Annotated in this window: 47 protein-coding genes and 6 pseudogenes; 19 read left to right on the forward strand and 34 right to left on the reverse strand. The window is 70.8% G+C overall.

The genetic code is table 11. The annotated features are described in order from the left end of the window. Nucleotides 1-412: 412 nt before the first annotated feature. Nucleotides 413-2,536 (reverse strand): SpoIIE family protein phosphatase, encoded by a 2,124-nt coding sequence (locus ACWDAK_RS31895; protein ID WP_427395090.1) that lies wholly within the window; start codon nucleotides 2,534-2,536, stop codon nucleotides 413-415. Between ACWDAK_RS31895 and ACWDAK_RS31900 the strand changes: the two genes are divergently transcribed. Further along, nucleotides 2,510-3,082, forward strand: a complete 573-nt coding sequence (locus tag ACWDAK_RS31900) for a hypothetical protein (protein WP_344640876.1) — start codon at nucleotides 2,510-2,512, stop codon at nucleotides 3,080-3,082. The two genes, ACWDAK_RS31895 and ACWDAK_RS31900, sit on opposite strands and share 27 nt — an antisense overlap. 39 nt (nucleotides 3,083-3,121) lie before the next feature. Here the strand turns inward: ACWDAK_RS31900 and ACWDAK_RS31905 are convergent, their stop codons facing one another. Further along, nucleotides 3,122-3,481 carry a gas vesicle protein GvpO gene (locus ACWDAK_RS31905; protein WP_427395099.1) on the reverse strand — a complete coding sequence of 120 codons (360 nt, stop codon included), beginning with the start codon at nucleotides 3,479-3,481 and terminating at the stop codon, nucleotides 3,122-3,124. A 480-nt stretch (nucleotides 3,482-3,961) separates the two neighbouring features. Here ACWDAK_RS31905 and ACWDAK_RS31910 point away from each other — a divergent pair, with 480 nt between their 5' ends. The 4 genes and pseudogenes from ACWDAK_RS31910 to ACWDAK_RS31925 all read left to right on the forward strand — a co-directional run bounded on the left by ACWDAK_RS31910 (nucleotide 3,962) and on the right by ACWDAK_RS31925 (nucleotide 6,920). Beyond that, nucleotides 3,962-4,843, forward strand: coding sequence for a histone protein (locus tag ACWDAK_RS31910; RefSeq protein ID WP_427395088.1), 882 nt, complete (start codon nucleotides 3,962-3,964; stop codon nucleotides 4,841-4,843). A gap of 3 nt (nucleotides 4,844-4,846) precedes the next feature. After that, the gene (locus ACWDAK_RS31915; RefSeq protein ID WP_427395087.1) at nucleotides 4,847-5,917 is read left to right on the forward strand and encodes an SRPBCC family protein; all 1,071 of its coding nucleotides are present in this window, start codon (nucleotides 4,847-4,849) and stop codon (nucleotides 5,915-5,917) included. Nucleotides 5,918-6,242: 325 nt separating this feature from the next. Next, a pseudogene (locus tag ACWDAK_RS31920) lies at nucleotides 6,243-6,431 on the forward strand (IS3 family transposase); the annotation flags it as partial. A gap of 333 nt (nucleotides 6,432-6,764) precedes the next feature. Beyond that, nucleotides 6,765-6,920 carry a DUF6131 family protein gene (locus ACWDAK_RS31925; RefSeq protein ID WP_344640871.1) on the forward strand — a complete coding sequence of 52 codons (156 nt, stop codon included), beginning with the start codon at nucleotides 6,765-6,767 and terminating at the stop codon, nucleotides 6,918-6,920. Nucleotides 6,921-7,247: 327 nt separating this feature from the next. Here ACWDAK_RS31925 and ACWDAK_RS31930 read toward each other — a convergent pair whose 3' ends face one another. The 11 genes and pseudogenes from ACWDAK_RS31930 to ACWDAK_RS31980 all read right to left on the reverse strand — a co-directional run bounded on the left by ACWDAK_RS31930 (nucleotide 7,248) and on the right by ACWDAK_RS31980 (nucleotide 12,789). Then, nucleotides 7,248-7,829 carry a hypothetical protein gene (locus ACWDAK_RS31930; RefSeq protein WP_427395086.1) on the reverse strand — a complete coding sequence of 194 codons (582 nt, stop codon included), beginning with the start codon at nucleotides 7,827-7,829 and terminating at the stop codon, nucleotides 7,248-7,250. Between the two features lie 105 nt (nucleotides 7,830-7,934). Beyond that, nucleotides 7,935-8,282: a sodium:proton antiporter gene (locus tag ACWDAK_RS31935; RefSeq protein ID WP_344640869.1), complete on the reverse strand. Its 348-nt coding sequence runs from the start codon at nucleotides 8,280-8,282 to the stop codon at nucleotides 7,935-7,937. Continuing rightward, nucleotides 8,283-9,029, reverse strand: coding sequence for an MnhB domain-containing protein (locus ACWDAK_RS31940; protein WP_427395085.1), 747 nt, complete (start codon nucleotides 9,027-9,029; stop codon nucleotides 8,283-8,285). Continuing rightward, nucleotides 9,026-9,307, reverse strand: a complete 282-nt coding sequence (locus ACWDAK_RS31945) for a Na(+)/H(+) antiporter subunit B (RefSeq protein ID WP_427395084.1) — start codon at nucleotides 9,305-9,307, stop codon at nucleotides 9,026-9,028. The genes ACWDAK_RS31940 and ACWDAK_RS31945 overlap by 4 nt, the downstream gene beginning before the upstream one ends. Then, nucleotides 9,304-9,636 carry a cation:proton antiporter gene (locus ACWDAK_RS31950; protein ID WP_427395083.1) on the reverse strand — a complete coding sequence of 111 codons (333 nt, stop codon included), beginning with the start codon at nucleotides 9,634-9,636 and terminating at the stop codon, nucleotides 9,304-9,306. The genes ACWDAK_RS31945 and ACWDAK_RS31950 overlap by 4 nt, the downstream gene beginning before the upstream one ends. Next, entirely contained in the window at nucleotides 9,633-9,950 is a 318-nt protein-coding gene (locus ACWDAK_RS31955; RefSeq protein WP_344640865.1) for a monovalent cation/H+ antiporter complex subunit F, read from the reverse strand. The genes ACWDAK_RS31950 and ACWDAK_RS31955 overlap by 4 nt, the downstream gene beginning before the upstream one ends. After that, the gene (locus tag ACWDAK_RS31960; protein ID WP_427395082.1) at nucleotides 9,947-10,450 is read right to left on the reverse strand and encodes a hypothetical protein; all 504 of its coding nucleotides are present in this window, start codon (nucleotides 10,448-10,450) and stop codon (nucleotides 9,947-9,949) included. Before ACWDAK_RS31960 ends, ACWDAK_RS31955 begins: the two co-directional genes overlap by 4 nt. A gap of 233 nt (nucleotides 10,451-10,683) precedes the next feature. Continuing rightward, nucleotides 10,684-10,788, reverse strand: a pseudogene (locus ACWDAK_RS31965) (IS982 family transposase); the annotation flags it as partial. Nucleotides 10,789-10,845: 57 nt separating this feature from the next. Next, nucleotides 10,846-11,319: a GNAT family N-acetyltransferase gene (locus ACWDAK_RS31970; protein ID WP_427395081.1), complete on the reverse strand. Its 474-nt coding sequence runs from the start codon at nucleotides 11,317-11,319 to the stop codon at nucleotides 10,846-10,848. Nucleotides 11,320-11,397: 78 nt separating this feature from the next. Beyond that, nucleotides 11,398-11,708, reverse strand: a pseudogene (locus ACWDAK_RS31975) (plasmid stabilization protein). Between the two features lies 1 nt (nucleotide 11,709). Continuing rightward, the gene (locus ACWDAK_RS31980) at nucleotides 11,710-12,789 is read right to left on the reverse strand and encodes an SDR family oxidoreductase (protein WP_344640863.1); all 1,080 of its coding nucleotides are present in this window, start codon (nucleotides 12,787-12,789) and stop codon (nucleotides 11,710-11,712) included. A gap of 224 nt (nucleotides 12,790-13,013) precedes the next feature. On the opposite strand from ACWDAK_RS31980, the gene ACWDAK_RS31985 reads away from it, so the two are divergent. Continuing rightward, nucleotides 13,014-13,289, forward strand: coding sequence for a hypothetical protein (locus tag ACWDAK_RS31985; RefSeq protein WP_344640862.1), 276 nt, complete (start codon nucleotides 13,014-13,016; stop codon nucleotides 13,287-13,289). A gap of 161 nt (nucleotides 13,290-13,450) precedes the next feature. Here the strand turns inward: ACWDAK_RS31985 and ACWDAK_RS31990 are convergent, their stop codons facing one another. The 7 genes from ACWDAK_RS31990 to ACWDAK_RS32020 form a co-directional block, all read right to left on the reverse strand. Continuing rightward, nucleotides 13,451-13,621: a hypothetical protein gene (locus ACWDAK_RS31990; RefSeq protein WP_344640861.1), complete on the reverse strand. Its 171-nt coding sequence runs from the start codon at nucleotides 13,619-13,621 to the stop codon at nucleotides 13,451-13,453. Then, complete coding sequence (locus ACWDAK_RS31995) at nucleotides 13,584-14,393, reverse strand: TIGR03557 family F420-dependent LLM class oxidoreductase (RefSeq protein ID WP_344640860.1); 810 nt, start codon at nucleotides 14,391-14,393, stop codon at nucleotides 13,584-13,586. The genes ACWDAK_RS31990 and ACWDAK_RS31995 overlap by 38 nt, the downstream gene beginning before the upstream one ends. 135 nt (nucleotides 14,394-14,528) lie before the next feature. Next, entirely contained in the window at nucleotides 14,529-16,292 is a 1,764-nt protein-coding gene (locus ACWDAK_RS32000; RefSeq protein WP_427395080.1) for a glycoside hydrolase family 15 protein, read from the reverse strand. Nucleotides 16,293-16,472: 180 nt separating this feature from the next. Then, nucleotides 16,473-17,606, reverse strand: coding sequence for an enolase C-terminal domain-like protein (locus ACWDAK_RS32005; RefSeq protein ID WP_427395079.1), 1,134 nt, complete (start codon nucleotides 17,604-17,606; stop codon nucleotides 16,473-16,475). Next, nucleotides 17,603-17,800, reverse strand: a complete 198-nt coding sequence (locus ACWDAK_RS32010) for a DUF1360 domain-containing protein (RefSeq protein ID WP_344640857.1) — start codon at nucleotides 17,798-17,800, stop codon at nucleotides 17,603-17,605. The genes ACWDAK_RS32005 and ACWDAK_RS32010 overlap by 4 nt, the downstream gene beginning before the upstream one ends. 312 nt (nucleotides 17,801-18,112) lie before the next feature. Continuing rightward, the gene (locus ACWDAK_RS32015) at nucleotides 18,113-21,175 is read right to left on the reverse strand and encodes an FAD-binding and (Fe-S)-binding domain-containing protein (RefSeq protein ID WP_427395078.1); all 3,063 of its coding nucleotides are present in this window, start codon (nucleotides 21,173-21,175) and stop codon (nucleotides 18,113-18,115) included. A gap of 3 nt (nucleotides 21,176-21,178) precedes the next feature. Next, entirely contained in the window at nucleotides 21,179-22,966 is a 1,788-nt protein-coding gene (locus tag ACWDAK_RS32020; RefSeq protein ID WP_427395077.1) for a thiamine pyrophosphate-requiring protein, read from the reverse strand. 327 nt (nucleotides 22,967-23,293) lie between these two features. On the opposite strand from ACWDAK_RS32020, the gene ACWDAK_RS32025 reads away from it, so the two are divergent. After that, on the forward strand, nucleotides 23,294-23,776 hold the full coding sequence (locus ACWDAK_RS32025; protein WP_344640854.1) for an SRPBCC family protein: 483 nt from the start codon (nucleotides 23,294-23,296) through the stop codon (nucleotides 23,774-23,776). Beyond that, complete coding sequence (locus ACWDAK_RS32030) at nucleotides 23,773-25,404, forward strand: phytoene desaturase family protein (RefSeq protein WP_427395076.1); 1,632 nt, start codon at nucleotides 23,773-23,775, stop codon at nucleotides 25,402-25,404. Before ACWDAK_RS32025 ends, ACWDAK_RS32030 begins: the two co-directional genes overlap by 4 nt. 731 nt (nucleotides 25,405-26,135) lie before the next feature. Here the strand turns inward: ACWDAK_RS32030 and ACWDAK_RS32035 are convergent. Beyond that, nucleotides 26,136-26,423, reverse strand: a complete 288-nt coding sequence (locus tag ACWDAK_RS32035) for a hypothetical protein (protein WP_344640852.1) — start codon at nucleotides 26,421-26,423, stop codon at nucleotides 26,136-26,138. A 102-nt stretch (nucleotides 26,424-26,525) separates the two neighbouring features. Further along, a pseudogene (locus ACWDAK_RS32040) lies at nucleotides 26,526-26,957 on the reverse strand (divalent metal cation transporter); the annotation flags it as partial. A gap of 479 nt (nucleotides 26,958-27,436) precedes the next feature. Between ACWDAK_RS32040 and ACWDAK_RS32045 the strand changes: the two are divergent. Genes ACWDAK_RS32045 through ACWDAK_RS32055 form a run of 3 tightly spaced genes read left to right on the forward strand, consistent with a single transcriptional unit; the run spans nucleotide 27,437 to nucleotide 28,783 of the window. After that, nucleotides 27,437-27,889: a hypothetical protein gene (locus tag ACWDAK_RS32045; RefSeq protein WP_427395075.1), complete on the forward strand. Its 453-nt coding sequence runs from the start codon at nucleotides 27,437-27,439 to the stop codon at nucleotides 27,887-27,889. A gap of 4 nt (nucleotides 27,890-27,893) precedes the next feature. Continuing rightward, nucleotides 27,894-28,364 (forward strand): hypothetical protein, encoded by a 471-nt coding sequence (locus tag ACWDAK_RS32050; RefSeq protein ID WP_344640850.1) that lies wholly within the window; start codon nucleotides 27,894-27,896, stop codon nucleotides 28,362-28,364. A gap of 47 nt (nucleotides 28,365-28,411) precedes the next feature. Beyond that, nucleotides 28,412-28,783, forward strand: coding sequence for a hypothetical protein (locus tag ACWDAK_RS32055; RefSeq protein WP_427395074.1), 372 nt, complete (start codon nucleotides 28,412-28,414; stop codon nucleotides 28,781-28,783). A 36-nt stretch (nucleotides 28,784-28,819) separates the two neighbouring features. On the opposite strand, the gene ACWDAK_RS32060 is transcribed toward ACWDAK_RS32055, so the two are convergent. The 6 genes from ACWDAK_RS32060 to ACWDAK_RS32085 form a co-directional block, all read right to left on the reverse strand. Further along, nucleotides 28,820-29,203 carry an STAS domain-containing protein gene (locus tag ACWDAK_RS32060; RefSeq protein ID WP_427395073.1) on the reverse strand — a complete coding sequence of 128 codons (384 nt, stop codon included), beginning with the start codon at nucleotides 29,201-29,203 and terminating at the stop codon, nucleotides 28,820-28,822. Continuing rightward, nucleotides 29,194-29,700 (reverse strand): J domain-containing protein, encoded by a 507-nt coding sequence (locus tag ACWDAK_RS32065; protein WP_344640847.1) that lies wholly within the window; start codon nucleotides 29,698-29,700, stop codon nucleotides 29,194-29,196. The genes ACWDAK_RS32060 and ACWDAK_RS32065 overlap by 10 nt, the downstream gene beginning before the upstream one ends. 335 nt (nucleotides 29,701-30,035) lie before the next feature. Then, a complete protein-coding gene (locus ACWDAK_RS32070; RefSeq protein WP_427395072.1) occupies nucleotides 30,036-30,677 on the reverse strand; it encodes a hypothetical protein in 642 nt (213 codons plus the stop codon). 304 nt (nucleotides 30,678-30,981) lie between these two features. After that, nucleotides 30,982-32,892 (reverse strand): molecular chaperone HtpG, encoded by a 1,911-nt coding sequence (gene htpG / locus ACWDAK_RS32075; protein WP_344640845.1) that lies wholly within the window; start codon nucleotides 32,890-32,892, stop codon nucleotides 30,982-30,984. Beyond that, on the reverse strand, nucleotides 32,885-33,232 hold the full coding sequence (locus ACWDAK_RS32080) for a hypothetical protein (RefSeq protein WP_344640844.1): 348 nt from the start codon (nucleotides 33,230-33,232) through the stop codon (nucleotides 32,885-32,887). The genes htpG and ACWDAK_RS32080 overlap by 8 nt, the downstream gene beginning before the upstream one ends. Then, complete coding sequence (locus ACWDAK_RS32085; RefSeq protein ID WP_427395071.1) at nucleotides 33,207-33,884, reverse strand: type III effector protein; 678 nt, start codon at nucleotides 33,882-33,884, stop codon at nucleotides 33,207-33,209. The genes ACWDAK_RS32080 and ACWDAK_RS32085 overlap by 26 nt, the downstream gene beginning before the upstream one ends. A 109-nt stretch (nucleotides 33,885-33,993) precedes the next feature. Between ACWDAK_RS32085 and ACWDAK_RS32090 the strand changes: the two genes are divergently transcribed. The 4 genes from ACWDAK_RS32090 to ACWDAK_RS32105 all read left to right on the forward strand — a co-directional run bounded on the left by ACWDAK_RS32090 (nucleotide 33,994) and on the right by ACWDAK_RS32105 (nucleotide 35,770). Continuing rightward, nucleotides 33,994-34,428: an Hsp20/alpha crystallin family protein gene (locus ACWDAK_RS32090; protein WP_427395070.1), complete on the forward strand. Its 435-nt coding sequence runs from the start codon at nucleotides 33,994-33,996 to the stop codon at nucleotides 34,426-34,428. 86 nt (nucleotides 34,429-34,514) lie between these two features. Next, a complete protein-coding gene (locus ACWDAK_RS32095; protein WP_344640841.1) occupies nucleotides 34,515-34,838 on the forward strand; it encodes an STAS domain-containing protein in 324 nt (107 codons plus the stop codon). A 65-nt stretch (nucleotides 34,839-34,903) separates the two neighbouring features. Beyond that, a complete protein-coding gene (locus ACWDAK_RS32100; protein ID WP_344640840.1) occupies nucleotides 34,904-35,308 on the forward strand; it encodes a DUF2267 domain-containing protein in 405 nt (134 codons plus the stop codon). Nucleotides 35,309-35,365: 57 nt separating this feature from the next. After that, nucleotides 35,366-35,770: a DUF2267 domain-containing protein gene (locus ACWDAK_RS32105; protein WP_344640839.1), complete on the forward strand. Its 405-nt coding sequence runs from the start codon at nucleotides 35,366-35,368 to the stop codon at nucleotides 35,768-35,770. 71 nt (nucleotides 35,771-35,841) lie between these two features. On the opposite strand, the gene ACWDAK_RS32110 is transcribed toward ACWDAK_RS32105, so the two are convergent. Further along, nucleotides 35,842-36,171 (reverse strand): helix-turn-helix domain-containing protein, encoded by a 330-nt coding sequence (locus ACWDAK_RS32110; protein WP_344640838.1) that lies wholly within the window; start codon nucleotides 36,169-36,171, stop codon nucleotides 35,842-35,844. A 160-nt stretch (nucleotides 36,172-36,331) separates the two neighbouring features. On the opposite strand from ACWDAK_RS32110, the pseudogene ACWDAK_RS32115 reads away from it, so the two are divergent. From ACWDAK_RS32115 to ACWDAK_RS32125, 3 genes and pseudogenes are all read left to right on the forward strand, one after another. Further along, nucleotides 36,332-37,781, forward strand: a pseudogene (locus ACWDAK_RS32115) (Hsp70 family protein). After that, complete coding sequence (gene grpE, locus ACWDAK_RS32120) at nucleotides 37,778-38,479, forward strand: nucleotide exchange factor GrpE (protein ID WP_427395069.1); 702 nt, start codon at nucleotides 37,778-37,780, stop codon at nucleotides 38,477-38,479. The pseudogene ACWDAK_RS32115 and the gene grpE overlap by 4 nt, the downstream one beginning before the upstream one ends. Nucleotides 38,480-38,732: 253 nt before the next feature. Then, nucleotides 38,733-38,909 (forward strand): annotated as a pseudogene (locus tag ACWDAK_RS32125) (Hsp20/alpha crystallin family protein); the annotation flags it as partial. A gap of 29 nt (nucleotides 38,910-38,938) precedes the next feature. Here ACWDAK_RS32125 and ACWDAK_RS32130 read toward each other — a convergent pair. From ACWDAK_RS32130 to ACWDAK_RS32145, 4 genes are all read right to left on the reverse strand, one after another. After that, nucleotides 38,939-39,955 (reverse strand): asparaginase, encoded by a 1,017-nt coding sequence (locus tag ACWDAK_RS32130; RefSeq protein WP_427395068.1) that lies wholly within the window; start codon nucleotides 39,953-39,955, stop codon nucleotides 38,939-38,941. A gap of 82 nt (nucleotides 39,956-40,037) precedes the next feature. Further along, nucleotides 40,038-41,483, reverse strand: coding sequence for an amino acid permease (locus ACWDAK_RS32135; protein WP_344640835.1), 1,446 nt, complete (start codon nucleotides 41,481-41,483; stop codon nucleotides 40,038-40,040). Further along, nucleotides 41,480-42,157 (reverse strand): FadR/GntR family transcriptional regulator, encoded by a 678-nt coding sequence (locus ACWDAK_RS32140; protein ID WP_344640875.1) that lies wholly within the window; start codon nucleotides 42,155-42,157, stop codon nucleotides 41,480-41,482. The genes ACWDAK_RS32135 and ACWDAK_RS32140 overlap by 4 nt, the downstream gene beginning before the upstream one ends. Before the next feature lie 86 nt (nucleotides 42,158-42,243). Further along, nucleotides 42,244-43,032: a gamma-glutamyl-gamma-aminobutyrate hydrolase family protein gene (locus tag ACWDAK_RS32145; RefSeq protein ID WP_427395067.1), complete on the reverse strand. Its 789-nt coding sequence runs from the start codon at nucleotides 43,030-43,032 to the stop codon at nucleotides 42,244-42,246. A 266-nt stretch (nucleotides 43,033-43,298) separates the two neighbouring features. On the opposite strand from ACWDAK_RS32145, the gene ACWDAK_RS32150 reads away from it, so the two are divergent. Next, entirely contained in the window at nucleotides 43,299-44,207 is a 909-nt protein-coding gene (locus ACWDAK_RS32150) for a LysR family transcriptional regulator (protein ID WP_427395066.1), read from the forward strand. Between the two features lie 76 nt (nucleotides 44,208-44,283). Here the strand turns inward: ACWDAK_RS32150 and ACWDAK_RS32155 are convergent, their stop codons facing one another. After that, the gene (locus tag ACWDAK_RS32155) at nucleotides 44,284-45,546 is read right to left on the reverse strand and encodes a hypothetical protein (RefSeq protein WP_344641592.1); all 1,263 of its coding nucleotides are present in this window, start codon (nucleotides 45,544-45,546) and stop codon (nucleotides 44,284-44,286) included. Between the last annotated feature and the right edge of the window lie 351 nt (nucleotides 45,547-45,897).

A 45,897-nucleotide genomic window follows, 5' to 3' on the forward strand; every position in this document is an offset into this window, starting at 1 on the left:
GTGCTCGGCATCATCGGCGCCGTCGCCAAGGGCCTGCTCTACCTGCTGTTCATCGGCGTCGCCGTGCTGATCCTCGCGCTGGCCGTCTCCGCAGTTCGGCTCCGGCGCGTAAGCCGACGCCGCACTCGCTGACACATCCGACACACCCGCGATACGGCGCGCGGCGGGTGCACCGGTTTGGCCGGGTCTGTCCAGCGAACTTTTTTACAGACCCGTGCGGCCCGCGGATCAGTACTTTCACGTCGAAGCGTACTTCGGCCCTCGGCACCTGCCAGCGAAGCGGTTCCGAGCACGGCGTAATGGCGAAGCCGTCATCGCGCAGATCAGGCCCTCGATAGCGCGCCTGGTTGGCCTGGGCGGCGAGTGACGAAGCCGGCGTGGCCCGATGGTCGGGCGTGCCCGGCGGTGGCGTTTACGAGGGTGCGCGTGGCGTTGGGCGGACGCGCAGGAGTAGAAGGGCGGTGTCGTCGCCCTGGGTGCCGGATGGGTGGGCTTGGTCGAGGAGCGCATCGGCGATGTTGTCCAGGGTGTGGCCGGCGTGTGAGAGGACTGTCGCGAGCTTGGTGATGTTGGTGTCGTGGTCGGTGCCGGGGGTTTCGATGAGTCCGTCCGTGTACAGGGCGAGGACGGTGGTGGGGGGCAGGGCGACTTCGGTGGTGGGGTAGGACGCTGAGGGATCCACGCCCAGCAGGGGTCCTGGCGGTATGTCGAGGATCTCGGTGTGCAGGTCGGGGTGGCGCAGGAAGGGCGGGTGGTGTCCGGCGGTGGCGAGCTGGGTGTTGTGGTGGGCGAGGTCGAGGTGTGCGTACAGGCAGCTGGTGAGCAGGTCGGGGTCAAGGTCGGTCAGTAGCCTGTTGGTGCGGGCGAGGATCTCGCCGGGGGTGGCGCCGGCGACGGCGTAGGCGTGGACGGCGGTGCGGACCTGGCCCATCAGCCCGGCGGCGCTGACGTTGTGGCCCTGCACGTCGCCGATGACCGCGGCGGCCTCGGTAGTCGTCAGGCGGATGAGGTCGTAGAAGTCGCCGCCGATGTCCACGCCGTGGCTGGCGGGCAGGTAACGCGCGGCCACGTCCAGACCGGGGATCTCCGGCAGCGTGTAGGGCAGCAGGCGCGCCTGGAGTCCGTGGGCGAGCTGATGTTCGGCGTCGTATCGCCGAGCTCGGTCCAGGGCTTGTGCTATCAGGGCACCGAGGGTGGTGAGGATGGTGCGCTCGTCGGAGGTGAAGCGGTGGGGCTGCTGGTAGCCGAGCACACACGTGCCGAGGGGGTGCTTGGAGGCGATCAGCGGCAGGAATGCCCAGGCGGCCAGGCCGCCGTCGATGGCGGGGCTTACCGGATAGGCCGCGCGGAATTCCTCCCGGGAGGCGAAGAAGGACGGCACTCCTGCAGTCAGACCCAGCACGCTTGGAGTGTTCGCCGTCAAGGGCGTGTGGTCGAGGGAGTCCACCACCTCGGGGGCGAAGCCGCGATGGCCGATGACGTGGACTCGGCCAGCTTCGGGGATCAGGAGCAGGAAGCCCTGCGCTCGGAAGGGGACCAGGAGATGATCGGCTACCAGCTCGACGATGTCGCGGACGGTCGCCGCTTGCGCCAGGGCGCCGGCCAGGCGTACCAGATGACGCATCGTGTCCAAACGGTCCAGCCCGGCGCCGCCATCGGTCGGTGCCTTCGCGGGGCGCGAGCCGTCGGTTGCATTGATCCGCACACTGAGGCCGGTGCGGTCAGGGTAGAGCTGGAACAGTAGGTGCCTGTCGGGTGGCCGTACCGCGGTGAACGAGGTCGGCCGTTGGCTGATGACCGAGTCCTGAAGCCGGTGCTCGTAGGCCGGATTGTCCAGCCACGGCAACGCCTCCCGCAGTCGGGTGCCGAGTAGGTGAGGGATGCTCTCGCCCAGCAGGTCGGCCGCGGTGGCATCGATGAAGGTGATCCGTCCGTGTGGGTCGAGGCAGCACGCGCCGTCGGGGAGGCGGGAGAGGTATGCGGCCGGGGGGTTGGCCGAGGCGGAGCTGGTCAGGGGGATGTATCGGGGCTCGTATGCGGGCCGGAGGGGGGCTCCGGCGTCGGCGGCCTGTTGCAGTACCGTCGCGATGCGACCGCTGGCTGTGGTCAGTGTGCGGCGCTCGCAGGCGCTGAGCTCTGGCGACCGTTCGGGGGACATCAGCACCGCGAGGGCGCCCCAGGCAGTGTGCCCGGTGGCGATCGGGACGATGGCGTGGGCCCGCGGATACGGCAGGAGCAGGGCGACGTGCGGATAGCGGCGCGCCAGGTCTTCGCTGGAGCTGACCCACACCAGGTGGCGTTCGCGCACTGCTTCGAGCACCGGATCCGGAGTCGCGGTGGCCAGCCGCATGTGCCGCAGTGGGCTGAAGAACTCCGGGGGGATCCCGGCCGTCACCTCAAGGCTCAGTACCTCGCCGCCGTGCTCCAGCAGCACGATGGCCCCTGAAGACGCGCCGAGGGTTTCCACTGCCTCGGTGAGCGTCTGGTCCAGTAGATCTTGGACCAGACCTTGTTCCAGGCCCTCGCCATCCGCCATGGCGATGTCCACTTCGCGAAGAAGGCCGCGTGTATCTCCATGCTACGAGGACGCCGCGGCGGGTGGCCGCTCGGAATCATGAGGGTGAAGACGAGCCGCGTGGTGCTGGTGCCGACGATCGAGTTGCTGGAGCCGACCGCCGCGTCGTGGTCGCTCAAGGGTGGGCGTCGGGATCTTGCGGTGGCGGCGTGTTCGCGGAATGAGGCGTTGGAGACCGCCCGGATCGCCGATCTGGTCGCCTCCGTGAAGGTGGGCGAGCCGGTCACCGTGTACGCCACCTACGCCTCGCCGGTGGTCACGGACGAGGACCTGCGCGACCTGCTCAACCTCCCGGCCATCGCCGACCTCCGCTCCCAGCGCAGCAACGAGGAGCTGCTGCGCCTGGCGGGCCGGCGGGTGGGCCTCTCGCGTTTCGGGGCGGGTTCCTTGTCCTCGTCGTCGTTGCCGCGGCCAAGGTGGAGGCAGTCGGTGACAGCCTCGATGGCGCCGCTGAGCGCGCCCTTGCTCTTGCCGTACAGTCACGGTGCCTCCCGACAGCTGCCGTAGCAGCCGGAGCGGTTGTCTGCCCGCCCGGACAGCGGGCTCTCAGGTGCGCCGGCCGATCCGCCCACGGGTGTAGCGGCGGATTCGCTCGTACGCCACGAGTTCGCCCTCCTCGTCGAGCGTTGCCCGATACCTGGCCATCACACTGGTCGTCTCAGGGATGCGCTCCAGTTCCACCACCTCCACATCGGCCTGCCAGCCGTCGTCGATGGGTTTGAGCGCCGAGACGGACTCTGGTGCGCGGCCCAGGAGTTGTGCGAGCTGCTCGGCTGCGTAGCCCATGGCCCTCGGCGCTGAGATCCGCCGGTGCTGGCGCTTTTGCGCGGTGGGTCTTCGGCTACATTCTGCCGCTGGTAGGAGCTGCGGACGTGCTGCTCGACGCAGCCCTTCCGCCGACGCCATCGTCATTGCCTGCGGCCATGTTCCTTTCCGGGCTCGGAGACGACGTGCTACTTGGTACCGTGTTTTCCGGAACTTCCCACCAACACAGCCTAGTTCATGATATTCGGCGGGTTGCGCCTGGTGAGGTCTGAGGGCTCACTCGTCCCCGGTCCGCCGACGTGGGGATTCGAAGCGCCCCGCATGCGAATAGCGTCCGCGTTGACCAGACTGGTGGTAGAAGCGCCAGTGCAGAATCGCACCGGTACGCGGGCCCTGCGAGCCCGCGCGCAGTGTGCCCGCGCGCGTGAGCCGATCGCCTCGATGCGGCACATGCTCGCCCGGGTGGCGACTGGTCGGCGGCCCCTATGCAGATATGCAGGCGCGCCCACGAAAAGCTGCTGCTGATCCCAGGTTCTCGGCAGCACACCCGTCTCGCCCAGGCTCCTCCGGCTCCTGTGCCTCTTGGGCAGGAGGGGCACAGGAGCCGGAAGGAACGACCTCATGAAAGACACCGCCAAAATTGCCCTTGCGGCTGCGGTCGCCGGGGGCTACCTGATCGGACGAGCCAAGAAAGGCCGGCTTGCGTTCGGCGTTGCGACCTATCTCGCCGGCCGCCGGTTCGGGCTGGATCCGCGCCAGCTCGCCACCGAGGGGCTCCGCCGGCTCGGCGAGGTGCCGCAGCTGGCGGAGCTGAACGAACAGGTCCGCGGAGAACTGCTCGAAGCCGGTAAGCACGCCGTGGCGGCCGCGGCCGACCGCCGTATCGGGCAGTTCGCCGACTCCCTCAGGGAGCGCACGCTGAACATCGGCAAACCGAAGCCGCAGGAGGAAGAGGGAGAAGGAGAGGAAGAGCCATCCGACGAGGAGGAAGAGTACGAGCAGCCCGAAGACGAAGAGTCGGAGGGTGATGAGGACGAAGAAGAGTACGTGGACGAGGAGGAACCGGAGGAAGAGGACGAAGCCGAAGACGAGGCGCCAGAGGAAGAGGACGAAGCCGAGGCAGAGGAGGAGCCGGAGGAAGAACCGCATCGGGAGCGCCCTGCACGCCGCCGCGTCGCCCCCACGGCCGACGAGCGCCCCTCCCGCCGGCGCGCCGCTTCGACCGCCTCCAAGGCCGCATCGAAGTCGCCGTCCGCACGCACGCCGGCGAAGAAGGCCTCGGTTCGCGAGAAGAAGACGACTCCGGCGGCGAAGAAGTCTCCCGCGAAGACAGCGCCCCCGGCCAAGCGGTCGTCGACACGCGCCGCCCCCGCGAAGACCGCCGCCACCAAGGCTGCGGGAACGAAGGCGGCCGCGCCGGCGAAGAAGGCCCCGGTCGAGAGGACCGCAGCGGGCAAGAGCAGCGCGGCCAAGGCACCCGCGCGGTCCACCCGGCGGAGGTAGGTCATGGCCAGGACGGAACAACAGGAGCCCCCCGAGGTCTCAGGCGTCGACCGGCTTCGAGGGGAAGCCGTCAAATTCCTCGGCGCCCAGATGGAACACCTGGTCGAGAAAGCCGGCAACAAGGTCAAAGACCTCACAGGCCAGCTCACAGATGTCGCGGACAGCGGTGGTGTGCTGCCCAAGGTGGGCGGCCGCGTCCTGCAGGGGGAATCACCACCCAAAGCGTTCGTGGCAGAGAAGGCCAAGAGTGTCAAGGACAAGGTCGTCGACAAGCTCAAGGGTGTCTTCGGCGGCGGCAAGGCCGGCCGCAAGGCTGGCAAGAAGGTTATGAACATGGTCGAGGTCCTCGACATCGGCCTGCCGGTGCGGACCGTGTACGACCACTGGACGCAGTACCAGGACTTCAGCGGGTTCGCCAAGGGCGTGCAGGACGTCTCGCAGGTCGACGAGGTGACCACCGACTGGAAGGTCAAGGTCGGGCCTTCGAAGCGCGGCTTCAAGGCAACCGTCCAGGAGCAGGTGCCGGACGAACGCATCGTGTGGACGTCACAAGGCGCCAAGGGCAGTACCCGTGGGGCCGTGAGCTTCCACGAACTGACACCGACCCTCACCCGCGTCGTTCTCGCTGTGGAGTACTACCCCTCGGGGCTCTTCGAGAAGACCGGGAACATCTGGCGAGCCCAGGGCCGCCGTTTGCGCCTGGACTTCAAGAACTTCCAGCGGCATGTCTCCCTCAGCAACGACGAGGCGAAGGGCTGGCGCGGCGAGATCCGCGACGGCGAGGTCGTCCGCACCCACGAGGAGGCCATGGAAGAGGAGGAAGCAGACCAGAACGAACAGCCCGACGACGAGTACGACGAGGACGAACCTGAGGACGAGTACGACGACGGAGACGAGGAAGCCGAAGACGAGGAGGAAGAAGAGTACGACGACGGAGGCGAGGAAGCCGACGAAGAGGAGGAAGAAGAGTACGACGACGGCGGAGAAGCCGACGAAGAGGAGGATGCGGAGGACGGCGAGCGCCAGGAAGACGACGAGGACGAGGACTATGAGGATGAGGAGGACCAGAGATGAGTCGGCCTCCTCAGGCGGCTCATACGCAGCCGCGAGCCTAGCAACAAAGCCACGAGTCACACGGCACCAGCACTGACCCGATGTTTCGGCAACAGCGTGGTCCAGTCAGGCCGATGCTCGGCGCTCCACGTGCCGCGCGTCGGCCTGAGTGTGGGGCGCTCGTGGACGTGGCGTGATGGCAAGAGTGGCCCTGGACCCAACGGCCGGAGGCAACGACCGGCGGTCCAACTGGACCTGTACGACGTGCTGTACGCCCCCACCCCGGCGCTGTGGCCCTACCGTCCAGATCAACACCTGCGGCGATCCGGAAACCCACGTAGCCCGGGAAACGGAACTCATCGACCGCACCACCTTCCCCACCCGCCATCACGCCGAGCAGGCCCTCTTCGCCTACATCGAGGGCTTCTATAACCCCCGGCGTCGCCATTCGGCGAACGGCCAGCTCAGCCCCGCCGAGTTCGAACGCCGTCACACCGCGAAGACGCCACATAGAGTGCTCTACGCGGTCGCATAGCCCGCAAGCCCATCTGTGTCTGTCAGACCGGGGCAACTCCAGACCCCTTCAGCGTGAACCCCTGACCGTCGTCACTGGGACACCCTGTGCAGCGTGCTGCGGACAGCCGCCCTCGACAACAGGTACCGGGCAGGCAGGCCCGGTGCCCAGTGTCCGTCGGAGCTGCACTCGCGGGTTAGGCTTCGCGAGAGCAGGACACCGAGGCGACCGACACAGCCGGATCGCGGCCCAGATCCCGCAAAAGTGAGCGCACGGGACCCGCCCTCAGTCGTTTGCCCAGGCCACTGCGGGAAAGATGTGTGGCTAGAGTTGTCTGCGAGATCGGAGGACACCATGATCGTCCTCGGAATCATCCTGCTTGTCGTCGGGTTTCTGCTCCACCTCGGCTTCCTGTGGATGATCGGGATCGTCCTGCTGGTCATCGGGGCCATTTTGTGGATCCTGGGATTGGTGGGACACGCCGTCGGCGGCCGCCGCCACTACTGGTGACACACCGCCAAGCCCCGGCCCCAGCAGACGCGCGAACCGCTCATGCAAGCGGGGAGCCGCCCGCCCCGGCGCAATCGCTCGACTTCGACGAGGCGATGCGCGGGCATGTGGCGTCACTGTGACCCCCGTCAGCGGTGCTTGGTGGTGGGTGGTCGAAGTGCGCCCTGGGCGGCGCGGCTCGGGATCCGCCGGGGCCGCCGCCGGGGCCGCGCAGGATGTGGGCGTGCGCACCGGAGACCGCTCCCATGAAGAGGATCACGGCCAACACGGTCAGCCCCGGCGCTGTCACAGCGGCGCCGCGCCCGATCTGACCGTGGGTGACTGCCTTCAGGACCGCGGCTCCGCCACCGGCCAGGACGAGCAGGAAGGTCCCGAACAGTTCACTGAACAGCCGTCGGCCCTCATACGAGAGGTCGGCGAAGTCACGGGCCCATACCGGCTCGCGCTCGAATTCTGCCGCGATACGGGGCCGTGGCGGGCCCGCACGATGGCCTCGACCCAATCCACGATGCCGAAGGTGAGTGCCCCCTGCAGGGGACGGGGGTCCTCGATGCGGTAGCCGGTCAGCGCGTACGCGGCGGCGCCCATGAGCTCGAAGAAGACGAAGGCGTTGAACAGGTCGCCGGTGAGGGCGAAGCCGGCCATGCCCGCCTCGAACAGCAGCAGGAGCGCGGGGAAGATCCCGGCGCGTTCGCCCGCGGGTTCCTCGAAGTACCGCCAGGAGTAGACGACCACGGCGAGGACGAGGACGGCGACCAGCAGGGCCAGGCCCGCACCGATCGGATCGGCGATCAATACGATCCCCACCTGAGCGGCCCAGCCGCCCAGCCGGGCTGTGGCAACGCTGCCGGTGCGAGTCCAGAGCAGGGTCAGGCACACCACCTCCAGGGTGGCGATGGTGGTGGCCAAGGCGTCCAACCAAGGCGCGGCAGGCGGCGGCCGGCGACGGCGAGGAACGCGGCGCCCAGCAGCGGGATGGCCACGGCCAGCGGCAGCAGGTTCCCGGATGCCATGTCAGCCTTTGAGGCCGGTGAGGCCCTGTGGGTCGACGGTGTGGTGGCGTTTGCGCAGCTGGATGGTCAGGGCGAGCAGCAGGGCGGTGACGGTGGCGCCGACGACGACGTCGGTCAGGGCCAGGGCTTGCACGACGGGGTCGACGACCGGCCGCGTGCCGGGGATGAGGTCGGAGTAGACGGGGGCGGTCGCGCCGCGCCGGTAGCCGACGGCGAGGAGCAGCAGGTAGGTGGAGGACTGGGCGACGGCGAGGCAGCCGATGGCGTGGATGAGATTGCGGCTGGTGACCAGGCCGTAGAGGGCGACGAGAAGGACCCAGCCGGCGGCCAGGTAGACCCAGATCCCCATTCAGTGCGCCTCCTGACTATCGGAATCGGTGATCTCGACGGCCTGGTCGAGGAAGTGCGCGAGCAGGACGATCAGCCCGGAGGCGACCTCGACGCCGACGGCGGCGTTCAGCACCGGCAGGGTGCCGCCGGAGGTGATCTGGTTGAACGTGCCCAGCGGCAGCACGTTCTTCAGGAACGCGCCACCCGCGATCAGGCCGGCCAGCCCGATGATCGTGAAGGAGGCCGCTGCCAGGGAGTCGGCCACGTCGAGTACCGTGAGCGGGCGGATCCTCTCCAGTACGCGGTAGTCGGCGGCGACGTAGGCCAGGTGCAGGGCGGTGGCCAGCACCACGCCGCCCTGGAATCCGCCGCCGGGCGAAAGCTGCCCGTGCGCGACGACGTACACCCCGACAACCAGGGTGATGGGCATAAGCACCGTGCCGAACAGCCGGGTGGTGGGCAGCACCCGCTCCGCTGCCGGTGGGTGCTCTCGCTCGTCCCGGGCCAGACGCAACAGCAGGGTGGCGCCGAGCACGGTGGTGAATAGGATCGACTCCTCGCCGAGAGTGTCGAACGCTCGGATGTCGAAGTTGACCGAGGAGACGACGTTCGCCGTGCGGTGGGCGAGCGCCGCCGTCACCGCACGCTGGCCGTATGGGTGGAAGTCGGAGCCGAAGCGCGGTACCTCGGTGCAGGCGGCGGTGAAGAAGGCCGCGATCACCGTGGTGGCGACCAGGAACATCACCAGCCGGGTGCGGGCGGTCACCGGCTCTGGTCCTTGCCGTCACCGTCGTCGCCGCCGCTCGTGGGGCGCCGGGTCACCTTACGGACGGTGAGGAGGATCAGCAGCGGGGTCAGCGCGGTGCCGACCGCCAGCTGGGAGAGCGCCACGTCGGGAGCCTGCAGCACCGCGAACAGCACAGACAGGCCGAGCCCCAGGACAGCCAGTATCACGGCCTGGCGGGCCGGGTCCCGGCAGAGCGCCGTTACGGTGGCCGCGAGCACCACGAACGCGACCGCCACGCCGACCAGCCACTCGCTCACTCCCGCTCCCGCCGCTCGGCCTGCCAGGAGGCCTTGCCCAGGGCGATCGTGGTCACCGTGCCACCGGCAGCAAACAGCAGGCCGATCAGCAGCGTCTTCACCGCGGCTCGTCCCGCGCCCTGATCGACGGCCACCGCCGCCGCGATCAGCGGCACCCCCGCGCACGCGGCCGGCGCGAGCGCGTGCAGCCGCAAGAACGTGTCCCCAAAGCGCGCCAGTGCCACCACGGACAGCAGTACGAACGCGACCCCCGCCCACAGCAGCACCAGCACCAGCACGTGACCTGCCATCATCCTCCCTTCGATCCACAACACGTGGCTGTCCGTCATACCCCACTCCCGCTCCCACTCCCGCTGCCGTGGCGGTGCGCGCCGGTGCTGTCGTGTTCGTAGCTGTGGCCGACCACGAAGCGGGTGAAGACGAGCGTGCCCGCCGGGGACAGCACCGCGAGCATCAGGGCCAGGTCCTGGTAGGAAGAGCGCTGGTAGGCCTGCGGCAGCACCAGGAACACCGCGCCCACCGCGGTGGACAACAGGCAGACACCCGCCAGGCGTCGCACCGCGCTGCCCCGGGCCGCCACCCACAGACACACCGGCATCGCAGCCGCCAGCAGGACCAGGGCGGCCGCGGCCCACGCGTTCACGGTGCGCCCTCCGCGTCGGCGACCACGCCATCCACCGGTCCCGTCCCCGGGCCGAGCTCGTGGACCAACACCTCGCCCGGCTCAGGGATCTCCACGACGCAGGTGTCCGGCGAGGCGGCCAGCAGCACACCGGCCCAGCCCGCACCAACCCCCTCTCGCAGGAGGATCCGCCCGAAACCGGCCCTCCGCGATCCCGATACCAGAGCGGAGGTGAGCACGCCACAGCCGCGCACTACGCCGGCCGGCACCAGTACCGCAGCCCGCACGGCGCCCTGGGCACCGCCCGGGGCGACGCCGGCGGCCAGCCGCAGATGCCGCGCGGCGAATGCCCCGCCGGCCGCGGCGACGGCGGCCACCAGCAGCTCGACCGGGGAGACCGAACTGATCGACACCACCGTCACACCTGCCAGCACGCCGAACCACACCGCGATCTCCACCACCGCACCGCGCACCACGCGTCCCCTCCCTTCCACCGCGCAGCTCCGGAAGATCTGACTCACCGTCATTCTTCGACCCGCTGTGGGTGGGCACCCTCCCGGCACGACCGCCGCGCCGTCCGTCACCCGGACAGACGAGCGCCTTCGGTACCGGCAAGCCGCGGTGTGGTTCAGCCGGGCGGCTCCTGCGGACGGGGACGGCCTGGCTCGGGGGGCTTCGGGTGTGTCGGCGGACCGGGCTCGGGGCCGCCCGGCCGACCGGGCGGCGTCGGGGGCGCAGGCGGCTGCGGCGGCGCGGGCGGCTCGGGTGGTACCGGCGGAACAGGCGGCAGGTGGGCGCCGGCGTGACGCAGCCAGCGGGCCTCGGAGGTGAAGCCGAGCATCGCCTGCATCATCTCCAGCAGTGACCGCGCGGACGGTGCGAGGGCGCCCAAAGTCAGTCTGTGACGAGAGTTCTCTCAGCTGGGCGCCACGGGCTGTTCGAGGAGCTCGCCCGGTCCGTCGAAGCCGCAGCGCCGGTATAGCGGCGCACTTCGCTCGGACGGCCACACGATCAACGTATCCAGGCGGTGAGCGTGCGCGTAGCGGGTCACCTCCTCGAGGAGGGCCCTGCCCAGGCCGCGGTTGCGCTGTTCCGGGGTGACGTAGAAGTTCGTCACGTAACCGAGGGCCTCGGAGTCCTGGTAGGGACTCGGGACCTTCTCCACAAGACACACGAATACGTGACCACACGGTCGGCCGCCCACTTCCGCAAGCCAGACACGCCACGGCCCGGCCATCCTGGCACGCAACCACCCCTCGCATTCAGCGACGAACTCCTCTTCGTTCTGCGGGACTTCATCGCCGCCCTCCTCCGCCTTGAATCGCCAACGCATGGCCGCCAGCGCAGGCGCATCAGCGAACTCGGCCCGCCGGATAACGACGTCACTCATGGCCACACTCTCGCAGGCCGATCTGCAGGAGCGCAATCGCCCTACGAGCGCGCAGCGACCCCTTGGAATTGATCATCTCTAGTCGCCGAGGGCGTTGGCGAGCTGCTTCTTGTTCATCTTTGAGCGGCCCTGGACGTTGCGCTGCTTGGCCTCGTTGTACAGCTGCTCGTAGGTGGGGCCCTGGGAGCCGCTGTGGGAGTGCTGGCCGCCGCGTCGGCTGGAGGAGATGTCCTTCACCGAGCTGCGGGTGGCGGTCTTCGACTCACCGTGCCGGGGACGGTGCGGGCGGCGATCTCCTTGGCCCGCTTCTCGCTCTCACCGCGCTCCAGCGCGCTGTCCCTGATGTGCTCGTACTGTCGTTCCCGCTTGGGGCTCGATTCGCGTGGCATGTCACACGCTCCTTCGCTGTGCTCGGACCCGCGGGGCGCGTCTGCCCCGCAGCCCGGATGCGAACCCGCATGGTCCCGGTCGCAAACCCGTCACCCGCCCGGTTGCCCGCCACAGGCCCCCGCCCAGCATCCCGAGGCGCTGGGCGGCCCACTGCTGCACGCTTCGGGTGCGTGCTTGGTCGTCGAAGCGTCCGTGGGCCCCGAAGTCCTGCCAGTTGTCGACCGGTGTGAACAGGTTGTCCGGGGCATCGGCGCGCCGGCGCTCGCCGCTCTGCTGCGACGCGAAACCGGTGCGTGCCAGGTACCGGTCCAACAGGGCGGGCGCGACCGCGTTCGCGAGCAGCGTGGCCACCGTGCTGCCGCCGACCCAGTACTCGCGCCGCCCCGGGTGATCGGCTGCGAAGAGCACCGCGCGGGCGGCGACCTCCGGCTGGTAGATCGGCGGCACCGGCTGCGCCCGCTCGGGCAGCCGGGAGCGCACCCAGTCGAACTGCGGGGTGTTCACCGCCGGCATCTGCACCATCGTCGTGCGTACCCGGGTCCCGGAGGCCAGCAGCTCGCATCGCAGCGCCTCATGCCAACCCTGGAGGGCGTGCTTGGCGCCGCTGTAGGCGCTCTGCAGCGGGATGCCCCGATAGGCGATCGCCGAACCGACCTGCACGATCACGCCCCGGTCGCGAGGCAGCATCCGCTTCAGAGCCGCCCGCGTGGCGTACACGTACCCCAGATAGGAGACCTCGGTGACTCGCCGGAACTCCTCGGGGGTGATCTCGGTGAACGGGGCGAACACGGAGGCGAACGCGTCGTTGACCCACACGTCGATCGGCCCGAGCTCGTCCTCCGCGCGCTGCGCGGCGGCCTCGACGGCGTCGGGGTCGGCGACGTCCGTCGTGATCGCGACGACCTTCGCCGCGCCGGCCTGCTCGGCCTGCCGTACCGCGGCCTCGAGGCCGCCGCGGCCGCGGGCGATCAGCGCGAGACGGTCACCGCGGGCCGCGAAGGCGGCGGCGCTCGCCCGGCCGATGCCGCCGCTGGCACCGGTGACCACCACGGTGCGCACGGTGTGGATATGGGATGTCATGCGAGGCGACTGTCCGCTCAGCGCGGATGCAAACCTCCGTCCGGGCCGGGCCGCCCCGCCTCCCGCAGCTCCACACGTCCCGGCCCGGCCCGGGGGCCGGCTTTCGCTGCCATGCAACGCGGGATACCGACGGGATGGCACGCGGGATTCGCCAGGGGCATCATCAACGGGTGAGCCCCTGGGCTGGATGTTGCCCAGCCGCGCGTGTACGGGAAGGACCGCCGTTGGAGCCGCAGCCCGCCGCTGTCGTTGGTGTTCTCGGCCCGCTCGAGCAGCCCAGGCGCCTGCTGGTTGTCTGGGGCGACCATCGCGCGGTCACCGCCGAACTCGACCAGGAGCAGGCCCGGGCGATCGCCGAGCGCCTGCCGGGGCACCTTGTCACCGCACGCGATGGTCGCGTGCCCGACCAGGTCGTGCGCTGGCTCCAACCACCCCTGGACGTCACCCTCCACCTGCACGAAGACGGCGCGCCACACTTCGCCCATCTCGACCTTCCGTGACACAGCGCTGCGCGGCGGCGTCGCGCATCCGGGCGACGATGCGACCGCTTGTCCCGCCGACCTCGACCGCGTTCGGTCATGCTCCCACAACCACACTGAGCCGTCGTTTCCTTGTCTGTGTCCGTCCTCATCGCGGTGGCGAAACGATCGGGCCGCGGCGGTCAGGATCGCAGGGCGGGCAGGACGTGCTGCCGGTAGGCGTCGAAGAAGGCTTCCTGGTCGGGGCCGATCTGGCCGACGTACACCTCGTCGAAGCCGGCATCGGTGTAGGCCTGGATGGTCTGTGCGTGCTCATCAGGGTCGTCGCCGCAGGTGACGGCGTCGGCGACCATCTCGCGGGTGACCAGCTGGCTGGCCTGTTCGAAATGTGCGGGAGTGGGCAGGAGCTGGGCGAGTTCGCCGGGCAGCAGCTCGGTGGACGGTGTCGACGGCCTTGTCTTGGTCGCTGCTCCAGCAGACCTTCACACCGCCGACCACCGGCTTGCCCACGCCGCCACCGCGGCGGAACGCCTCGGCGAGGTCACCGTCGGGGGTCATGGTGACGAAGCCGTCGCCGGCCCGGCCGGCCAGCTCGGCCGCGTTCGGCCCGAACCCGGAGACATGGATCGGCAGGGGCCGCTCGGGCGTGGTGTAGAGGCGGGCGTTGTCCACGGTGTAGTGGCGGCCGCGGTGGCTGACCGGCCGGCCTGTGAACAGCTCCCGCATCACGCCGATCGCCTCCTCCAGCATGTCGGCTCGCTCGGCGAAGGACGGCCACCGGTCCCCGTGGACGTGCTCGTTCAGCGCCTCGCCGGTGCCGACGCCCAGGGCGAAGCGGTCGCCCAGCAGGATGCTGGATGTGGCCGCCGCCTGCGCGGTCACCGCCGGGTGCAGGCGGATCGTCGGGCAGGTGACCAGGGTGGTGACGGGCAGGTTGGTGGTCTGGGACAGAGCGCCGATCATCGACCAGACGAAGGGGCTGTTGTCCTGGGCGTCGTTCCACGGATGGAAGTGGTCGGAGATCGCCAGACGGGTGAAGCCCGCCTGCCCGGCGCGCCGGGCCTGGTCAAGCAGCTCGGCAGGGGTGAACTCCTCGCAGGACAGGAAGTAACCGTACTCGGTCATCGCTTCGTGCTCCCTTCGGCTGCGCGGCTACCCGGCCGCCGCCCAGGGGACACCGGGTTACGCGACCAGGACACCGTCCAGGGCCATCGGGCGACTGCCTTATCGGCCTGATTCGACACCTTCGGCCCCTGCCGGTCAGAGATCGGCCACCAGGCGAACGGCGGCTTCGAGCATCAAGGCGTGGACGAAGGTCTGGGGAAGGTTGCCGCGCAGCTGACGCTGGGCGATGTCGAACTCCTCCGCGTACAGCCCGGGTGGTCCGCAGGCGGCGCGGTTGCGTTCGAACCAGCGCACCGCTTCGACGGCGTTGCCCTGCTGGTGCTGGGCGAGGGCGACGAGGAAGCCGCACAGCAGGAACGCGCCCTCGGCGTCCTCGAGCGGGCGCTGGTCGTGGCGGAACCGGTAGCAGTAGTGGTCCTGGCCAAGGTCGGCCAGCACGGCGTCGAGGGTGGCGCGGGTACGGGGGTCATCGGCGGGCAGCGCGCCGCGCAGGGCCGGCAGCAGCAGTGAGGCGTCCACGCCGGGGTCGGCCGGGGACCGCTGCCAGCGGCCCGTGGGGTGCAGGCAGTCACGGTCGGCCTCGGCGGTGATCCGATCCGCGAGCGCCTCCCAGTTGGCCGCGAGGCCGCGGCCCGCCGCCGGGTGTGCGGTGGCGATGGCGCGCAGCCCGGCCGCGCAGGTCAGCCGGCTGTGCGCCCACCGGTCCGGGTGGAGTTCCCAGATCCCGGCGTCGCGTTCGCCGTGGCGGGCGGCGATCGCGTCGGCGGCGATCCGAGCGGCACCCCAGCCCGCGGCGTCCAGCATGTCGTGGCGGGCGGCCGCGGCGAGCAGCAGCAGGCTCTCCCCGAAGCCGTCGAGCTGGAACTGCCGGTTGACGCGGTTGCCGACCACGTCGAACCCGCCCGGGTAGCCGGGCAGGTCCAGGGTGCGCGGATCCGGGACAGGGCCGCCGGCGGCAGTGTAGGCGGGCGCGAGACGGGGGCCGTGTTCGAAGAGGCGGGCGGTGACGAACCGCACCGAGTCGTCCAGGAGCGGGTGCAGCCCGGCGGCGGCCACGGCCTGGCCGATGTAGCCCTGGTCGCGGATCCACACGTACCGGTAGTCGTAGTTGCGGCCCTGCTCCGCCCGCTCCGGGAGGCTGGTGGTCGCCGCGGCCACGGTGCCGCCACCGGGGCCGGTCATCCCGCGCAGCACCGCATACGCGTGCCGGGCGTCGCGCCGACCGAGCATGCCCGCGAGATCGGGCACCTGCTCGGCCCACGCCGTCTCGGTCGCCCGCCACAGATCCCGGGCCGGCTCCGGCTGCTCCAGCGGCCGGTCGGAGAACTCCAGGAGGAGATCGTGATGGTCACCCGGTTCCAGCCGGAGTACGGCGTGCACCTGCGGATGGCCGCCGCTCTCGTCGGCCTTCGCGTGAGGCAGGCCGGTCAGGCGCAGGTGCAGGTCGCCGGCACGCGCCGTCCAGTGCCCATGTTCGTCCCGCTTGATCTTCCGCAGCGGGTGCTCGCCGAATCCGGCGGCCACCTGCAGCCCCACCGCCAACTCGGCCGGGCCGTCCACGGCCGTGATCCGGCGCAGAACCACTGCGCGGTGTGCCTGGCCGGGGTGGGCGAGGGCTTCGCGGCATTCGACGATGCCGCCGGGGGTGACCCAGCGGCTGCGCCAGATCAGGCTGCCGGCCTCGTAGTAGCCGCCCCACACGTACGGGCTGGTGGGGGTGACGGTGAACCAGCCGGGCCCGCCGATCAAGCCGGCGAAGACGGCGTCGCTGTCCCAGGCCGGCGCGCACATCCACACGATGTCGCCGCGCGGCCCCACGAGGGCCCCGCGCCGACCGTCGGCCAGCAGAGCGTAGTCACGTAGCGCGTGCGGGTTCGGGGGGCCAGTGGGGTGAGGCACTCGGTTCTCCCTGTGGTGGTCGGTCGTGGTCGTGCTGGCGGCTGGGGGAGCGGGCGTGGCGCCGGGGTGGAGTGGCCGGGCGCGGGGGCGGGTTGGCCGGGCGCGTAGTGATCAAGACTGACTCCTGCGGGGATAAGCAGCTTCGGCTTGCCGACCGTGGTGTTGCAGGTTCGGCGACTATCAGTTGCTGGCCGGTCCTGCGTAGGCGGTGCGGCTGTGGCGTTCGAGCACGTCGTTGCGGGGGACCACGCCGTGGCCGGGCGTGTCGTCCGCGCCGGGATGGAGCTCGCCGCCCGCGGGGTCGAGGGTTCCGTCGAAGAGGAGGTTCTCGATGCGGACATGGTCGTGGAACCATTCCAGGTGGCGCAGGTTGGGCACGGCGGCCGAGGCGTGGGCGTGGACGTGCGGGGCGCAGTGGCCGGACAGCTCCAGGCCATGGGCCTGGGCCAGAGCGGCCGCGCGGAGCCACACGGTGATGCCGCCGCAGCGGGTGGCATCGGCCTGCAGGCAGTCGACCGTGGGGGCCATGGCGGCGAAGTAGGGCAGGGTGAAGCCGTATTCGCCGGCGGCGACGTCCGCTGTGATGGCTGCGCGGACCCGGGCCAGGCCGGCGAGGTCGTCGGAGGAGACGGGCTCCTCGAACCAGCGCACATCGGAGTCCTCGAAGCGCTTGGCGAGCCGGATCGCCTGTTTGGCGGAGTAGGCGCCGTTCGCGTCCACGTAGAGTTCCACGCCGGGCCCGATGATCTCACGGGCCCGCTGAATGCGGGCAAGGTCCCGTCCCTCGCGGGTTCCCCACTCCTCCCCGATCTTGATCTTGACGCGGGGAATGCGGTCCTTCTCGGTCCAGCCGCGCAGCTGCACTTCCATCTGCCGGCCGTCGTAGCTGGTGAATCCGCCGCTGCCATAGACGGGCACACCGTCGCGGGCTCGTCCGAGCAGGTCGGCCAAGGGCAGTTCGAGAAGGCGGGCCTTGAGGTCCCACAGGGCGATGTCGACGGCGGACAGGGCGTAGCCGCCGATGCCGGGGCGTCCGGCGTTGCGCAGCGCGCGGTGCATGGCCCCGTTGGCGGCCGGTACATCGAAGGCGCTGCGGCCCACGACGTGGTCTGCCAGCAGTTCGGTGATGACGAGTGCGCAGGCGGCGGACCCGTAGGTCCAGCCGTATCCGCGGGCGCTCTCCGAGCGCGCCCGCACGAGGACCATGGTGGTGGTGTCCCAGTGGGCGGTGCCGTCGGCCTCCGGGGCGTCGGTGGGGAAATCAAGCACCCACACCTGCAGGGCGTCGACGGTCGGCGTCGATCCGGAGGTCATGGCGTCTCCTCGGCTGCGTGCTGGGCGGCCACACGCGCGAACTGTAGGAAGTCGGCCGCGGCCAGGGCGGCCAGGGTTGGGGTGGCGAGCCGACTTGTGCGCGGGGCGAAGACGGACCCGGCGGCCCACAGGCCGGCGCGGAATGGGCAGCTGACCAGCTCGCTGATCGCCTTGCGGGCTCGAGCGCCGCACATGTCCTCCTCCAGTTCGGCCGGACCGGAGGTGCCCTCGAAGCGGCGCGCGAGACGGGCTGGTGACGGGGTCCTTGGCGATCAGGTAGCCGAGCTGGTGGGTGGCCAGCGCATGCAGGGTGACCGCCCACGGGCTCGGGTTCGGCAGCTCGCGGCGGGTGGCGCGTGCGGCGGCGGTGAGGCCCAGCACGGTGGTGGCATAGACGCCCATGGCGCCGGTGCAGGCGGCGAGCGGACGGTCGCCGCCACCGGTGTAGGCGCGGGCCTCGCGGTGGAGCCGTTCGCGCAGGGACTCCCACGCTTGGGTGGCCGGCTTCATGGTGTCCTCCGGGCGCGGTTTCGGGCGGCGAGAACGGCTGCCGCGGCCAGGCCGGTCAGCCCGCCCGCGACCCCGGCGGCCAGCAGCCGGGCCGGCGCGGGGCGGGGTTGCGGGCGCGGGACTGCCATCTCGGGGAGGTCGCTGGGAGGCGGCCCGTCCATCGCCAGCGCGAGGGCTTCGGCGAGGTGCAGCGCGTGTCGTCCGGTGGCGGCCTGGTCGATCTGGGTGCGGCAGCTGAAGCCGTCGGCGAGGACGAAGGCGCTGGGGGCGGTGTCGCGTACGGCGGGCAGGACGCCCTGCTCGGCGATCGCCTGGGACAGGTCGTAGTGCCCCCGCTCGAAGCCGAAGTTGCCGGCCAGGCCGCAGCAGCCGGCGTCCAGGACGTCGGCGTCGATGCCGGCGCGGCGCATCAGTTCGCGGTCCGGGTCGGCGCCGAGGATCGCGTGCTGGTGGCAGTGGGTCTGTACGGTCGCTGCCCGGCTGGTCCGTGGCGGTTGCCAGCCGTCCGGGGTGTGGTTGACGAGTTGTTCGGCGAAGGTGCGTGTCTGCGCGGCCAGGCGCTGGATGTCTTGGTCGTCGGCGAGCAGGTCGGGGGCGTCGGCGCGGAAGACGGCCGTGCAGGAGGGTTCGAGGCCGACGATGGGTGTGCCGGCCTCCAGCCACGGCCGTAGCACGTGGGTAGTGCGCGTCAGGACGCGGCGGGCTGTGGCGAGCTGCCCGATGGAGATCCAGGTCAGGCCGCAGCACACCGGCCCGGCGGGGACGGCGACGTGGAAGCCGGCGTCCTCCAGGACCCGGACCGCGGCGTCGGCGATGTGGGGGTGGAAGTGGTTGGTGAAGGTGTCCGGCCACAGCAGCACGGTGCGCGGATCGCGCGGGTCGGGCTCCGGCCGACCGGCCCGGCGCCAGGACTCCTGGAACGAGGCCGGGGCGAAAACCGGCGCGGCGCGGCGTGGGTCGATACCGGCGAGCCGCTTTCCCAGCCGCCCGAGGCCTGGGGCGTGCAGCGTGGCGTTGGCCAGGCCCGGCGCCGTGCGGGCCAGCCGTGCCCACAACGGAAGCCAGCCCATCGTGTAGTGAGCGGCCGGGCGCAGTCGGCCCTGGTAGTGGTGGGCGAGGAACTCGGCCTTGTAGGTGGCCATGTCCACCCCGACCGGGCAGTCGGACTTGCAGCCCTTGCAGGCCAGGCACAGGTCGAGTGCGTCGCGGACTGCGGTGGAACGCCATCCGCCGGTGACGGGCGAGTCGTCGTGGCCGCCCAGCATCTCGAACAGCAGCCGCGCCCGGCCGCGGGTGGAGTGCTCCTCCTCGCGGGTGGCCCGGTAGGAGGGGCACATCACCCCGCCCTGGTGGGTACGGCAGTTGCCGACGCCCACGCAGCGCAGCACCGCACGGCCGAAGTCGTGGCCGTCGTCGGCGAACGCGAAGTGGGTTTCCCGGGGCACGGGCCGCCAGTCGGCGCCCAGGCGCAGGCTGTCGTCGACACGACGGGGGTGGATTACCTTGCCGGGGTTCATCCGGTTGTCCGGGTCGAACAGCGCCTTGACCTCGCCCATGGCGTCGACGAGCGGCTGTCCGAACATCCGCGGCAGCAGTTCGCCGCGGGCCTGCCCGTCGCCGTGCTCGCCCGACAGCGACCCGCCATAAGAGGCCACGAGGTCGGCCGCGTCGAACAGGAACGCCCTGAACGCCTCGATGCCCTTGCCCTCGCGCAGCCGGAACGGGATCCGCGTGTGCACGCAGCCCTGCCCGAAGTGCCCGTACAGGGAGGCCTGTTGGTAGCCGTACCGGCCGAAGAGCCGCTCCAGGTCACGCAGGTAGTCGCCCAGCCGTTCCGGGGCGACGGCGGAGTCCTCCCAGCCCTCCCAGGTCTCGGAGCCGTCCGGCGGCCGGGCGGTCACACCAAGACCCGCCTCCCGGGCTTTGAGCATCTCCTGTTCCCGGGCCGGATCGTCGGAGAGCGCCACCGATGCGTCGTCCTCATCGCGGCCCAGCGCCCGCAGCAGCTCGTACGCCTGCTCGTCGGCCTCCTCCTTCGTGTCTGCGGTGAACTGCAGCAGCAGCCAGCTGTCGCCCTCGGGCAGGCGCTCCAGCGAGTCCAGGTAGGCGTGCTCCTCGCGCATCAGCTGCGCCATCCGCCCGTCGATCGCCTCCAGCTGGCTGGGCCGGCTGTGCTCCAGCAGCTGGGGGACGGCGTCGGCGGCGGCGTAGATGTCGTCGAAGCCGAGGACCAGCAGCGCTTCGGCGGCCGGTACGTCGACCAGCTCCAGTTCCGCGTGCAGGACGGTCACCAGCGTGCCCTCGCTGCCCACGAGCGCCCGGGCGACGTCGAAGCCGTTCTCCGGCAGCAGGGAGTCCAGGTTGTAACCCGAGACGCGACGCGGAATCTTCGGGTAGCCGCGCCGGATCTCGGCGAGATGGCGACCGGTGACGTCCCGCAGCCCTTGGTACAGCCGGGCCCTCGCCCCGCCCTCGGCCACGATCCGCGCGTACTCCTCATCGCTGGTGGGGCCGGCCCAGAACCGGGCGCCCTCGTAGGTGATGACTTCCAGCCGGCGGAGGTTGTCGACGGTCTTGCCGTACGCCTGCGCGGAGGCCCCGCAGCTGTTGTTGCCGATCATGCCGCCCAGCGCGCAGTGGCTGTGCGTGGACGGCTTCGGCCCGAACATCAGGTTGTGCGGCGCGAGCTGGCGGTTCAGTTCGTCCAGGACGATGCCCGGCTCGACCACACAGGTCCGCGCCTGCGGGTCCACCGACAGCAGGCGGTTGCAGTACTTGGTCCAGTCGACGACCACGGCTTCGTTGGTGCACTGACCCCCGAGACTGGTGCCGCCACCGCGCGAGAGCACCGGCGCGGCGAAACGGGAGCAGACCGCCACCGCGTTGGCGCCGGCTTCGACCGTGCGCGGCACCACCACACCAAGAGGGACCTGGCGGTAGTTCGAGCCGTCGGTCGCGTACGCGCCGCGACTGCCCGCGTCGAAGCGGACCTCGCCGTCCACCTCGGTGCGCAGTGCCCGCTCGAGCGCGGCCAAGTCCACCTCCTGATGCTCGGTCATCGGTCAGTTCCCTCCGCTGCCGTGCAGGAACTCCTGGATCTTGGCCTTCATGCCCTGGCGGACCACCGCGGTGCGATCGCTGTCGCCCTTCAGTACCGACTCGGCGGCGGCCTTGATCTGCTCCCAGGTGGCGTGCGGCGGGATCGGCGGGACCGCCGGGTCGGTGCGGAAGTCGATGACGAACGGCCGGTCGGATGCGAGCGCCTGACGCCACGCCGGCTCCACGTCCTCGGGCCGCTCCACCCGCACGCCGTCAAGACCGAACAGAGCGGCGATCTCGGCGTAGCGCAGATCGGGCAGGCGTTGCGAGGGCTCGAACTGCGGTGCGCCCTGCATCGCCCGCATCTCCCAGGTGACCTGGTTCAGGTCGTGGTTGTTCAGAACCGCCACGATCATGCGCGGGTCGGACCACTCCCGGTAGTACTTCGCGGCGGTGATCAGCTCCGCGAGGCCGTTCATCTGCATGGCGCCGTCGCCGACGATCGCGATCGCCGGCCGGTCCGGGTGGGCGAACTTCGCGCCGATCGCGTACGGCACTCCGGGCCCCATGGTCGCCAGCGTCCCCGACAGCGAGCCGCGCATGCCGCCGCGGAAGCGCAGGTGCCGGGCGTACCAGTTCGCCGCCGATCCGGAGTCCGCAGCCACGATCGCGTTCTCGGGAAGCAGCGCGTCCAGGGCATGGACGACGTACTCGGGGTTGACGGGGTCGGCGGAGACCTCGGCGCGGCGCTGCATGACCTCCCACCAGCGCGCCGCGTTGTCCTCCACGGTCTTACGCCATGTGCCGTCCACCTTGCGTTCCAGCAGCGGGATCAGCCTGCGCAGCGCCTCGCCCGCGTCACCGACGAGGTTGACCTCGAACGGGTAGCGCAGCCCGACCAGGGACGGGTCGAGGTCGATCTGCACCGCCCGCGCCTGGTCGAACTCGGGCAGGAACTGGGTGTAGGGGAAGCTGGAGCCCACCACGAGAAGCGTGTCGCAGTCGCGCATCATCTCGTACGAGGGGCGGGTGCCGAGCAGGCCGATCGAGCCGGTCACATACGGCAGGGTGTCCGGCAGCGCGTCCTTGCCGAGCAGCGCCTTGGCCACCCCGGCGCCGAGCAGATCGGCGACCTGCTCGACCTCGGGGCGGGCGTGTCGGGCGCCCTGCCCGATCAGCATCGCGACCTTCTCACCCGCGTTGAGGATCTCCGCCGCCCGCGCAAGGTCCTCGTCGGCGGGGACGGGAGCATAGTGCGGGATCCCGAGGCTGGAGGGGACCTGCTTGAACGCGTGCGTCGGCGGCTCGTAGTCGAGCTCCTGCACGTCGGCCGGGATGATCACCGCAGTGACCGTGCGGCGGGTCGCGGCCACTCGCAGGGCCCGGTCCAGCACGTTGGGCAGCTGGGCGGGGACGGTGACCATCTCGCAGAACTCCGAGGCCACGTCCTTGTAGAGGGCGAGCAGGTCGACTTCCTGCTGGTACGAGCCGCCCATCGCGCTGCGGTCCGTCTGACCCACGATCGCGACCACCGGGACGTGGTCGAGCTTGGCGTCGTACAGGCCGTTCAGCAGGTGGATCGCACCCGGGCCGGAGGTGGCCGCGCACACTCCCGTGCGGCCGGAGAACTTCGCGTAGCCGACCGCCTCGAAGGCGGCCATCTCCTCGTGCCGGGCCTGGATGAACCGCGGCTGGTCCTCCGCGCGACCCCAGGCGGCGAGCAGCCCGTTGATGCCGTCCCCGGGGTAGGCGAAGACGTACTCGACCTCCCACTCCCGCAGGCGCTGCAACAGGTAGTCGGCAACCTTCATCGTCCTGCTCCTCCTGATCCGGCTCTGGCCCGTTCGGCGCGGCGTGAAGCGCCCGTTGACGCGGCTAACCGCTGGTGCCGGCCTGAAACCCTCGCGCTGATCGGCGTGGGTAGTTTGGGCAGTATCGCGGCGCCGTGCTGGCCGCCGGGGCAGGCGTGCCGCAGGGTGAGTTGTCGATAGCCCGCCTGGTGGCAGGGCACTGCAGCCGGGCCGCCGCAAAGCTGGCGCCCAGGGTGGGTACGAAGGGTGCGTTTCCGGGCAGCCGCCAAGGAGGGCCATCACCGGGGGGAGGGCCCTGCGGGCGATCGGGGAGCGAGGAGGACGACCATGGCCATCCGACACGTCCTGGTGGAGCGGCCGCCACACGCGGTGTGGTGCGTGCTGGGTGATCCCGCCACGTACGCCCGGTGGGTGCCCGGCACGGACCGGACCCGGCCGGGCGCGGGCCGGTGGCCCGATGTCGGCTCGAAGCTGCGCTACACCGTCAAGGCCGGCCCGTTCCGCCTCCACGGCCACACCATCGTCCGCGTGTGCGAGAGCGGGCGCCGGCTGGAACTGGAGGCATTCGCCGGGTGGCTCGGCAGCGCCCGGATCGCCATCGAGTTGATCGGGTGGGGCGACGGCACCCTGGTGATCGTCGACGAGCACCCGCTACGCGGCCTGGGCGGGAACCTCCACATGGCGCCCACGGATTTCGTCCTGCACTTGCGCCACCGCCGGATGCTTGCCCACCTCGCCTGCGTGGTGGAGGAAGCACCCCGAGCAGCGTGTCAGGAAGCGGCCGCCGCCGCGGGAGGAGGTTCGTCATGACCGACGCCATCGTTATCGGGGCCGGACCGAACGGACTGGTCGCGGCGAACGTCCTGGCCGACGCCGGCTGGCGCGTGGAGGTGCTGGAGGCCCAGGACCAGCCCGGCGGCGCGGTCCGCAGCGACCGTGGCGTCCACCCCGACTACGTCAACGACCTGTTCAGCTCCTTCTACCCACTGGCCGCCGCCTCGCCCGCGATCACAGCCCTCGGCTTGGAAGACCACGGCCTGACCTGGAGCCACGCACCGATCGTGCTCGCCCACCCTCTGCCCGACGGCCGGTGCGCCCTGCTGCACCGCGGCCTGGAAACGAACATCGACGCGTTCGAGCGGAGCTTCGGCAGGCCGGACGCGCTCGCCTGGAGACGGCTGTCACGGCTGTGGCAGGAGCTCGACCCGTGCCTGGTACGGGCGATGTTCGCGCCGTTCCCGCCGGTGCGCACGGGGCTGGCACTGGCGGCACGTCTGCGGGCGGCAGGTCTACTGCGGCTGGCCCGCCTCGCGGCGCTGCCGGTGCGGCGGATGGCCGAGGAGGAGTTCGACCGGGACGGCCCCGGACTGTTGCTGGCGGGTTGCGCGCTGCACGCCGATCTGCTGCCGGAATCGCCGGGCAGCGCGGTGTTCGGCTGGCTCATGGCCATGCTCGGCCAGCAGTACGGATGGCCGGTGCCGGTCGGCGGCGCCTCCGCGCTCAGCGGCGCCCTGGTACGGCGCCTGGAATCCCGCGGCGGGACGATCCGCTGCGGTACCCGGGTCAGCGAGGTCGTCGTCCGCTCGGGCCGCGCGCTCGGGGTCCGCACCGCGGACGGGGACAGCGTCCGTGCCCGCAGAGCCGTGCTCGCCGATGTGCCCGCCCCGCACCTGTACGGCGGGCTGGTCGCGGGCGAGCACCTGCCGGCCGGGCTCCTCGACGGCGTCCGCCGCTTCCAGTGGGACTTCGCGACCGTCAAGGTCGACTGGGCGCTGGACGGTCCGATCCCCTGGTCCGCCGACGAAGCACGCCGGGCCGGCACCGTCCACCTCGGTGCGACCATGGCGGACCTGAGCGACTACGCACTCCAGGTCACCACCGGCCGCCTCCCGGCCCGCCCGTTCGGGCTGCTCGGCCAGATGACCACCGCCGACCCGTCGCGCTCGCCCGCGGGTACCGAGTCGGCCTGGATGTACACCCACGTCCCCCAACACGTCGTCGACGACCTCGGGCCCGATGGCATCACCGGGCGCTGGGACGAGAAGGAGGGCGAGGCCATCGCCCACCGAATGGAGGAGCAGGTCGAACGCTTCGCCCCTGGCTTCGGCGACCACGTCGCAGCCCGGCGCGTGCTCACACCGCCGGTGCTGGAACGGCTGGACGGGAACCTGGTCGGCGGGGCGATCAACGGTGGTACCACGGCCGCCCACCAGCAGGCGGTGCTGCGGCCGGTGCCCGGCACCGGCCGGCCCGAGACCCCCATTGAGCGGCTCTATCTGGCTTCCGCCTGCGCCCACCCGGGCGGCGGCGTACACGGCGCCTGCGGCGCGAACGCCGCCCGTGCCGCGCTGCGCGCACAGGGTGTCGTGACCGGGCGGCTGCTCGGGCCCGCGCTGGCCGCCGCCCAGCGGGCCCTGGCCGGAGCTGGCGACGCTTGACGGCGGTCGGCCCGTCCGGGCTCAGCAGACGGGTGATGGCCTGGTCTTGGGCGGGGCGGGGCGGGCGATCTATGCCGCCCGCAGGACGATTTCGCCGGCCGGCCGGTTCGGACAGCGCCAGACTGTGGCCACCGCCACCGCCACGGACACGGCGACGATCCCTGCGTACTTCGCCACCCCGGCGATGTCCGCAAGCCAGGGGCGTTCAAACCACTCCCGGGCGCCGAAGCCTGCGGGATGGCGAGCCGCCAGAGTGTCTCGTTGATGATCCGCCTGCGAGCCGGGTGGCGTCGGACGCTGCGCGGGACGCGGGAACCGGGACGGTTGCGAGTTTCCCGCCGGGCGCGTGGCAGCGCCCGCAGCCGACACCGACGGTCAGGCGGATCACGAAGTCGAAACTGGTCAGAGCCCGCACAGGGCACCTCCTTCATGGCAGTTGCCTGATGCTGCGCCAGATAGCCAGCGAGCCCGCATTCGTACCGGCGGCCCGGCGGGGGCCTGCGCGGCGACCGCGTGCAGCGTCGGGCTGCCGAGAGGGCTGTCGGCGAGCCGCCGCACGATGGCAGACAGGAAAGCTCACGGGGTGCCGCGCACCTGGGTCGCGGGGAGCGGTATTCCGACGTGGCAGGAAGCGAAAACGGCCGTGGCAAAGTCGCCTCCGTGAGGCGTCGTGCGCGCATCGGCGCACGGCACGGGGCTGATGTCTGTGGTGTCGAGGTGCGGAACGGGCCTCAGGCGCTCAGGAGCGCCGCGGCCGCGGTGATGCGGTGCGCGGCCGGCAGAGGCAGATCGGCGAAGTGCGCGAACCAGCCGGGGTGGTGGCCCTGGCGGGCCAGCAGGTACGCGGGGTGCACGCGGGGCTCGTACGCGGAGCCGGTGGTGTTCGTGGTGCCGGACCGGGGACAGGCACTGGGGTCGTCCAGGCGGTAGGCGCGCTCGATGCCGTCGTGCAGGGCGAGGGTGACGCGCGGGCAGGTGTGCGGCGGCCTGGTGGCGGAGTGTTGCTGTGTGTGGCGCACGGTGGTGCCCTTCCTTCCTCGGGTGAGGCACAGGTCAGGTTTCCGGGCGTGCCGGGGTGGCGGGGCTTCAGGCCCGCCACCCCAGCGGGATGGTCAGCTGCTGAGGGCGACCGCGTTGAGCAGGAACAGGTCGATCACGGAGAATGCGCCCCAGAACTTGCCGAAGCGCTCCAGGATCAGCCGGGCGTGGCCGACCCCGGTGACGGCGCCCAGTCTGAGGACCATCTCCTGGTTCACGTAAAGGACGGGGACGAGCAGCAGCAGGGTCCACAGCAGGTGGGTGCCGTAGTTCTGCCCGGCCTGGCCGTAGGTGGCGAACGCGCCGGCGTCGTTGTCGCCGACCATCACGATCAGGCCGGGGCCGATGATCGCCAGCAGGGTCTTGAGCTTGGCGGACAGGCCCTGGCGCGGTGCGGTGCCGTCGAGGCTGATGGTGTCGAGCGCGCCCTTGATGTCGCCCAGGTGGGCGTCGTCCAGGACGGCGGTGCGCTGGGCCGGGATGGCGGCGCCGATGGCGGTGGTGGTGTCGGTCATGACGAGCGGCGGCGAGGAGAACGCCGGCCCGGGACCTTGGGGACCAGCTTGGGACCGCACGCTATGAGCGCCCATGATCACCCATGAGTCGAAACAGACGTCTATGTACAAAGTTGACTCTGACGGAGAGTCACTCGCCAAGAGAGGCTGCGATCGGCCTCCGTCTGTTACGTGTCTCAAAATCCGTTGATTCCAGTGTAGTTGAGCAACAGAGAGGCCGAGACCTTGAGGCCTCGGCTGGCGACACTACTTGAAGCACTTGACTGGGGGGTCAAGGGGTCGCAGGTTCAAATCCTGTCGTCCCGACTTGCAGCGAAAAACCTCCAGGTCGGCTCCGAGAGAACCTGGAGCTCGGGTTGCCTTGATGGGCCATTCGGGGGTATACGGACTGGTGGGGGTCTCCGGGTACCAACGGGCGGAGGCGATAGGGCGGGCCCGGAGCTGAAGAGGGTGAAGTGTCGGCCGAGGAGGTGTCGGCAGTGATCACGGAACTGGCTCTGGAGCGTGTGGAGTTCACCTGCGGCCATTGCTGGCATCAGTGGAGCATCGACTACGACGTCCAGCACTACCGCGACGGCGAAGGGCGTGACTGGGAGTACTTCTCCCGGGACGGGATCGCGGTGGACTCGCCCTACACTCCTGCGGGTGCGCCGCCCTGTCCCGAGTGCGGGCGCCATTGGGTGGGGCGTTGTGCGGCCCGCCGTCTGATCCCCACGCCGCCGGGTGCGCTCGTCACGCCCCGCCAGCCGATCATGGATGCGGTAGGTCACCGGCCCGAGCGGCACGGCGCGCCGCTGCTCGCAGCGCGGGCCCATCGTCAGCCGGACCAGCTCGGCCCGCCCGCTTCCGGCGCCGGTGAGGCCATGGCAGTGGAGGCGGCCTCGCCCGTACGGAAAGTGGAGTCGCAGGGTGGCGCCGGTAAGGGGGTGTGAGGCGATGGCGAGGCTGACGGTCGAAGGTGCGGACCTGGTGGTGCGGCTGCGCTGGTGGGAGCGGCTCGTGGCGCGTTCGGGACCGGTGCGGGTGCCGCTTGCGGCGGTGGAGAAGGTCGCGGTCGCCCGGGAGCCGTGGCGGGTTTTGCGTGGTGCTCGCGAGAGCGGTGTGCTGGTGCCCGGCCGGCTGTGCCTGGGGGTGTGGCGCCATCCCGGCGGCCGGGATTTCGTGGCCCTGCGCCCGTTCACGGACGTCGTGGTGAGCGTCGACCTGCACCGGCCTTCCCCGTTCGCGCGCATCGCGGTCCACTCGGCCGAGGCGCCGCAAACGGCGGCCGACCTGCGCACGGCGGTGAGCCGGGCCGCCATCGCGGCGGACGGGCGCCAGGAGGACATCCCCGGGGCGATGCCAGAGCCCGAGAAGCCGCTGGCCCGGCCCGGCGGCCGATGGGCGGGTGTTCCGGCCCACGCCTGAACACCGGCCCGCATCGCATGGGGCCCGGGCGATAAGGAGGTCGCGTGATGCTGAGGGAGCGAATGCCGCGCGAGATCGCGGTGGCGGCAGCCGACGAGATCCGCCGCCTCATCGAGTGCACCGGCCGGCCCGGCGCCTATCCGTATCCGACGGATGTCCATCACACGGTCGGTGCGCTGGCGGGTCTGCTGGAGCAGCTTCCCCGCACACTGCACCAGCTCGCGGCGGGCCTGAACGCGATCGACTTGGAGCATCTCGCGGTCCTGGAGGATCCGCCGACTCCGGTGCAGAAGCAGGCTGATGTCGCCTTCGAGCTGGGGTGCGCGATCGCGGCGATCGAACGCGCCGGGACCCATCTGCGCCAGGCGCAGCACACCGCCGCGGAGCTGGTCTACACCGGGCCGCTCCCAGGAGTCTGAGCGCGGTCGGGTGCCGCGCTTTGGATTGCGCGCGAGTCATGACACCGGGCCGCGGTATGCGGCCCGGTGTCGTCCTTGTCCGGGTTCAGCCAGATCGGTGAGGTTCGACCAGGTCGGTGAGGCCGAGAAGGTCGAACAGCCGGGCGACGAGCGGGCCCGCACATCCGTGACCTTCAGGACGACGCCTTCCTCCTGTGCCTGGCGGTGGAGCCGTTCCAGGGCGTCCGCGCCCGAGCAGTCGCAGAACCTCACCTGCGCGAAGTCGAGGTCGACGCGCCTGGGCCGGCGCGCCAGGCACTCCATGACGCGGCTCTCGAGCTGGGGTTCGGTGGCGAGGTCGATCTCGCCCGTGACCGCGACGGTGACCTGGCCGTCCCACCGGGAGACGGCGGTAGGGTAGTCGTTGCCGTTCACAGCCATGGCTCCACCTCCCACAGCCGGTGCACCATCCACTCCCAGAGGTCGCCGGGGCCATCCCGCGCCCACGGCGACGCACCCGGCGGTGCGACCCGCACTGGGCCCACCCGCACGAGCGGTTCGGACCCGTGCGGCATCGCTGCGCCGGAGGGAGTGGGCGCGGTGCGCCAGGGCTCTGCGCCACCGGGTTCCCGGACGATGCGTACGGACACCCGCCGGCCCGTGGTCGGGGGACGGGCCGAGGCGCGGCCGTCCCCCGGGTGCTGCCGGGCGGCCCCGCGTTCGGCGTCGTAGGCGGCCCGCAGCTCGGGATCGTGCAGGACCTCGTAGGCGGCGACCACCGCGCTGAGTCGCTCCGCCGATCCCGGCTCGACGGGGCGGGTGTCGGGGTGCAGCAGCCGGACCAGGGAGCGATAGGCCGAGGTGACCTGCCGCGCGGACGCTGTGGGTTCCACTCCCAGCGCCGCGTAGTGATCGCGTCGGTCTCGCGATCCCGTCATGGCGGACCACCTCCCGGGTGACCGCGGCAAACCTCCTCATTGACCTGGATAGAACCTTGGCCAGCACTAGTCAAGATGCCCGAAATGGAGCTATATGGACGAGCGGTCGGCACCGGAGATCGGCGGCGAGAGGCTCGCGGCCGACGTTGGCGACCTGTCCGGCACAGTGAACGTGGCCCGGGTGCCGCCGCGCCACAACGGCGCGTCCGGCACCCGGGAAGCCCCGGAAGGCAAGCCTTCAAGGTGCCCTCGACTACCGGGTGTGGGTCGGGCGCTCGGCGAGCAGGCTGGTGAAGCTGGCGGGGGCGGGAGGGATGCGCACGGCCCGCCGTCGCTCACCGGGCCGCAGCCCATCGGCCGGCCTCGTTGCGGCTCTTGGAGACGACGGCGGCGTAGCAGCTGCCGGGCAGGTCGGTCGCCCAGTCGAACGCGTCGAGGCTGATCCCGTGCCGGGCGGCGGCCTGGAGCATGTCGGCAAGCAGGGCGGTCGCCGCGGCCTTGTCCTGCTCAGTACCCGGGTTGCTGCGCCGTTCGGCGGCGGCGTCGATCCGGTCCGGCAGGTGGCGGTTGCGGGCCACGGCGCGGTAGCAGCTGCCGGGCAGATCGGTGACCCAGTCGAAGCTGGCGAGCGTCATGCCGTGCCGGGCGGCGGCCTGGAGCATGTCGGCCAGCAGGGCGGTTGCCGCGGCCTTGTCCTGCTCGGTGCCGTGCTGGGGGTGCCGCTCGGCGGCGGCCTCGATGCGGTCGGCCGGGGTGCGGTTCTTCGACACGGTGCGGTAGCAGCTGCCGGGCAGGTCGGTGACCAGGTCAAGAGTGTCGAGGTTGATGTCGTGCTGGGCGGCGGCTTGGAGCATGTCGGCCAGCAGGGCGGTCGCCGCGGCCTGGTCCTGCTCGGTGCCGTGCTGGGGGTGCCGCTCGGCGGCGGCCTGGATACGGTCGGCCAGGCTGCGATTCCTGCGGTCGGTGTACTCGTACACGGTTGGGATCTCCTTGGTCCGTTCGGGTGACCGTCGGCGGCGGCCGGCTCCCGACGCTGCTGCCGAAGCGGCCGGGTGAGTGCGGCCGCGGGGGCTCCTCATGCCAGCGAGGACAGCGGTGCTCTGTTCATCACTCCTGGAAGCGGCACGCCACCGCGCCCCGCCCGCTCGGTCAGGTCTGACGGGGGAGGCGCGATCCGGTGGCGCCCTGTGCGGTGTTGACCCGCCTGGTGATGCTTGTTGGCCGGGGTGGGGTGCGGCGGGCCGGGGCTCGTTGAGCGATGGCCGGCCGCACCCCGTGCCGTTACAGGGTGTGGGTCAGGCGGCCGGTGAGCAGCCGGGTGAAGCGGGCGGGGTCGGGCAGGTCGCCGCCTTCGGCGAGCAGGGCGCTGCCGTGGACGAGTTCGGCGATCTCCGCCAGCGCGGGGTCGTCGGGGTTGGCCTGGTGTGCCGTGCGCAGCGCGGTGATCAGCGGGTGGGTGGGGTTGAGTTCCAGGATCCGCTTGACGGCGGGCAGTTCCTGTCCCATGGCCCGGTACATCTTCTCCAGGGTGGGGGTCATGTCGTGGGCGTCGCCGACGATGCAGGCGGCCGAGGTCGTCAGCCGGGAGGACAGGCGGACTTCCTTGACGTGCTCGGACAGGGTGGTGGTCAGCCAGGGCAGCAGGGCGGCGAAGTCCTGCTCGTGCTGGGCCTTGTCGGCGTTGGCCTCCTGGTCGCCGTCGGCGGGTTCGTCGAGGTCGACCTGGCCCTTGGCGATGGACTGCAGGCGGTGGCCGTCGAAGGCCGGAATCCGGTCGGTCCAGACCTCGTCGACGGGGTCGGTGAGGATGAGGACCTCGTAGCCCTTGGCGGCGAACGCCTCCATGTGGGGGGAGTTCTCCACCATCGCGCGGCTCTCGCCGGTGAGGTAGTAGATGGCGTCCTGGCCGTCCTTCATGCGCGCCACGTACTCGCGCAGGGTGGTGGTCTTCTCCGGATCATGGGTGGAGGCGGCCGAGATCAGTTCGAGGAGGGTGTCGGTGTTGTCGGTGTCCTCGATCAGGCCTTCCTTCAGCACGCGGCCGAACTGCTCCCAGACCTTGGCGTAGGTCTCGCTGTCCTTGGTCTGCATGTCCTTGATCGCGCCGATGACCTTCTTGACCAGGCGTCGGCGCACGCCTTGGATCTGGCGGTCGTGCTGCAGGATCTCGCGGGAGATGTTCAGCGACAGGTCGTGGGCGTCGACGACGCCCTTGACGAAGCGCAGGTAGTTCGGCATCAGCGCGTCGCAGTCGTCCATGATGAACACCCGCTTGACGTACAGCTGGACGCCGCGCCGGGTGTCGCGGGAGAACAGGTCGAACGGTGCCTGCGAGGGGAGGAAGAGCAGCGCCTCGTATTCGAAGGTGCCCTCGGCGCGCATGTGGATGGTTGCGGCGGGCTCTTGCCAGTCGTGGCTGATCTGCTGGTAGAACTCGTGGTACTCGGCCTCGGTCACCTCGCTGCGCGGACGGGCCCACAGCGCCTTCATCGAGTTCAGCGTCTCCGGTTCGCCGCCGCCGTCGGCGTCGGTGCGCTCGGTGGCCATCCGGATCGGCCAGCGGATGAAGTCCGAGTACTGCTTGACGATCTGGCGGATCTTCCACTCGGACAGGTAGTCGGCGAGAGCGTCCTCGCTGTCGGCGGGCTTGAGGTGCAGGGTGACCGAGGTGCCGGTGGGCAGGCCGTCGACGGCCTGGATGTCGTAGGTGCCCTGGCCGTCGGACTCCCACAGGGTGCCCTGGTCGGTGCCGGCCCGCCGGGTTCGCAGGGTGACCTTGTCGGCGACCATGAACGCCGAGTAGAAGCCGACGCCGAACTGCCCGATCAGGCTCTGCGCGGCGGCGGCGTCCTTGGCTTCCTTGAGCTTGTCCAGCAGGCCGGCGGTGCCGGACTTGGCGATCGTGCCGATCAGCTCGACGATGTCGTCCCGGCTCATGCCGATCCCGTTGTCGCGGATGGTCAGCGTGCGGGCACCCCGGTCGACTTCGAGGGCGATGTGCAGGTCGGAGGTGTCGGCCTGGAGGCCGGAGTCGGTCAACGATTCCAGTCGCAGCTTGTCCAGTGCGTCGGAGGCGTTCGAGATCAGCTCGCGCAGGAAGATGTCCTTGTTCGAGTAGATCGAGTGGATCACCAACCGGAGCAACTGACGGGTCTCGGCCTGGAATTCCAGCGTCTCGACAGTGCTACCCACTCTGGGTCTCCTTTTCCGGGTGAGGCGTGGGGAACGGGTTCGGCGTGAGCCTGGACGGCTCGCGCCTGCGGCAGCGGCATGGTAGGCGAACGGGGCTGCACGTGGCGCACTCCGGTCGTCGGGGATCGGGCGGCCAGGTCTCGGCCGGGGGGACCCCGAGGTGGTCGGCAAGGTCCTGGCGCATGGCGTCGAGCCTGCGCAGGCAGGCGTCGATGGAGGCGATGGCGGAGCCGGTCTCGGTCCGCATGCGGATGCCCACGGTCTCGAGCTGGTCCTGGAGTCGCTGCCAGCGTTCTTCGGCGGCGGCGACGGGGTCAGGTGCGCCGTTGGTCGCTGTCATGGCGGAGCTGGTCGGTGTGGTGGGTGAGGTCGTCGAGGCGGGTGGCGAGGTGGGGGTGGCCCGTGCCGAGGTGGGGGCGCATCGCGGCGAGCGGAGCTATCAGGCCGGCCGGGTCGGGGGTGCCGAGGGCGGTGGTGAGGTCGGCCAGTGCGGGGCGGGCCTGGGGCGCGAGGTCGGTGAGTGCGGCGACCTGGGCGGCGAGCACGCGCAGGTCGGCGGCGTGGTCGCGCGCCCAGGCGGTGACGGCGCGGTCCGCGGCCCGGCGGTCGCGCACCGCCTTGACGCGCTCGGCGCCGGTCTCCGCGCCGGCGGAGGCGTTCTTGGTGGGGCGCAGACGCAGGTAGCGGTTCTCGGCGGCCTGGCGGCTGGCGACGCCCATGGGCTGGGCGAGGTCGGCCCAGGTGGCGCCGGCCGCGCGGGCGGTCTCCACCAGTGGGGCCTCCCAGTCGGCGAGCTGGGTACGCAGTTCCCGCAGCAGTACCAGCGCGGCCAGGGCCTGTTCGGCGCCGCCTTCCTGCGTGTCCCGGTCCGCGGGACGGCCGGGTTGCCGGGCGGTGCGGACGGCGTCGTCAATGGCGGCGAGCGCCGCGGCGGCGGCGAGGAAGGAGACCGGATCGGGCCTGGGGGCGGGCTGCGGGGGCTTCTTGCTCATGCTGTCATTTTACGGACGACGCCCTATGTTTGTCATCGGATGGATGACGTGCTAGAACGGTGTCAGGTGAAGCGCACTGGCACCCATCGATCAGTGGAGGTGTTTCGCGATGCTGATGCGCACTGACCCGTTCCGCGAGCTGGACCGGCTGACCCAGCAGTTCTTCAACACGACCGGCACGTGGTCGCGGCCGACCCCGATGCCGCTGGACGCCTACCGCGCCGGCGACGAGTACGTGATCTGCTTCGACCTGCCGGGCGTGGACCCGGAGGCGATCGACATCGATGTCGAGCGGAACATGCTGACCGTCAAGGCCGAGCGCCGTCCGCGCCACGAGGGTGAGGACGTGAAGTGGGAGCTGTCCGAGCGTCCGCTCGGCGTGTTCTCCCGCCAGGTCATGCTCTCCGACACGCTCGACCCCGAGGGGATCAGCGCCGACTACGACGCCGGCGTGCTGACCCTGAAGATCCCGGTCGCCGAGAAGGCCAAGCCCCGCAAGATCGCGATCAGCCACAGCGGTGGCCGCAAGGAGATCAAGGCCTGACCGCGTCCCTGTGCCGTTCCGTGCCGTCCCCGCCCCCCGAGGGGACGGCACGGAACACCCCCGTATCCGGCCCCGCATCCCCTGGTTTGGCCCGCGCCATCGCGACTGGCGACGCCGTACGCGATGGGCGGCCGACACCGCTGGTGGTCAGGGTCGGCGGTGAGATCGACGTCGCCACCGCCCCGAGGCTTCGCCAGCGGCTGGCCGCCGCGCTCGAGGCGCACCGGGAGGTGGTGCTCGACCTGTCGGAGGTGACGTTCATGGACTGCTCGGGCCTGGGCGTCCTCGTCCAGGCCCGCAACCAGGCCGACCGGTGCGGCAGGCGGCTCGTCCTGCACGGGGTCGGCCACCCCGTGGCCAGGCTCCTCAAGCTCACCGGCCTTACTCGCCGCCTGGCCGCCGAATTCTGATCGGCCTCGCACGCCCCGCATCCGGCAGGGCCTGGTCCGTGCCGGGAGGAAGGGAGGAATGCGCGGTGACTCTTCGATGGGAGGCGTTCCTGGACCAGGTCCAGGAACGCGGAGAGTACGACACACCCCAGGACGCCGAGCGTGCGGCCCGCGTCGTGCTGGCCCTGCTCGGCGCCCACCTGGTCGGCGACGTGCGCGCGAAGCTCGCGGCCCGTCTGCCCGAGACCTTCGCCCTGATCCTGCTCAACCCCCTGCAGGCCGCCGAACCGCTCAGTCCCGAACGGTTCGTGCGCGCCACCGCCGCCTGGATCGAGGGCGCCACCGAGAAGACCGCCGTGTGGGACATCGGCGCCGTCCTGTCCACGGTGGCCGACGCCGCCGGCGACGACCTCATGGAGGGTGTCCTGTTCCAGCTGCCGCCCGGCTATGACGTCCTGTTCGGCCGCCCTGCCCCCGGCCACCGACCCTGACCCGCTTTCGTGCCGCCGCCCACACGGCGGCGGCCCGCCCCTGGAAGGCCACCCGTCATGACCCGGCATCGCCGCCTGATCCAGCAGGTCCGCACCCTCGGCCGCTACCCCAGCGACGAGGAAGCCGAACGCGTCCTCACCGCCGTCCTGGCCGTCCTCGGCTCCCAGCTCACCGGCGACGAACGCTGCGAGCTGGCCGCCACGCTCCCCGAGCGGGCCCGCGCCGTCTTCGCCTCGCAGATCCCCCTGCCGAAGCCCGTCGCCGCCCCCGCCTTCGTCGAAGCCGTCGCCCGAGTCCTGAACACCAGCCTCACCGCAGCTCGCTGGGACGCCTCCTCCGTCCTGGCCGCCCTGGCATCCCTCGGCGGCGAGCGGCTCACCGACCGTCTCCTCGCCCGCCTGCCCCGCAGCTACGCGCTCCTGTTCGGCCGCGCCGACCTCACCGCCACCGCCGCCGCCTGAGAGCCGCCCAAGGGCGGGGATCAAGCGGCGGCGCCAGGACGCGCGCCCGCGCTACGCGGAGGCGCCCGGTATCACTGGCCGCGGGCCCGGCCGAGGTCGGCCTCCAGCTTCTCCACCCGCACCTGGAGATCGAGTACCCGGCGCGCGCCTTCCAGGGTCAGTCCCTCGCTGATCAGCTTCACCAGGGCCGCGACCCTGTCGATCTCCCGGCGCGAGTACCTGCGCTGGCCGCCCGCCGAACGACCCGGCACGACCACGCCCTGCTCGTCCAGCCGCCGCAGGAAGGCCACCTGGACATGCAGCACGGCCGCGACCTGTCCCACCGCGTAGAGCGCCGCGTCCGGATCGTCGATCGGCAGCACCACGGCCTCACCTCGCCGCTCACGAAACCTCACCTCCACGCTACAGATTTCCTCCAGCCCCAGCCACGCGCTGTGCAGCGACCCGCGCGCCTTCCGCATCGCGCACTGCCACCTGCGAATACCTTGACATGAGGAGGCTCAAGTTTTATGTGTCGATGTAGGGAAGTTCTGTACGTGCACGCGATGAAGGAGGTCGGAGATGACTCGCGCAGTCGGTATCGATCTCGGAACGACGAACTCGGTGGTCTGCGTGCTGGAGGGCGGCGAGCCGGCCGTCATCGCCAACGCCGAGGGCGCCCGGACCACCCCGTCGGTGGTGGCTTTCGGCAAGGGCGGCGAGGTGCTCGTGGGCGAGGTCGCCAAGCGCCAGGCCGTCATTAACGTGGACCGCACCGCGCGCTCGGTGAAGCGGCACATGGGCGAGAGCGGCTGGCTACCTGGTCAAGCAGTTCAAGAACGGCTACGGCATCGACCTGTCCAAGGACAAGATGGCAGCCCAGCGGCTCCGGGAGGCCGCGGAGAAGGCGAAGATCGAGCTGTCGGCGGCCACGGAGACGACGATCAACCTGCCCTACATCACGGCCTCCGCCGAAGGCGCTCTCCACCTGGACGAGAAGCTCACCCGCGCCCAGTTCCAGCAGCTCACCGCCGATCTGCTGGAGCGCTGCGAGGGCCCGTTCCACCAAGCCGTCAAGGACGCCAAGATCGAGGTGAAGGACGTCGACCACGTCATCCTGGTCGGCGGCTCCACCCGTATGCCCGCCGTCACCGACCTGGTGAAGAAGCTCACCGGCAAAGACCCGCACAAGGGCGTCAACCCGGACGAGGTCGTCGCCATCGGCGCCGCCCTGCAGGCCGGCGTGCTCAAGGGCGAGGTCAAGGACGTCCTGCTGCTCGACGTCACCCCGCTGTCCCTGGGCATCGAGACCAAGGGCGGCATCATGACCAAGCTGATCGAGCGCAACACCACGATCCCGACCCGCCGCTCGGAGGTCTTCACCACGGCCGAGGACAACCAGCCCTCGGTGACCGTGCAGGTATACCAGGGCGAGCGGGAGATCGCCGCGTACAACAAGAAGCTCGGCATGTTCGAGCTGACCGGGATCGCGCCGGCCCCGCGCGGGATGCCGCAGATCGAGGTCACCTTCGACATCGACGCCAACGGCATCATGCACGTGGCCGCGAAGGACCTCGGCACCGGCAAGGAACAGAAGATGACCGTCACCGGCGGCTCCGCCCTGCCGAAGGACGACATCGACCGCATGATCAGGGAAGCCGAGCAGCACGCCGAGGAGGACCGCCGCCGCAAGGAGGCCGCCGAGACCCGAAACCAGGGCGAGCAACTCGCCTACAGCACCGAGAAGTTCCTTCAGGACAACCAGGACAAGGTCCCGGCCGACGTGAAGAACGAGGTGGAGACGGCCCTGGCGGAGCTGAAGGACAAGCTCAAGGGCGAGGACACCGCCGCGATCCGCGCAGCGAGCGACAAGGTCGCCCAGGTCAGCCAGAAACTGGGCCAGGCCATCTACGCCCAGACCGCCCCCGGTGCACCAGGTGGCGGCGCAACCGGCCCCCAGGGCGAGGAAGGAGAGGAGGTCGTGGACGCCGAGATCGTGGATGAGGACGAGCACAAGGGAGGCGCCGTATGACCACCCCATCCAGGCCGAGGAAGAAACCCGAAGAGCAGCGTTCGCCTGTGGTCATCCGCGACAAGCGGCGCATCGACCCGGACACCCTGCAGCTTCGGCCCGGCGCTGAGGAACGGCCCGCCAAGCCCAGTGGCCAGCAGGGTGCTGGCGGCCCCGCCAGCGCCCTGCTCGGTGGCGGCGCCGCACCCTCGCCCGGCCAAGCTCCTGCGGGAGCCGACGGTGAGTCGCTGCGCGCCGCGCTGGCCGAGCGGACTCAAGACCTGCAGCGGGTGAAGGCCGAGTACGACAACTTCCGCCGGCGCGTCCAGCGCGAACGCCTCGCCATCCACGCCAGTGCGGTGGCCGAGGTGCTCCGCTCGCTCCTGCCGATCCTCGACACCATCGACCGCGCCCGAGCCCACGAGGACACCGCGGCGGCCTTCGACACCGTCGCCAGGAGCCTTGAGGAACAACTGGCCGCGCTCGGGGTGCAGCAGTTCGGGACCGAGGGCGAACCCTTCGACCCTGCCCTCCACGAGGCCGTCACCTCGACCGAATCGGACCAGGTCGACCGCCCCACCTGCACCCAGATCCTGCGGGTCGGCTACCGGCTCGGCGAGATCCTGCTTCGCCCGGCCCAGGTGGCGGTCGAACAGCCGCCCGCCCCGGACCGGCAGAGCGCCGGCTCCTCCGTGTCCGATCGCACCGACTCGGCATAGGACATTCGTCCACGCCTCCGTGCGGCCTGCCCGTTTCCCGGGCCGTTACGAAGCACACGCGAATAGGCGGAACACGGATTCCGCCGTGGAGAAGGGCGGCCGTGATGGCTCAGTCGATGACGCTGCTCCCGAACACCCGGCTGCCCGACCCGGTCGAGCGAATGGAGGAGGCATCCCCACCACCCCGCTGCGCTGGGGCACGTACGACCGCCGCCCGATCGCGATCGAGGAGGACCTGGCGGATGGCACCTACGTGTTGCACGCCGAGCTTCCCGGTCTGGAGCCGCAGGAGATCACGGTCACCGTCGATGACGCTGTCCTCGCCGTCAGCGCCGAGCACAGCGCGGACAAGCGCACGGCCCAGCGATCGAATTTCCGGTACGGCTCGTTCGAGCGGATCGTGCGCCTGCCGGCGCCCGTTCGCGCCAGCGCGGTGAGTGCCGGGAGTGGTGGGTCGGGTCACGCGGGAGCGAGCAGGACCGACGGGTCCAGCGCCGCCACCGGCCGGACGCCGCCGACGCGCCGACCGCCGCCGGTCGCTGGCTCCCCCGCGAACCCGGTGAGCAGCCGTGCGTCGACTCCCGCGAGGGCCAGCGCGGCCGCCATCACGGGAACGCGCGCCCGGTTCGCGCCGTCGGCGATCTTCACGGCGACGGCGCGGCCGTCCGGCAGTGCGGCGACGTGGACGCCTTCGAAGCCGTCCTTGGCGATCAGCCCAGGCACCGCGCGCATCAGCTCGGCCACGTCCCGTCCGGCGCCGGAGGCCATCTCCGGGTGGCTGCGCAGCGCGTCCGCCACCCGGAATTCAGGGGTCCCGGGTGCGCCGGTGGCGATGCGCGCGGCGGCGCGGGCCAGGCCGTGCAGGGAGACGGCGAACAGGGGGGTGCCGCAGCCGTCCACGGTGGCGTGCGCGATGCGCTGGCCGGTGAGGTCCTCCACGGCTTCCGCGATCATCCGTTGGAGCGGGTGCTCGGGGGCGTCGTAGTCCTGCGGCGGCCACCCGTTGAGCCGGCACAGGTACAGCATCGCGGCGTGCTTGCCGGAGCAGTTCTGGGCGAGCCGGGAGGGCGGGCGGCCGTCCCGCACCCAGGTGTCGCGGACGGCCGGGTCGTACGGAAGGTCCGGGACGTTGCGCAGGTCGTCCTCGGTGAGCCCGGCCAGTTCGAGGATCCGCCTGGTTCCGGCGAGGTGGCGTTCCTCGCCGGAGTGGCTGCCCATCGCGAGCGAGAGGAGTTCGCCCTCGAGCGGCAGCCCGGCGCGCACCATGGCGACGGCCTGCAGCGGCTTGAGGGCCGACCGCGGGTAGCAGGCGACCTCGATGTCGCCGATCCGGAACGGTACTTCGCCGGCGGCGTCGAGGACGACGACGGAGCCGTGGTGGACGCCCTCGACCATGCCGCCGCGGGTGACGTGGGCGACGGGTGCGTGGATGGGCTCACGGATCGGGGGCGCGTCCGCGAGGGAACTGCTGAGCATCACTGCCTCGTTCGATGATGGGTCGCTACGGGTGGCGCCGGTCTCACGAAGTGCCGCGAGCCCGACGCCTTTTGACGGTAGATCAGGAAGGATCGTGGCCCGTGGTCGCGTCGCGCGCCAGGCGGCCGCGGATCGCGTACCAGCCGGCGACGAGCACGGCGGCGATGAGCGGTACACACAGCACGGTGGTGCGTCCGGCGCCGCCGTCGGCGTACATGAGGACCAGGACGGCAGCGAGGAAGGCCAGCGTCACGAGTTCGGTCCAGGGCGAGCCGGGCAGGCGGTAGTCGGGGCGGGTCAGTTCGCCGGCCGTGGTCTTCCGCCAGAACAGGAGATGGCAGACCATGATCATGCCCCAGGTGGCGATGATGCCGATCGCCGCGAGGTTGAGCACGATCTCGAACGCGTCGGCGGGGACCACGAAGTTGAGGCCGACACCGAGGACACACATGCCGCTGGTGAGCAGGATGCCGCCGTAAGGCACCTGGGTGCGGCTCATTCGCGCGGTGAAACGCGGGGCCGATCCGTTGACGGCCATGGAGCGCAGGATGCGGCCGGTGGAGTAGAGGCCGGAGTTGAGTGAGGACATGGCCGCGGTGAGGACGACCAGGTTCATCACACTGCCCGCCGCCGGGACACCGATGTGGGAGAGCACCGTCACGAAGGGACTCTGGCCGGAGGTGTACCGGTTCCAGGGCAGCAGCATCGAGAGCAGGACGACCGAGCCGACGTAGAACAGGCCCACGCGCCACATGATCGAGTTGATCGCCTTCGGCATGATCTTCTCGGGGTTCTCGGTCTCCCCGGCCGTCACACCGACCAGTTCGACGGAGGCGTAGGCGAAGACGACGCCCTGGATGATCAGCAGCATCGGCAGCAGCCCGTTGGGGAAGATCCCGCCGTTGTCGGTGATGAGGGACGGACCGGGTACGGCGCCGTCGACCGGGTGCTGGGTGACGAGCAGGAAGATCCCGATGCCCATGAAGACGACCAGGGCGCTGACCTTGACGATAGCGAACCAGAACTCCAGTTCGCCGAAGATCCGCACCGAGATGAGGTTCACGGTGAGGACCACGGCCAGGGCTATGAGCGCGATCACCCATTGCGGAACGTCGGAGAACAGGTGCCAGTAGTGGGTGTACGTGGCGACGGCGGTGATGTCGGCGATGCCGGTGGTCGCCCAGTTGAGGAAGTACATCCAGCCGGCGGTGTAGGCGCCCTTCTCCCCGAGGAACTCCCGGGCGTACGAGACGAAGGCGCCGGAGGAGGGGCGGTACAGGACGAGCTCGCCGAGCGCTCGCACCACCAGGAACGCGAAGACGCCGCAGACGGCGTACGCGACGAACAGGGAGGGCCCGGCGTCGGCGAGCCGTCCGCCCGCGCCGAGGAACAGCCCGGTCCCGATCGCGCCGCCGATGGCGATCATGTTGACGTGCCGGGCTTTCAGGGACTTGCTGTAGCCGGTGTCGCCGGCATCGACGTGACGGGTCGTGGGGCGCTTCTCGTCTTTGAGGAACTGCTCGCTCACGCCTCGGCTCTGCCTTCTCTTGAGGTGTCCGCGCGCTGGGGGCGCACGATGTCGGTGAGGGTGGCCTCCACGCGGTGGAGGTGGTGGGACATCGCCTCGACGGCGTCGGACTCGGAACCGTCGACCAAGGCCTCGACGATCGCCCGGTGCTCGCAGTTGGACTGCTCGCGCCGACCGCCCAGCTCGTTGAGGAAGGTCGACTGACGCGCCAGTGCGTCACGGATCTCCTCGATGACCCGACGGAAGACCGGGTTGCCGGAGGCCTCGGCCACCGCCAGATGGAACACGGTGTCCAGCGCGACCCACGCGGTGGTGTCGGTCTCCCGCTCCATCCGGTCGAGCAGGTGGGCCAGGTGGTCCAAGTCCTCCGGGGTCCGGCGCAGCGCCGCGTATCCGGCGACCGGGATCTCGACGTGCCGGCGCACTTCCAGGAGATCGCTGGCCGCGTAGTCGCCGAAGGTGGGGTCTTCGACCGTGTTCGCCACGACGAAGGTGCCCTTGCCGGTCTTGGAGACGGTCAGGCCCATGGCCTGGAGGGCCCGGAGTGCCTCCCGCAGCACGGGCCGGCTGACCTCCAGGGTCCGGCACAGCTCTGCTTCCGAGGGGAGCTTGTCCCCCAGGGCGTACTGACCGCGCTCGATGGCGCTGCGCAGGTGGCCGAACACCGCTTCCATCGCGCTGACGCGCCGTGGGACCGGACCACCTGTCTGGCTGTCTGACAGGTTCACGGGGTGATCCTGGGCGTCGGAGCACAGTGGTGTCAAGACATCGGGGTCGACGGAGTGACCTCCGGTGTACTCCGCCGGATGCGCACCTTGCTCTCGGCGATGCGACTCGGGGCGGGGTTCGGAGCCGACCTGGCGGTGGCCACCAGGGCGTGCACCACGGCCGAATCGAAAGCCATTTCGGGGTGCCACTGCACGCCGACCGCGAAGCGGTGCCGGGTGCTCTCGACCGCCTCGATGGTGCCGTCCGCCGTGCGGGCGCCCACGATCAAGCCGGCCCCGAGGGAGTCCACCGCCTGATGATGGTGCGTGGCGACCTGGCGGGTCCCCGGAAGGAGCGCGCCGATCCGCGTCCCCGGCACCGTGGTGACGGCATGGGGGGAGAAGTGGCCGCCGTGCAGGTTGTGCCCGTGGTGACCCACCGTTTCGGGGAGGTGCTGGATCAGGGTTCCGCCGGCATGCACGTTCATCAACTGCATTCCCCGGCACACTCCGAGCACCGGCATGTCACGCGCGAGAGCCTCGGCCAGCACAGCCCACTCCCACTGGTCGCGCTCGCGGACCGGCGGTCCCGTGCACGGATGCGGCCGCGCCCCGTACAGCGCGGGATCCACGTCCTCGCCGCTGGTCAGGACGATCGCGTCCAGGCGCGCGACGACATCGGCCGCGGCTTCCGGCGCGTCCGGCGGCAGCAGGACCACGCGGCCGCCCGCCGCCTGGAGACAGCTGATGTACGCCGCGGGCAGCAGCGCGGCGGGCAGCTCCCACTCCCCCCACTGAGCGTCGGCGAGGTAGGTGGTCAGTCCGATGAGCGGCTTGGGCATACCACTTCCTTTCGGGGGCGGGAGTCGATCGTCGACGGCCGTCTCCTCCGCAGCCCACCCGCCCGACGGACGCGGGGTCAGGAGGCTGCGGAAGAGGGGGTGCACGGCCCCGCGGACGCACGAACGCGCCCGACGAGGGAGGTGGTGGGTCGCGGACCCGGGGGGTGGAGGCTTGCGCATCCGGGCCGCGAGCAAGAATCCTGCTGCCGTTCATGCTTAAGCACAAGAAAAGACATCTTCGCGACAGATAAGTGAGCCTTAACTCCGTGCAGAAACTCGACCCCCGGTTGCTCGCCACCCTCGAAGCCGTGGTCCGCCACCGCTCCTTCAACGCCGCCGCACGCGAGCTGGGCTACAGCGCGCCCGCCGTCTCGCAACAGATCGCCGAACTCGAACGCCGCGCCGGTCTCATCCTGATCGAGCGCCGCCCCGTACGCGCCACCCCGGCCGGCATGGTCCTCCTCGACGCCGAACAGCGCGTCCGAAGCGCACTGGCGGCGGCGTCCGTGGAACTCGACGCCATGCGTGCGGGCACTGCCGGACGGATCAGGCTCGGCGCCTTCGCCTCCGCCGCCGCCGGCATCGTCCCGCAGGCGCTGGCAGAGCTTCACGCGACCTATCCCGATGTGCAGGTCAGCCTCTCCCAAGTGGAGCCCGAAGCCGGCTACAGCCGGCTCAAACGGGGAGACATGGACCTGGCCCTCAGTTACGACTACGACTTCATCCCGATGCCACCGCCCCGGACGCTGCGCCGAACGCTGGTCGCACGGGACCCGGTCGTGGCGGTGGTCCCGGCCGACCACCACCTCGCCAACCGGGACGTCATCGACCTGGCCGGCCTCGCGGCCGAGACCTGGATAGCGGCTCCGGAAGCCGCGTTGCGCCTGGAACTGCTCGCTCAGATGGCCAAGACACCGGGCTTCCAGGCCCGCCTGGAATACGACGGCGACGACTTCAACACCGTGCTCGGCTTCGTGGCCGCCGGCCTGTGCGTCGCCGTCATGCCGCGGCTGGCCCTCCCCCCGGGGAGCACCCAGGTCGTGGCGCGCCCCCTCGCCGACCCGGAGCTGACGCGCTTCATCTACACCGTCCGCATCGACACCCGGCACGCCCCACGCGCCCTCCTGGGCCTGGAACGCATGCTCGCCGCGCAGGCACTGACCGCCCTCTCATGAGGCGGGGACAACGCCTCGACGAGTTCGGACCCGAACGTCGCCGGCCCGCCTGCGGGCCGGCCCTCCGGGCAGCCTCTCACCCCTCCGGTCGGACATTCCGGTCGGCGGTGAGCCGCTCCCGCCACTCGGCCACGGCGACGGGGGACATCGCCGCGAGACGGGCGATCACCTCGTCGTCCCGCCCGTCGGTCCAGCTGAGGACCCGGGTCAGGACGGTGTTCCGGACCAGGCGGACCTCCTTGAGCAACTCCTCCAAGCGCTTCAGCTCCTCCCCGGTGGCGGCAAGCGTGTCGTCGACCGCCGTCCTTTCCTCGGCCCGCTGTTGCCGCAGGTAGGCCGCCAGGCCGGTGAGGACCACACCGTCGTCGGCCGCAGCGCTGCGGAACGTCCCGGCGAGGTGGTCCAACACGCAGTCAGGGGCGTCGGCGAGACTCGCTCCCACGACCTTCGCGCCCTCCCAACTGCTCCGTCCGGCATCGCTGGTCCGCAGCCAGAGCCCGGCTTCGACCGGGGCGCGGTCGCCGCAAGCGGCCGCGCGGTAGGCGTACAGAGCCGCACGGTGACCGTAGAAGGTGTAGCCCTCCTCGATCTGGACGCCCGCCGGAGTGCACATGCGTCCCGGAACGCCGCCGTAACCGGAATCGGGTTCGTAAGTGGCGTAGGCGTCCAGCTCGGCGTCGGTAGCCGTCGCCCAAGCCGGATCGCACAGCTCCGGATTCCGGGCTAGGAAGTCCGCCACTTCGACCCGCCATCCGGGAACCGGGCTCATGCGGGGTTCGGACCAGGCCACCGTGCCCGTCGCATCGAGCGTGTAGAGGCAGGCCTGTTCGAGATCGGTCCAGGCCGTGGCAGCCTCGGCGGACCACTCCAGATCCCCGGCCGGGCCCACACGATGCAGCGAGCCGATCACCCGCTGGACCATGGGCAGGATCCGTCGGACCAGTGTGTAGAGCTCCTCGGTGCTGAAGAAGCGCCAGGTATCGGCGCCCTGCTCGTCGACGGTGCGGTGGGTGAGCAGGAGCGCGAACACGGCCGGGGAAGGCAGAGCGCCATCGCCGACCGCGGCCCGGCGGTGCCCCGGAAGCCAGGGGGCGGCGCCCTCGTCCTGGGTTCGCCAGTCGGTGTCCCCGAACCAAACGGCGCCGGTGGCGGCGTCGACGGCGAGCCACTGCTGGTAGCCATTACCCGGCCCGAACCGTTCTCGGTGGTGCTCGGCCCGCCGGTCGTGCCACACGTATTCCGCTGGGGGCGGATTGAGGTGGACGGCGACGAAACCGTCCTGCGGGGTGTACCCGACAACGACATGTGCAGTCGGTTTGCTGTTCTCGGTCCCGGACATGCGGCTCCCTCCGTGCCGGACCGTGGCGGATTCGCCACTGTGCGACACCGAGCCTGCCCTGTGGGAGCTGTTACGATCAAATCCGATCACTTGTGGACTTGTCGCCCAATGAAAGTTCGCACACGTGCGGACGCGACGGGGCTGACGACAGGCGATCGTGGAGCGCTGTCTGCGGTAGCCGGTGATCGTGTCGCTGTCGTCTCCGCTGTCGAGGTTGAGCTGCACGGAGGCGGTGGAGCGCATCATTGAAGTTTCCCCAAGGCCGGGTAGTTAAGGATTTCGGCCGGGGTGCAAGGTGGGGGCCGCTGGTGTGGCGGCTGCCGTGTAGCGGCCCCTGCGGACCTTCTTGAT

It is taken from the genome of Kitasatospora sp. NPDC001175 (genome assembly GCF_053598215.1).

Bases quoted from the DNA above. Each gene is read 5' to 3' on its own strand.
- ACWDAK_RS31895 (WP_427395090.1), bottom strand. From the start codon at position 2,536: ATGGCGGATGGCGAGGGCCTGGAACAAGGTCTGGTCCAAGATCTACTG.
- ACWDAK_RS31905 (WP_427395099.1), bottom strand. From the start codon at position 3,481: ATGGCGTCGGCGGAAGGGCTGCGTCGAGCAGCACGTCCGCAGCTCCTA.
- ACWDAK_RS31910 (WP_427395088.1), top strand. From the start codon at position 3,962: ATGAAAGACACCGCCAAAATTGCCCTTGCGGCTGCGGTCGCCGGGGGC.
- ACWDAK_RS31915 (WP_427395087.1), top strand. From the start codon at position 4,847: ATGGCCAGGACGGAACAACAGGAGCCCCCCGAGGTCTCAGGCGTCGAC.
- ACWDAK_RS31925 (WP_344640871.1), top strand. From the start codon at position 6,765: ATGATCGTCCTCGGAATCATCCTGCTTGTCGTCGGGTTTCTGCTCCAC.
- ACWDAK_RS31935 (WP_344640869.1), bottom strand. From the start codon at position 8,282: ATGGGGATCTGGGTCTACCTGGCCGCCGGCTGGGTCCTTCTCGTCGCC.
- ACWDAK_RS31950 (WP_427395083.1), bottom strand. From the start codon at position 9,636: ATGACGGACAGCCACGTGTTGTGGATCGAAGGGAGGATGATGGCAGGT.
- ACWDAK_RS31970 (WP_427395081.1), bottom strand. From the start codon at position 11,319: ATGAGTGACGTCGTTATCCGGCGGGCCGAGTTCGCTGATGCGCCTGCG.
- ACWDAK_RS31980 (WP_344640863.1), bottom strand. From the start codon at position 12,789: ATGACATCCCATATCCACACCGTGCGCACCGTGGTGGTCACCGGTGCC.
- ACWDAK_RS31990 (WP_344640861.1), bottom strand. From the start codon at position 13,621: ATGGTCGCCGACGCCGTCACCTGCGGCGACGACCCTGATGAGCACGCA.
- ACWDAK_RS31995 (WP_344640860.1), bottom strand. From the start codon at position 14,393: ATGACCGAGTACGGTTACTTCCTGTCCTGCGAGGAGTTCACCCCTGCC.
- ACWDAK_RS32005 (WP_427395079.1), bottom strand. From the start codon at position 17,606: ATGACCTCCGGATCGACGCCGACCGTCGACGCCCTGCAGGTGTGGGTG.
- ACWDAK_RS32010 (WP_344640857.1), bottom strand. From the start codon at position 17,800: ATGTGCGGCGCTCGAGCCCGCAAGGCGATCAGCGAGCTGGTCAGCTGC.
- ACWDAK_RS32015 (WP_427395078.1), bottom strand. From the start codon at position 21,175: ATGACCGAGCATCAGGAGGTGGACTTGGCCGCGCTCGAGCGGGCACTG.
- ACWDAK_RS32020 (WP_427395077.1), bottom strand. From the start codon at position 22,966: ATGAAGGTTGCCGACTACCTGTTGCAGCGCCTGCGGGAGTGGGAGGTC.
- ACWDAK_RS32025 (WP_344640854.1), top strand. From the start codon at position 23,294: ATGGCCATCCGACACGTCCTGGTGGAGCGGCCGCCACACGCGGTGTGG.
- ACWDAK_RS32030 (WP_427395076.1), top strand. From the start codon at position 23,773: ATGACCGACGCCATCGTTATCGGGGCCGGACCGAACGGACTGGTCGCG.
- ACWDAK_RS32050 (WP_344640850.1), top strand. From the start codon at position 27,894: ATGGCGAGGCTGACGGTCGAAGGTGCGGACCTGGTGGTGCGGCTGCGC.
- ACWDAK_RS32055 (WP_427395074.1), top strand. From the start codon at position 28,412: ATGCTGAGGGAGCGAATGCCGCGCGAGATCGCGGTGGCGGCAGCCGAC.
- ACWDAK_RS32060 (WP_427395073.1), bottom strand. From the start codon at position 29,203: ATGGCTGTGAACGGCAACGACTACCCTACCGCCGTCTCCCGGTGGGAC.
- ACWDAK_RS32065 (WP_344640847.1), bottom strand. From the start codon at position 29,700: ATGACGGGATCGCGAGACCGACGCGATCACTACGCGGCGCTGGGAGTG.
- ACWDAK_RS32080 (WP_344640844.1), bottom strand. From the start codon at position 33,232: ATGACAGCGACCAACGGCGCACCTGACCCCGTCGCCGCCGCCGAAGAA.
- ACWDAK_RS32085 (WP_427395071.1), bottom strand. From the start codon at position 33,884: ATGAGCAAGAAGCCCCCGCAGCCCGCCCCCAGGCCCGATCCGGTCTCC.
- ACWDAK_RS32090 (WP_427395070.1), top strand. From the start codon at position 33,994: ATGCTGATGCGCACTGACCCGTTCCGCGAGCTGGACCGGCTGACCCAG.
- ACWDAK_RS32105 (WP_344640839.1), top strand. From the start codon at position 35,366: ATGACCCGGCATCGCCGCCTGATCCAGCAGGTCCGCACCCTCGGCCGC.
- grpE (WP_427395069.1), top strand. From the start codon at position 37,778: ATGACCACCCCATCCAGGCCGAGGAAGAAACCCGAAGAGCAGCGTTCG.
- ACWDAK_RS32130 (WP_427395068.1), bottom strand. From the start codon at position 39,955: ATGCTCAGCAGTTCCCTCGCGGACGCGCCCCCGATCCGTGAGCCCATC.
- ACWDAK_RS32140 (WP_344640875.1), bottom strand. From the start codon at position 42,157: ATGGAAGCGGTGTTCGGCCACCTGCGCAGCGCCATCGAGCGCGGTCAG.
- ACWDAK_RS32145 (WP_427395067.1), bottom strand. From the start codon at position 43,032: ATGCCCAAGCCGCTCATCGGACTGACCACCTACCTCGCCGACGCTCAG.
- ACWDAK_RS32155 (WP_344641592.1), bottom strand. From the start codon at position 45,546: ATGTCCGGGACCGAGAACAGCAAACCGACTGCACATGTCGTTGTCGGG.